This window comes from Pseudoalteromonas sp. SWYJZ19 (assembly GCF_015864375.1).
In the GTDB taxonomy this organism is placed as follows: Bacteria; Pseudomonadota; Gammaproteobacteria; order Enterobacterales; family Alteromonadaceae; genus Pseudoalteromonas; species Pseudoalteromonas arctica.
This window is the reverse complement of the sequence record NZ_JADYXI010000003.1, coordinates 115,344-173,014: the sequence shown is the minus strand read 5'-3', so window position 1 is coordinate 173,014 and position 57,671 is coordinate 115,344. Positions and strand designations below refer to the sequence as shown.

Here is a 57,671-nt window from a genome sequence, read left to right as displayed (position 1 = left end):
TAGAGAGCACATGTATATTCAATCTAAGTGTGGGATTCGTTTTGAAGATGACTTAGGGCCAAAGCGCTATGATTTTTCATCAAAGTGGATTGAGCAATCAGTTGAAGCATCCTTGAAGCGATTAAATACAGACTATTTAGACGTACTTATGCTACATCGTCCTGATCCACTCATGGAAGCTAACGAAATTGCTCGCATATTTAGTTGCTTAAAAGAAAGCGGTAAAGTGCGCAATTTTGCAGTATCGAATATGCAGCAACATCAAATGAATTTTTTACAGCATGCACTTGATATGCCGATTGTGGCTAATCAAATTGAGGCTAGTTTACAAAAACATCAGTTTGTTGATGAAGGTGTATATGCCGGTAACAGTGACGGTAAGGATCTTAATTTTACGCCCGGTAGTATTGAGTACTGTCGCCATTTTGAAATTCAAATTCAAAGCTGGGGCAGTTTATGCCAAGGATTATACAGCGGCAGTGATTTATCAAACGCATCGCAGGCTGATATAAACACCAGTATTTTAGTTAATAAGCTGGCTGCACTTTATGATACGTCTGCTGAGGCTATAGTCATTGCATGGTTACTGCGCCATCCCGCATCTATTCAGCCGATTATTGGAACAACTAATGCCAAGCGTATTAAAGCCTCTTGTGATGCTGTAAACGTACAGCTAACTCGTGAGCATTGGTATGCACTTTATGTAAGCGCTAAAGGCCATGAGCTACCATAAGTAGGACATTGATATGAATATATTCGTTATTTTAATTGGGTTGTTTATAGCACTTGCGGTGCTTATACCTTTGCTTGAAAAGTATCAAAGTAAAATGGGGCTTGATGGCGCAACCAAGTACAGCAAATATATTTGGCCGTTAGTGATGGTATCTTTAGTTGTTCAGCTCATTTATGTATTAATGTACTAATGGTTTTTAGCGTACACAAAAAAGCCTTTGCAGGTTTAACCTGCAAAGGCTTTTTTAATGTTTATTAATAAACTTTATTTAAGTGCTAACTGTAGCTCGCGATTGCGCTCAAGTTGGGCAATAAAATTATCTGCAATAGGTTTAAACTTAGCAAGTTCTGAGCGAGGTAATGGCTCTGACTTAGGAAGTTTTACTGTTTTAGGATTACGGTGAACGCCATTTACTAAAAATTCATAGTGTAAATGCGCGCCAGTAACACGACCCGTAGAACCTACAGTACCAATTTGTTGGCCCTGTTTAACTTTTTGGCCCGTTTTAACTAGTTTCTTATTTAGGTGTAAGTACTTAGTTACATATTGTGTGCCATGGCTAATAAAGACGTAGTTACCGTTGTACTTGCTGTAACCCGCTTTAACTACCTTACCGTTCCCTGATGCAACCACCGGTGTGCCAGTGCGTGCCGCAAAGTCGATACCACGGTGCGCTCTAACTTGCCCAGTAACTGGGTGTAAGCGACGAGGATTAAAGCTCGAACTAATATACTTAAAGCTTACAGGTGCACGTAAAAATGCTTTTTTCATGCTACGCCCTTCAGGCGTATAAAAATTGCCGTCGGTATGGCGAATCGCTGCAAAGCGCTGACCTTGGTTTACAAATTCAGCGGCAATAATTTTACCGGTACCAATAAACTCGCCATCAACATAATGAGACTCATAAATTAAGCCAAACACATCGCCTTTACGAATGTCGTTTGCAAAATCAACATCCCAACCAAATATGTCAGCAAAGTTCATTATTTGACGTTCGCTTAAACCAGCCGCTATTGCTGAAGTCCAAAAGTTGTTAGATATTTCGCCGCCAGCGGTTTTGGTCAGCGTTTCAATTTCTTTACTATCAATAGCTGTATCGTAGTTACCTTCTTCATTTAAGGTAACAAATAAAGTATCGGTTTTTGAAATCACATAGCGCAGTTGAGCCAAAGAGCCATCTTCAGCTGTCGCAAAGCTAAGTATTTCACCAGGGTGAATTTTAGTTAGCTTGCGCGTTTCTGCGTTAGTGTTAATTAGTTTATGGAGCGTTTGAGCTGAAAAACCAGCACGTTTGAAGATAATTGCTAAATTGTCGCCATTTTTAACTTTATGATCGACAAAGTCGTATTCTGGTAACTTTTCTGCTGCTTGCTCTGAATTTAACTCAGTTAATTTTTCGTTGTCATCAACTTTAACTTGTAACTCATAGCGCTTGCCTATCTCTAATGCATCTGCATTATTGTCTTTAGAAGCAGTCGCTTTTTCAGAAGGAAGAAATGCCAAGCCGGCAATAGCAGAAACTAAACCTAAAATAAGCAATTTGTGTTTTTTTGGGAGAGTGTTAACCACGTGAACCATAACGTGCCTTTTTCTGCTGTCAAGATAATAAATACATAATATTGCAGGATATACTTAATAATGTACGAATACTAGTGCTTTGTAGATTTAAACTAACCTTAAACTACGCTAAAATCAGGGTTAGGAAGCCTTTTTTAACGTCCTATCTAACTAAGACTCAATTCATTTTGTTTAGTTGCATTAATAACTTAAAAAGTTATTTTAATTAGGTAGAAATTTGTTATGTTAGCTACATATATATATTCGGTTTAAACCTATATTAAACCGTGATTACAAGTAACTAGTCCGCCCCTTCGTAGGCAGAATTTTGGAGTAACACAAAGTGGATTTACAAACCGCTCTAGCAGAGATAAAACGCGGTGCAGAAGAAATATTAATTGAAGACGAACTAGTTGAAAAACTAAAGTCGAGCAAAAAGCTAAAAATAAAAGCTGGCTTTGATCCTACAGCCCCTGATTTACATTTAGGGCACACAGTACTAATTAATAAAATGAAAACCTTTCAGGATTTAGGTCATGAGGTTATTTTCTTAATTGGTGACTTTACTGGCATGATTGGTGACCCAACAGGTAAAAACGTAACGCGTAAACCACTTACTCGCGAAGACGTACTAGCCAATGCCGAAACATATAAAGAACAAGTATTCAAAATTCTAGATCCTGCTAAAACCACTGTTGCATTTAACTCTACTTGGATGGAAAAGTTAGGCGCTGCAGGTATGATAAAACTTGCTGCTAACCAAACAGTAGCGCGTATGCTTGAACGAGATGACTTTAAAAAGCGTTACGGCAGCGGTCAACCAATTGCAATTCACGAGTTTTTATATCCACTGGTACAAGGTTGGGATTCGGTTGCACTAGAGTCAGATGTTGAACTAGGCGGTACTGATCAGCGCTTTAACTTGCTAATGGGTCGTGAGCTACAAAAAGTTGAAGGCCAAAAGCCGCAAACAGTATTAATGATGCCATTACTTGAAGGTACTGACGGCGTTCAAAAAATGTCTAAGTCGCTTGGTAACTACATTGGTATTACTGATGCGCCAAACGATATGTTTGGTAAAATAATGTCAATTAGTGATGTGCTAATGTGGCGTTATTACGATTTATTAAGCGCGCTTTCTATTGAAGAAATTGCAGCTCAAAAAGAACGTGTTGAGCAAGGTACTAACCCGCGCGATATTAAAATAGAACTAGCTAAAGAGTTAATTGCTCGTTTTCATAGTGAAGCTGATGCACAAGGTGCACATGACGATTTTATCCAGCGTTTTCAGAAAAAAGCGCTACCAGATGAAATCCCAGAGCTAACAGTCACTATCGCAGAAGATACTATTTTAATTGCTAACTTACTTAAAGAAGCAAACTTAGTAGTAAGTACATCAGAAGCAATGCGTATGATTAAGCAAGGCGCTGTTAAACTTAACGGTGAAGATAAAATCACTGACACCAAACTTGAAATAGCAAAAGGTACAACGGCTATTTACCAAGTAGGTAAACGTAAGTTTGCAAACATCACTGTAGCTTAAATACCGTTTGAAAACTAAAAAACCAGCCTAGGCTGGTTTTTTTGTGCTCGTATTTTGGGGTCTGTAAATAGTTACGAGGTAGTCACTAAATAGTCACTAAATCACTTTTAATATTTTAATACTTACAATTACTAACAACCAAAATACACGCGCCTGATTTAATCTATTAATTATTACAGGTACATCCTCGGGTGTAGGTAGTCTATCAGTACCTATACGCATTTTATTAAAGCGAGTACCTAAATAAACTGCAGGCCCGCCCAGCTGCACGCCAAGTGATGCAGAGCATGTGCTTAGTAGCCAACCTGTATTTGTTTGATAAAAATGTCTACCATAATGCTTTATGTAGTGCATGCTTTGTTTGCTCGCTCTACTTGCTGCAATAGTTAAAGCGAGTAAGCGCATTGGAATATACTCAATAATAAACAACAGAGTTTTAAGCGGTTTTAAAAAGTAGCTATTTGGGGATATGTCACTACGCCAGGCTTGTTGTATTAAAGTAAGTAATCGATAGGCGAGGGCCGCAATAGGGCCAAAGGCTAAAAATATAAATATAACTACGAAATAGTATCGAGCAGTGCGCAGTATTAAGCTTTCAATTAATGCTTTGATAATACCAGGAGATGAAAGCCTATTAACTTCACGGGCAAGCAGTGGTTTTAGTAATTCGCGTGCTGTCGATTTTTGATTTTGTTTAGTTAGCTTTGCAATGCGAAGTGCTTTTTTATCAATACTCTTACTTTCTAAGCATAAGTATAAAATAAGGCCAGCGAGTAATTCAGGATAAAAAGCAAACTCGAGTAGTAACACTACAATAATGAGAATGACACTTAAAATGAGCGTGCTTGCGAGTATAGCTGCCAAATATTGATAGCTTTTAGGTTCTTTGCTTTTGTATATGCGCTTGCCAATAGCACCAAAAACAGCATTTAGCGCTGTATTAGGATGATACCAGCTAATAAGGGGAATAAAGCGCTCAGCAAGGAGCGCTAGTATGAAGGCAATAAAGTCCAAGTGATTTTGAACAATATTGCTAAGCATTTACAGAGACACTGCAGTTAGCTTTTCTAAAAGTGCGACAACCATTTTAGATGAGTTGATTGATGCTGTTTCTAGGTATTCTTCAAACGATTGTGGTGACTCTTTACCTGCAATATCAGACATTGAGCGAATTACAACAAATGGTGTGTTAAGCGTAAAACACGTTTGTGCAATTGAAGCGCCTTCCATTTCAACGGCAAGCATTGTAGGAAAATCACTGCGTGCTTTATCGATACGCACAGGGTCACACATAAATGTGTCACCAGTACAAATTAAGCCAACAAGTGTTTTAACATCACTGATTTGTTCGATTGTTTGTTGTGCTGCTTCAACTAATTTAGGGTGAGCTGTAAAGCCTGCTGGCATTTGTGGTACTTGGCCAATTTCGTAGCCAAAAGCAGTAACATCTACATCGTGATGACGTACTTCTGACGAAATTACTACGTCGCCAACACTTAGAGAAGGATCGAATCCACCGGCAGAGCCTGTGTTAATTACGCAATCAGGTTTGAAGTTATCAATCAGTAAGGTAGTTGCAATTGTTGATGCTACTTTACCAATACCAGATTGAACAAGTGTTACTGTGTTACCAGCCAATTCACCAGTATAAAAAGTGAAACCTGCTTTAGTTAAAATTTGTGGGTTTTGCATCGCTTCACGTAAAATTTTAACTTCTGGCTCCATTGCGCCAATAATACCAACATTCATAATGTTTAATTCCTGAGTTTGAATCACTTGATTATACGTGAAGTTAGCAATAAAAAACAAAAAAGCGAGCTTGTTTATAAGCTCGCTTTAAATACTTTTTAGGAGAGTATTTAATTTGGTTTTTAAATTTCAGCTAAAGCAGTTGTTTGTGCTTTGGCTTGAGAAGGTGAAAGTACCGCTGGCTTGTGTGAGCGATTACGAACAGGACGCTGCGTTTGTGTTGCTGCAGGCTTACCAAGTTTAAACATAATTGCATCGCGCACTTCTGATGGACGGTAGCCCGATTTAACTTTCATACGAATATGTGGAATACCCGCAGACTCTAGTGCACCGTTTACAAACCAGTCGCGTTGAGCTTTGTGGCCATCTTTATTGGCATTGTTAACTAGGTCAACGGCCGCAACAATAGTTAGTTTTTCTTTATCGATTAATACAAAGTCGAGTTGCTTATTTTTAGCTTTAGCTAAAGCAGCACGTTTAGATTTAATAGAAAGACCTTGCTTACAGTCAATAACGTCAATTAGCTTAACGCGACTAACAATTTTATATTGATCGCCTACAGCACGCTCGAGAAGATTTAAAAAAGCGCCCTCAACCTGCGTAAAAACAGTTTGCTTGCGGGTAAAAGGATACGGGTTTCCGCCATCGTCATTAAATTTTGACGCAACAACAGAAGCCCCGACAACTAATACTAGAATTAATAATAAAGCGAATTCCATACGGTAACTCCATAACAACAAATTGACACTGCCCAAATAAAGCAATTTACGTGCCTAAAAAGTATGAGTTATAAAATAATTACCAACTGTTTATAAAAGCTAAAACTATGTAGCTATTAAGCTTTGTATCCACCTTTAATACCTTTAACCGCAATAGCTACAGCATCGTGTGCATGGAGTGATTCATAATGGTTTATTTGCAGCCAGTAATCGCTGTAATTATCTGTTTCTAATAAAGCTTTAATTTTACGCGCTGCATCTTCACAAAACATAAGATTTTGACCATTTAAACGGGCAAATTCTTGCTCGTCTTCGCGTTTTACTGCCGCTTGTACAGGCGTTTTAAGTTCAGCTTCGAGGGTATTTATTAGAGTCACTACGTCAAATTCTTGAATATTGCTATCAAGCTTTACTTTTACGTTGGCAATAGAGCGCTGCGAGTGAGGTGTAGCTACTATGCCTTGAGTAGTGCCTAGCCATTCGTGCACATCTTTTTGGCTTAAGGTTTCTTGGTTAAACTTTTCGTTAAACGCGTTTTGTATAAGCTGGCGTGCAAGTGCTGCAGAGCAAGGGCACGTTGAAGAATAGGTAACATCTACGGTTAGCTCGTAGCTAATAATGTTATTTTCAATTGTACTGGTAAGTAAAACTGGGTAGCTTTTCCAGCCCGCTTTACCACTTAATAGTGATTTACGGCGTAGCGGTAATTCAAATTTAAATTCAATTTGTGCTTTATCGCTCAGCCCTTCGTGGCTAGTTATAAAGGTATCGAGTGCTTGCGCTATTGTTTGCGGATTGACTTGCTGCTCAGTTGAAAGCAGGTCAAGTGCTAAAAATAGACGTGACATATGAATGCCTTTGGCATCTTCTTTATGCAAATTTACAAATGCACGAGCTTTGGCATTTACTGTAACTGGAGATAAGTCTCGTGACTCAAAAATAAATGGCAGTTCGATTTCGCCCATGCCAACCCAGTCTAATTTACCTGTTTGTAAAGCGGGTGCAGTGTCTGCTATATCTGGCATATTGGTTTGCATGTGCGCTACTCGTATTTTGGAGATAATAAAGCGGGGCATTTTACACTAAATAATTTATTGCTGAAATGATGAGTTTAAGAGATGAGCAAAATCAAACATGAAAAATTCTGTTTTTATCGCACAACATGGGTAGTGGTAGGAGAAAAATGCTAAAATCTGGGAAAATGGTATGTTTATACATGCGCATTGCCTTCTTTATATTTAAGCACACAGCTAAGAGATAAAATTACGTATGACCGATTATTCTTTGAGCCCTTGGGCTCGGGTACTTTCCAGCTCAATAACGCGATTTGGTGAATTTAAAACCGCAGCTATTTGTTACACTTTATTTTTAACTGTATCTCTTATTTTATCGAGCATGTTTTATTATGTTGCGATAGGCGAATTACACCTTGTTGATATTTTGGCTGTGGTATTTTTTACGGCTGTAGTTTCTCCTTTAATTATAAGTGTATTACTTAATTCAATTCGTCAATTAGATGCCTCGTATGCTTATTTAGATAGCGCAACCAAGCAGGAGAAGCTCTTAAACCAAACCCTAAAAGACAACATTAGTCGTTTAAATATTGAAATTGATGAGCGTAAAATGGCATTTCATGCCAAGCATCGCGCTATTGAAGAGCTGCGCCGAGAAATTGCTGAGCGTAAAAAAACACAACAAGAACTTGCCCAACAAAGTATGTTGCAACGCTCAATCGTTGATTCATCTCCCGATCTATTTTATTACCGCGATAACAACGGTGTATTTGCCGGCTGTAATAAAATGTTTGAAGAGGTAATGGGAAAATCAAGTAGTGAGTTAATAGGAAAAACGGTTGAGCAGATATTCCCGAGTCATTTTTTAGCTGAAGTTTTGGCAACCGATAAAGAAGTAGAGCAAAGCCATAAAGCACTAACTATAGATGTAGGCTATGAAGTAAATGGTGAAACACGTTGGTTTGAGCTGCGTAAATTACCTTTTATAAATGATGACGGTGACTACATTGGTTTACTGGGCTTTGGTCGTGATATCACTAGCCGTAAAGAAGCTGCACAAGCACTCGAAACTGCCTATAAAGACAAAGGTAAGTTTATTGCTACGCTGAGCCATGAACTACGTACTCCTTTAAATGGCATTGTTGGTTTAACGCGTATGTTATTAGATACAGAGCTTAATAAGCAGCAGCGTAGTTGGGGCAATACTATTTTTTCGAGTGCTGAAACACTCGGTAATATTTTTAACGATATTATAGATTTAGATAAAATAGATAGAGATCAGCTCGATATAGCAACTAATTCTATTAATGTGTCAGACTTTATAAACGATGTAGTTAATTTTGCAGGCTTAATAGCAGAGCAAAAAGAGCTTGAGTTTGATATTAAGCGCAATGGCATACTTGATGTTTACGCGCAGCTCGATCCGACTCGATTACGCCAAGTTGTTTGGAACTTAATTAACAACGCCGTTAAGTTTACTCAGCAAGGCAAAGTAACACTCGAATGCAGCAGAGAAAATCGCGTAGAAGGCCCATGGTTAGTTATTAAGGTACTAGATACCGGTCAAGGTATTCCACCAGAGCAGCTTGCCCATATATTTGATATGTATTACAAAGCGCCGGATTTAAAAGGCACTAACGCAATAGGTTCAGGTATTGGTTTAGCTGTAACCAAGGCACTTGTAAGTGCAATGAAAGGGATAATTACGGTAAATAGTACTGAAGGCGAAGGAAGTTGTTTTACAGTGCAAATACCGCTTAGTTTATGTGTTGCACCAACAGAGCAAAGTTATGTTGGCCGTGGTTTGTATATTCTACTAGTAGAAGATGTGCCTCTTAACGCCGAAATTGCTACAAACCTATTAGAGCAACGCGGCCATGAAGTGTTATGGGCTGAAACCGGTGAAGATGCGCTCTCGTTTGTCGAAACCGAAGATGACTTAGATTTAGTACTACTTGATATGCAATTGCCAGATATAAACGGTGACGTGGTTGCTAAACAAATACGCTCAGATAGCCACTTCGATAAATTACCTATTGTTGCTTTAACTGCCAATGTACGCAGTGCTGAAAAAGAGCTTGAAGGTATATCAATACAAGGTGCGTTGGCTAAACCAATTAACACAGTTAAGCTTGATAAAATGCTGGCTGACTTATTTGGCATTAAGCAAAGTGAATGCACAGAGCCACAGCTAAAAGTAAGTGAAGAAGCGCTAGAGGGCATTGATGCACACTTATTAGATATTGAAACAATAGAAGACTTTGTAAATTCGATGGGCTTAGTTGTATTTAGACGCAGTAGTCAGTTATTCGAAAAGCTAAGTCCACAATATCAGCAAGAATTACTTACTTCATTAAATGCCGGCGATAGAGAAGAGTATGAATCAGTAGCGCATAAACTTAAAGGTGCGGCTGGCTCGGTAGGTTTAAATGATGTGCAGCTTCATGCCAAAATAATGGAGCATGGTGCGATTGATGAATCTGATGAAGTGTTAAAGCAGTGGTTAGATGTTTTAGCAGATAAAATAAATGAAGGACAAAAAGCCCTTCATTTATTTTTACAGCAATTAGAGTAAAACTAATTAGCTCTAATTAAGCGTCAATTTTACCAATGAAACGGTAACCTTCACCATGGATGGTGCTGATTAACTCTGACGTTGAGTTATCACTCTCAAAATGCTTACGAATGCGACGAATAGTAACATCAACAGTACGGTCATTTGCACGAAGCTCACGGCCTGTCATGTGCTTGATTAATTGCTCACGACTAAAAATACGACCTGGAGAATCAAGCATTAAACGAAGTGCTCTGTACTCACCTTTTGGTAAACGTTTAGCGTCGCCATTTGGAGAAGTAAGACAGCGGCTATTCTCATCAAGTTCCCAACCGTTAAACGTAATAACACCATTTGTTTCTAGTGCAGACTCTTCACCGCCTAAAGCAGTACGAGTAATAAGGTTGCGAGCTCTAATAGTTAATTCACGCGGGTTGAATGGCTTAGTAACATAGTCATCTGCGCCAATTTCAAGACCTAAAATACGGTCAACATCGTTGTCACGACCGGTTAGGAATATAAGACCTACTTTACGCTTTTGGCGTAATTCACGGGCTAAAATAAGACCGTTTTTACCAGGAAGGTTGATATCCATAACTACAAGATTAACGTCATCGTTATTTGTAAGCTTGTCATGCATATCATCGCCATCAATGGCTTCAATAACTTTGTACCCTTCAGCTTCAAATAAACTAACTAGGTTCAGTCGAGTTACGTCTTCATCTTCTACGATTAGAATGACTGGCGTTTGCATTATTAATTAACCTTTTGGAATATTTTATTTATAAAAAAAACCGGTGACGAATTTATAACCGATTACTAGAGATTATAGGATTATACCCATTTGTTAACAAGGAAAAAACAAATTGGATAAAAATAAAACAGTAGGGTGTCCAAAGTCTACTAAAAAGGGCAGTGCAAAAACTACTGTTTAATTGATATATACGTGGATGTAGCTATTTGAATCATAAAGTCGAAGCCATTTTCCTTTAATAATTGATACATCATTCAATCAAACAAGGTACTTAAAATAATCAGACTAATTCAAAGCAAAACTATATCACTTTCTAACCTTTCATCAATGTATGTGATACAGCAAAGATAAAAAAGTTCATAAATCGCTTGGTAATATTTATTTAATGCAATTAAATAATGTTACGCGCTTATCACATGCCTCATTAATGAGGTCATTAAATGCTAATTCAAGGATAAATTTTAAATATATGCACTTTTTAGTGATCTTTATTTAAGGAATAGTAATTATAAAGCGAGCACCGTGTTTTTCTTCAAGATCAAACATAACTCTTCCGCCAAGTGCTTGTGTTACTAGGTTGTAGACCAAGTGCATGCCTAAGCCGCTTGCGCCTTGTCCGCGCTTTGAAGTTACAAACGGGTCAAAAATTCTATTTTTAATGTTTTTATCAACACCTTGACCATTGTCAGAATAAACTATTGTTAATTTTTTCCCTACTAATTCTACGTCAAAGCGAATTTCATTATTTTCTTTACCTATAAATCCATGAATCACAGAGTTCATAAGCAACTGCTGAAACACTTGTTGCAGAGGTTCAGACTTACTATGAATAGCCAAGTCGGTCGGACAGTTAATAATAACGACAGGCTTTTTAGGCAGTAGTTCAGATTGAATCGATGTTAAAACATCACTTATTAATTTATGTACATTAATATAGGTATTAACACCGTCGTCTTGAATAACGGCCACTTTTTTAAAGTTAGATATCAGGTCTGCGGCACGATTTAGATTACGATAAATTAAGTCTAAGTTTTCAATACCTTCATCTATAAAGCGTTTTAGATGGCTTGAGGTAAGTTTTTTATCGTCAAAGCTTTGCTGTATATCTGCCAGTTTATCTCGAAGTAATGTAGAGCCTGTAATACCTAGCCCTATTGGTGTATTCACTTCATGGGCAACCCCAGCAACCATTTGCCCAAGCGATGCCATTTTTTCGTTTTCAACAATTTGCGTTTGGTACTGATGCATTCTCTCAAGGGTTGATAAAAGCTCTTGATTTGCTTCTCTGAGAGCGATTGTTCGCTGGTTTACTTTTTCTTCAAGGCTCTGGTTTAGTTGTTTTATTTCTTGTTTATCTTTTTCGTGGCGCTCAAGTTGCTTTTTGGTACGTGTAAGCATGATATTTAAACTATTTGAAAGAGCGGTTATTTCTTTTACATCGGTTATTGGCGCGCGTGCATCATAGTTATGATTTTTAGATACATCCTGCAATAGCATGCTTAACTGCTCTATTGGCTTGGCTATACGTCGTTGAACTTTTATAGCAATAAAGTAAACAACGATTAAAATTAATAGAGTTAATAGCACGTCTATTAATATTTTTCTCTCAATATAAGTCTCTAAACTTTCGAGGCTCCCTCGCATATATACATAACCTACCAACTTTTCGTTATCGTAAATAGGGCGGGTTAGTTCAATATGATCGCTCGTAATTCGTGGCGTTTTTAGCTCATCAACACTGTCTATTCTTAACGGCACCGGAGGCGTTTTTTTTGCATTAAAGCTAATAAAAAAAACAGGTTTTTGAGATGCTTTTTCTATTGAATAAATATGTATGTTTTTTACAAGAGGGATATTTTCAAATGACTTGAGGCGTTTTTCTTCTGTTTTTCTATCATCTTCAACTACTGATTTACCAGCATCAAAAGCTACAATTTCAGAAAGTATGACGAGTTTATTAATGATTAATTGCTTTTGCTCTTTTACGCTTAAATAAGTAGATATCGAAATAGATAGCGACAAGCAAATAGCTGTAATAAGCATAATTAAATTTATGAGTGCTTTGCGAATGCTACTTTGATGAACTTTTTTAGGCATTATTTCGTTATCGCCTGAATTAATTTTGATTATTTAGAATTTTAGTTTAGCAAAGACGGGAGAAAATGAAGGAAAAAAGCTAAATTAATTCTTATATTTATGCGAAGGTTAGCTTGAGCGCGTTTGCACTCAAGCATTTTTAAAAATAATACTAGCTGCTATATACGGCAAACTTGTTATTTTTAAATACCGTTTGGTAGCTTTCAAATTGCGTTTCTAAAATAGGCGGGTATTTTAAAAAGCTGTTAGCAACAATATTCAGCTTTCCTACTTTAGTTAAATGCTGTTTTGCATTTGCTAAAAATGTTTCTGCTACTGTGTAGTCGGTTGCAATACCTGTATGAAAAGGTGGATTGCTAATAATTAAATCAAACTTACCGGTAATGCTTTTAAGGCCGTCACTTAATATCGCTTCGCCTTTGATGCTGTTAAGCTTTAGAGTTTGCTGTGTTGCGTAAGTTGCCAGTGCACTTACATCACTACACACAAACTCGACTGCTGGATTATGCAGCCCTAAAAAGGTTGCTATTAAACCTGCGCCACAGCCAAAGTCGAGAACCCTACCTTGCTTAATTGTCGGTGCGTTTTCGAGTAGAACTTTCGTTCCCATATCTAAACTACCGTGATTAAACACCCCTGGGACACTAATAGCTGTAAACTCGGTGTCGGCAACATTAACAACAAACTTTTTATGGTAGGTCGTAATATCAAAGTCAGGATGCTGGGTAATCTCAGCAAATGAGTAAAGAACGCAGTGCTTAGCTGAATCAATTTTGTTACTAAACTCAGCTTTACCAGCTAATTGCTTTTCAATTGATTTAACACCACTTTTGTTTTCACCTACCACCAATAGTTCGGCATCGTCAGTAATAGCAGATCTAATATTATCAAGCGCCATTAATAACTCAGGTTTTGATTTAGGATAGTAAAGAATAACTAAATCGTAGCCGTTACCAGGTATTGTGTGATTTACACAAACCTCAACGTCTTTGGTGTTTTTAGCAAACTCACCGTTAGCATGGTTGTAGCTAAATGCAGTTACCTTGCTTTGCGGGTTAAGTTTTTTAAGCTCTGTTAAAAAGCCATCTTGAACAAAGTTGACCACCAAGATAGATTTGCCCGTTAGTGCCTCGCTATTACGAAGTAACAGTAAACTTGGGTTGGTTAGTACGCTCATAAATGGCTTTGCCTTACAGTATGTTTAGTTTTATTAAAAATAAAAGTGAGTGCTTAAAGTTACAAATTACTCAGTACGTTCAAACATTAAATCCCACACGCCATGACCTAGGCGATGTCCGCGCTGCTCAAACTTAGTAAGCGGGCGCAAATCTGGACGTGGAACATAATCGTTTGTTTCTGATTGGTTTTTAAAACCAGGAGCTACATTCATTACTTCGAGCATATGCTCTGCATAGTTTTCCCAATCTGTTGCCATATGAAAAACGCCACCCATTTTCAGTTGGGCTCTTAGTTTTTCAACAAACTCAGTTTGTACAATACGGCGTTTATGATGACGCTTTTTATGCCAAGGATCAGGGAAAAACAACTGTAGTGTTGTTAAGCTTTCATTAGGTATACAGTCTGCAAGTACTTCAACTGCATCGTGTTCAAAAATACGTAAGTTAGTAATGCCTGCTTCATCGGCATCCATTAAACAAGCACCAACGCCTGGGCGGTGTACTTCAATACCAATAAAGTTTAGGTGAGGGGCATTTGTTGCCATTTCGACAAGCGATTTACCCATACCAAAACCAATTTCTACTACTACATCGTTGTTGTTGCCAAAAACTTCGCTTAAATCAAGCATACCGTTTTTATGCTCTAGGCCCATTGTTGGCCAGCATTTTTCGATTGCAGCGGCTTGGCCTTTGGTTAATCGACCTTCGCGTTTTACAAAACTGCGAATGGTGCGGATGTATTTACCTTCTTGCTTAGCTTGCTCAAGGTTAGTGTTGCTTGATTCACTCATATTATTGGCCTGACAAAAACAATGTGTTTAAAAATGGTTGCATATTATCCCTGACCGAGCCCGCAATCACAAGTATTAGCTGGTTTTACACGCCCTATAGCTTGATCTTTTTATTAACTACAATAGACTGAGCCGCCATTGAGCATCAGTAAAAGTACAATATGTTGGATTTAAATAAAAAACAGTCTAATTCGTTTTCTAATCAAGTCGTTGATTGGTATCACCTTCATGGGCGTAAAACACTTCCATGGCAGTTGGGCAAAACACCTTATAAAGTGTGGGTGTCTGAGGTGATGCTCCAGCAAACTCAAGTTATTACTGTTATCCCATATTTTGAAAAATTTATGCAAAGCTTTCCAGATATTATTGCTTTAGCCGATGCTGATGAAGATTTAGTACTGCATCACTGGACCGGCTTAGGGTATTACGCTCGTGCGCGTAACTTACATAAAACAGCTAAAATAGTACGTGACAAGTACCAAGGCGAATTTCCGCAAACGCTTGATGAAGTAATGGATTTACCGGGAATAGGACGCTCTACTGCCGGGGCTGTTTTATCATTGTCGCTTGGGCAGCATCATCCAATTTTAGATGGAAATGTTAAGCGAGTCTTAGCGCGCTATTTTATGATAGAAGGTTGGTACGGTGTTAAAAAAGTCGAAAACCAGCTTTGGCATTTATCAGAGCAATTAACACCTAAAAATAATGTCACCGAATTTAATCAAGCTATGATGGATTTAGGTGCGAGTGTTTGCTCACGCAGCCGGTTTGATTGCGAGGCTTGCCCATTAAATTCAGGTTGTGGTGCTTTTAATGCAGGTAAAGTAAAAGAGTTTCCACATTCTAAACCTAAAAAAGCAGTGCCGAAGAAGAGTTGTCATCAGTTAATTATTCAGTGCGGCGATAAAGTGCTTATGGAAAAACGCCCTAACAGCGGTATTTGGGGAGGACTATTTGGCTTTTTTGAATTTAATGAGTACGAGGAGCTTCAAATATTTTTAGCTCAGCAAGGATTAGAAGCCAACTTAGTAGAGCTTGAAGCGTTTATTCATGTGTTTTCACATTTTGAGCTGACGATTAATCCGCATGTGCTCAATGTTAAGAACATTCCTGATGTAGTAAATGACAAACAATTAGTGTGGTATCCGCTTGATCAATCAATAGAGGTTGGCCTAGCAGCGCCAACTAAAAAGTTGGTTAAACAAATTACAGCAATAGTATAGAATAGCCCCATATTTAGCGTTAGAGAGAATCAATCATGGCACGTACAGTATTTTGTCAAAAGTTACAAAAAGAAGCCGAAGGGCTTGGCTTTCAGTTATACCCTGGTGAAGTTGGTGAAAAGATTTTTAATAACATCTCTAAAGAAGCGTGGGGTCAGTGGCAGCATAAGCAAACAATGCTTATTAACGAAAAGCATTTAAATATGATGGATCCAGAGCACCGCACATTTTTAGAAGAGCAAATGGTTGGCTTTTTGTTTGAAAACAAAGATGTGGAAATTGAAGGTTATCGACCGCCTGAAAAATAATATTTTGAACATAAAAAAAGGGCTAAATAGCCCTTTTTTTGTGTGCGATTATTTAATCACTTAACTCATCTTCTTGCTCAGAGATTTTAATTTGTTCTTTTAAAAATTGAGCTGCCTTAGAGTATTCAATTTCTAACTTATCTCTTAAGTCTATTAATTCATCGGTAGTGAGTTCACCTTTTTTACATTTATCTTCAAATGCACTTGAAAGTTCAGCCACCGTTAGGGCACCAATTGTTTTAGAGATCGATTTTAATTGATGACACCCTTCAATAATCTCATCTAAATCGTTAACCATAACGCCTGAATTAATCCCCTTAATTAGCCCTTGGCTTTGTTCTAAATACATTTTGAAAAAGCGTAACTGTTTAGCTTCGTCACCATTTACATATTTAGCAACTGCTTCCATATCAATAGGTAGCGCCATGGTTTGATGGATAACTACATTTGGGTTTTGGCTTTGCTTATCGCTCCAGCGTTTTAAAGTGTCCTCTAACGCGTTTAGCTCTATAGGTTTGGTAATGAAGTCGTTTATACCTACGGCTAAGCAACGCTCTTTTTCGCCTTTAAGTGCGTTTGCTGTTACAGCAATAATGTAAGGCTGTGCATCAATTGATTCTAATAGCTCTGCTTCGTTACGGATTTTTTCGACCATATCGTAACCCGACATTTTAGGCATGTGTAAGTCGGTTAAAATAAGTGAGTAATCACCTTTTCTCCACATATCTAAGCCTTCTTCACCGTTGTTTGCTATCTCAACGCCAAAACCTAGTATGTGTAATTGATCGGTCAGCACTTGTTGGTTTAGAAGGTTATCTTCAACAAGTAAAACCAATTTGTTTGATTTACGAGCTTGCTCAACATTTAAATAGTTATTAAGTGTTTTGGTTTTTTTAATTTGTTTAGGTGTATGCAAACCTGCAGCGACTAAAATAGACAGCATAAAGTTAGACTTACATAAAGGAGAGGCATTAATATAAAAAATATTATTATGATTTATAGCCGCTTCATCAAGCTTACTTAGTACAACAACTTGTTGGTTATAATCTTCTAATGAATAAAATAAGCGTCTTAGCAGCGCGTTTGTTTTATCCATATTGTCTATGCCATCAGCCACCCAAATAATATCTTGCGAATGTTGATGCTCTTCAATTTCTTCTTCTGTGTGTGCATAAACTATTTTAGCGCCCATAAACGATAAATAACGGTACATTGTTTTTTCACGTTCTAGGTGATTACTAACTACAACAATTTGCTTACCATTTAATGCACCTTTGTGTGCGTACTTAATTCTACCCGATGTGCTAAACGGCAGTTCAACAGTAAACTCACTACCAATTCCTGTATGGCTAGTTACATGAATAGTCCCTAGCATAAGCTCAGTTAAGCTTTTACAAATAGAAAGACCTAAACCTGTCCCTCCATATTCTCGGGTAATCGAATTTTCGGCTTGAATAAACGGATTAAATATTTCGCGTAGTTGTGCCTGCGACATGCCTTTACCGTTATCAGTTACGCAAAAGCGTAAGGTAAAGTGATCAGTCGTATTATGTACCACCTCTACTGATATTTTTACATGCCCTTGGGTTTTTTCATCAGTGCTCGTAAATTTAATTGCGTTGCTACATAGGTTATAAAGAACCTGACGTACACGTACGCTATCACCGGTAAGATTTATAGGAATATCTGGTGCTATTGCTAGCTCTAAATCAAGCTCACGTTTTTTAGCAACTGATGAGAGCACACGAGCAACTTCTTCAATAGTATCGGTTACCGAAAATGGGATCGGGTCAATATTTAGCTTTCCAGCCTCAATTTTAGAAAAATCTAAAATATCATCCAAAATGCTCAATAACGAAAATGCTGATTCACGAATAATCGTACTTAAACGATGCTGAGCGCCATCAAGTTCGGTCTGGCGCAGTAAATCAATAGTACCTATAACACCATTCATCGGTGTTCTTATTTCGTGACTCATCGTTGCTAAGAATGTTGTTTTAGTTTCGCTTGCTCGCTCTGCTTTTAATGTGGCTTGCTCAAGCGCTAAGGTACGATTTTGCACTTCGGCTTCTAGGCCATTTTGTAATTTATAAAGCTCTTTTTGTGCAGAGTCATTCTCGCTCATTGCAGTTTGTACTTTTTGTAGCAATAAGTTGATGTTTTTTGCTACTACACCTAAACCAATATCAAGTTGCTCATCAACATTACTATTATAATTAGCATCTTCAGTGATTGCCTGTAACTCTTGAGTAAGAGTGTCAGTACTTTTACGTAAGCGCGTATTAATGTACATATTAAACATTAAAGTAAGTATAAATAATGCAGCAACACTCGCTATCGCGATGATGTAAGCGATAACTTGAGAGTCTTGAGCGCTTAAAGGCGTGGCTGGTATGTTTTGCTTAATAATAAGCTCGCCAATGGGTTGATCGTTTAACAATAGTAGGTGATGCAGGATACCTTCTTCTTTTAAGTGCTTTTCAGTTTTAACAGAAGCGATGGCTGGTTTACTGCTGCTATATACCAACTGAGTATCTGATGTAGCATTGAAGCGATATAGAGTATATTCAAAGTCACCGTCTAATAAGGAGGTTAAATCAAGTAACTGTTTTACTTTACCTTGACCATACATAGTTAATGCATCAACCATAGGTAAGTCTAATCTATCGGCAAGCGTTACAATATTAATAGATGATACTGGTTGGGCTGTCTTAACTTCAGTTTGTGTATAAAATGAGTGGGCAACAATAGCGAGCGCTGTTACAGCAATATTAATGATTAAAAAAAGTGGCAGTAAGCCTTTTACTGGCGATGAGAATTTACTCTGCATTGATTGTTTCCAATTGATGTGTTTTTACTACGATAAGTCCCTATCGTACGTATCTAAGCTAATCGTAACATTTACAAAAAATAATTCACTACGGTTTTAGTCTGATTTAGTTATATTTATTTATAGTTATAGCCCGATTTGTGGTAAAAATGAACGTTATTAATAAAAAATGTACTGAGTTGTCTGAAAACCGTTCAAACAGTTATAAAGAAGAAAAAAAAAGTTGACTTGTAAGGGCAAAACTCGTTTAATACGCCGCACGCCCAGATAGCTCAGTCGCTAGAGATGAGTGGGAATTGCATTAAAAATCCCTTAAGATTTTTAATTAGCACTGTTTAAGTGCCTCGATAGCTCAGTTGGTAGAGCAGAGGATTGAAAATCCTCGTGTCCCTGGTTCGATTCCGGGTCGAGGCACCATTTATTAAAGTAGTGGTGTTTAATCAACAGTTTAAACATTATTACGCGTGCCTTAGCACACAGTTTTGTGTGCCGACTTAGCTCAGCTGGTAGAGCAACTGACTTGTAATCAGTAGGTCAACCGTTCGACTCGGTTAGTCGGCACCATTTATTTAAAGTAGTTTGAAAAGAAAGCTGTAATCAGTAGTCTGTTCAAATTACCCGTCGAATCGGTTAGTCGGCACCATTTATAAAGCTAAAAGTTAAATAATTATTTAACTTTTAGTTAGCACAGTTTATGTGCCTCGATAGCTCAGTCGGTAGAGCAGAGGATTGAAAATCCTCGTGTCCGTGGTTCGATTCCGCGTCGAGGCACCATTTACTTTAAGTTCTCAATCTTTAAAATTGAACGTGCCTTAGCACACAGTTTTGTGTGCCGACTTAGCTCAGCTGGTAGAGCAACTGACTTGTAATCAGTAGGTCAACCGTTCGACTCGGTTAGTCGGCACCATTTATTTAAAGTTAATTGTAAAGTATCACAATTAGTTAGCACAGTTTATGTGCCTCGATAGCTCAGTCGGTAGAGCAGAGGATTGAAAATCCTCGTGTCCGTGGTTCGATTCCGCGTCGAGGCACCATTTATTGAGAAGCCTTGCTTATGCAAGGTTTTTTTATTTTAAGTGCTTTATAAAAGTTATCAATCTTTAAAATTGAACGTGCCTTAGCACACAGTTTTGTGTGCCGACTTAGCTCAGCTGGTAGAGCAACTGACTTGTAATCAGTAGGTCAACCGTTCGACTCGGTTAGTCGGCACCATTTATTTAAAGTAGTTTGAAAAGAAAGCTGTAATCAGTAGTCTGTTCAAATTACCCGTCGAATCGGTTAGTCGGCACCATTTATAAAGCTAAAAGTTAAATAATTATTTAACTTTTAGTTAGCACAGTTTATGTGCCTCGATAGCTCAGTCGGTAGAGCAGAGGATTGAAAATCCTCGTGTCCGTGGTTCGATTCCGCGTCGAGGCACCATTTATTGAGAAGCCTTGCTTATGCAAGGTTTTTTTATTTTAAGTGCTTTATAAAAGTTATCAATCTTTAAAATTGAACGTGCCTTAGCACACAGTTTTGTGTGCCGACTTAGCTCAGCTGGTAGAGCAACTGACTTGTAATCAGTAGGTCAACCGTTCGACTCGGTTAGTCGGCACCATTTATTCAAAAGCCTCGCTTATAGCGAGGCTTTTTTGTTTTCAACTTGAGAATTAAAAATACCCATAGTTAAGAGCAAAGCAACTGACTTGTAATCAGTAGTCTGTATAAGTTATCCGTTCGACTAGGTTAGTCGGCACCATTTATTCAAAAGCCTCGCTTATAGCGAGGCTTNGGTTAGTCGGCACCATTTATTCAAAAGCCTCGCTTATAGCGAGGCTTTTTTGTTTTCAACTTGAGAATTAAAAATACCCATAGTTAAGAGCAAAGCAACTGACTTGTAATCAATAGTCTGTATAAGTTATCCGTTCGACTAGGTTAGTCGGCACCATTTATTTAAAAGCCTCGCTTATAGCGGGGCTTTTCTGTTTCTATATGTCTAATACCAATCCGCAATAATACTTAATTAATTTGAGTGATTAAACCTGACGCTAACTGCGTTAAAAATTTCTGATATAGAGCAACTAAATAACGAAATTTTTGCCTTGTTATCGACACGATTTTCTTACCTCAAAATAGACCACTTAATTAAGCGAATTGGTATAATCTCTTAGACACACTACAAAAAGTTAATTTTTTATTATTAAAAATTGCTGATCATTTGCTCATTTTTACCGTATAACTGGCTATTATGTTAGTTCATCGCTAGCTATGTAATGTTATGTAAAGTAGGTTGAGCAAAAGTTGCCAAAGTGCTTGAATTACGTTCATAAATAGCAGTAATTTAGGTTTAATTATGATTTGGCAATGCAAGCCAACCCTATTGGCAATTAGTGTGATGCTGCTTAGCGGCTGTGCGAGTGATTTTAACTCGTCGCAGCGCATGCAAGCGCCTAATAATATGCCACAGCAATGGCAGCAAGAAGCATCAAGCTCGGTATTAAAAGTACAAGAGCAATGGCTTACACAACTACAAAACCCTACGCTTAACAAATTTGTACAACAAGCACTTAAAAACAACCAACAGCTTTTACAAACTAGTTACGATGTAGAAATTCAAAAACAACAGCTTATAGTATCGGGTGCTGCGCTTTGGCCTAGCCTCGATTTATCAACGCGTACTAGCCGTAGTAAAGACAACCGCCCAGTGAGCTACGACAACGCAAGTTCAGTTAGTTTAAACTTAACTTACGAGGTTGATTTATGGGGTAAGCTTTCGGATTCAAAGCGCGAAGCTAATCTTAACTATTTAGCGCAACAGGCACGGTTTGAGCAAGCTAAACAGCAACTCGTTGCTGATGTGGTAACAGGCTGGTTTGATGTTGTTACATCACAACAATTACTCGATTTATTTAAACGCAGAGAAGCTAACGCACAGCAAAACCTAGATATTATCGAGTCTGGCTATCGCCAAGGTATAAACGAAGCTCTCGATGTTTACTTAGCTCGTAATGAGCTCAATACTGAACGCGCTCGCATTGCCACTCAAACGGCGAACCTATCGGCTTCAGCACGCGTACTTGAGCGTTTACTGGGTGAATACCCAAAAGGTGCCATTACTGCTAGTAGCGACTTACCCGTTATTAATACCGATATTCCACTAGGCTTACCTTCTGAACTTATAACACGTAAACCTACGCTGCGAGCAAGTTGGTATGATCTTTTAGCCACCGACGCATCACTTGCGTATGCGCACAAACAACGCTTTCCAAGTTTAAACTTAACAGCTTCACTAAGTGATAGCACCGACAGAGTAAGCGACTTGTTTTCTCCATCAAGCCTTGCATGGTCGTTATTAGGTAGTATTTCAGCACCACTTTTTGAGGGCGGACGCTTAAAAGCGAATGAAGAAATAGCGCGCCTTAATACTCAAAAGCAAGAGCAACTTTATTTGCAAACGCTTTACGATGCATTTGGTGATGTAGAAAATGCGATTTCACAGCAGCAGTCTCTTAAATCACAATATAGCAGCACCCTTGAGGCGCAAGAAAACGCACTTGCAGCAGAGCAGTTGTCGTTTGAGCAATATCAAAGTGGCTTGGTAACTTACACTACGGTGCTTGACGCACAAGATAGGTCTTTCGATGCACAAAGCTCCTTAATCGACATTAAAAACCAATTAATAGCTAACAGAATTAACTTACACGTTGCCCTTGGTGGTGATTTTGCAAAGCCCTCAAGTGAACTAAAGAGCAATAATGATGAAAACTAAAACAGCAAAAATTATTATTCCAGCGGTGGTTATTATTGCCACTATTTTAATTGTTATGTTTATTAAAGGTAATCCGCCAGAGGCTAAACGCTTTGGCTCACCTCCTAAAGCATCAATAAGTGTGGCTGCGCTTGAGCTTAAACCACAAAATTACCAAGTGATGATTGATAGCTACGGTACGGTAAAACCACGTACACAAAGTTTATTAGTTGCTCAGGCATCTGGGCAAATAATTGAAGTAAGTGATGACTTTAGAGAAGGTGGCTTTTTTGAAAAGGGCGACGTACTTTTAAAGCTAGACGATAGAGATCATCAAGCTGAAGTTAAATCTGCTCAAGCCAATTTATTAACGGCAGAGCAAGGCTTATTAGAAGAAAAAGCGCGTGGACAACAAGCTATTACTGATTGGAAACGCCTTGGCGGCTCAAATCAGGCAAGCAGCCTAGTACTGCGTGAACCACAACTTGCAGCAGCCGAAGCAGAAGTTTTATCGGCTCAAGCAGTACTTGAAAAAGCCATGCTTGATTTAGAGCGCACTAAAGTAACCGCGCCATATGCGGGTCGTATACTTAGCCGTAGTGTTGATTTGGGGCAAGTTGTTACTAACAATACCCAGCTTGCCACTATTTACGCAATCGATAGCGTAGAGATTCGTTTACCGATTAAAAATAAAGATCTTCCGTTCGTAAATTTACCAGAGCAATATCGTGATGGCGCCAAAAATCAAGCAGGTTCAATTGTTAAATTTACCTCTGACTTAGTGGGTGAGCAAACGTGGCAAGGGCAGCTAGCGCGTACCGAAGGTGCTATAGATGAAGGTGCACAACAGCTTTACGTAGTTGCTAAAATTAACGACCCATATAAAGCAACGGCTAATAACCAGTACCCAATAAAAATAGGGCAATACATAAAAGCGCAAATTACCGGTAAAACAGTTCCTAACGCACTTATAATCCCTAACAGTACAATATATCAAGGGACGTATGTTTATGTTGTTGAAGAGGGTGTACTTAAGCGTAAAGACATTACACTTGCTTGGCAAAATGCGACACAAGCGATGATAAAAACGGGATTAAATCCAAATGATAAACTGGTTATTACTCCACTAGGGCAAGTGAGTTCTGGTACTCAGGTAAGTATTTTAGGCGAACAAAGCACAGAGCAACCTAAAAGCCGAGGAGCTAATGGGCAAGGCAAAGGAAAGCGCCCGACGCCAGAGCAGCTTGAGCAAAAAGCAAAAGAGCAGGGTATTAGTGTTGAAGAGCTAAAAAAACGCCGCGCAGCAAAGCAAGGAGATAAGCCATGATCGCTTGGTTTGCCAAAAACCATGTTGCTGCTAACTTATTGCTAGTAACGCTGTTACTGTCGGGACTTTTTAGCTTATCAAGCAAAATACCGCTTGAGGTATTTCCTTCATTCGAAACTGACATGATAAGCGTAAATGTAAGTTTGCGTGGTTCAACACCAGAGGATGTAGAGCAAGGTGTAACTATACGAATAGAAGAAGCAGTGCAAGATTTAGAGGGCATAAAGCAAATATTTAGTCGCTCTTCTGAAGGTTCAGGCTCTGTGACAATAGAAGTGGAAAGCGGTTACGACCCTCGTGAGCTTTTAGCTGATATAAAAAGTCGTGTAGACGCAATTAACACTTTTCCAGCCGATGCTGAAAAGCCGATAGTAGCGCTTGCTGAGCGAATTCGTGAAGTTATCGCGGTTACCGTATCGAGTGACTATGGCGAAAAAGAAACCCGCGAATACGCAGAAACAGTACGCGATCAAATCCTACGTTTACCTAATGTAACGCAGGTAGAGCTAAGTGGCGTTCGTGATTACGAAATAGCCATTGAAGTAAGCCAAGATATTCTTCGTCAGTACGATTTAAGCTTGGCACAAATATCGAGTGCTATTTCAAACTCAAGCTCAGATATTTCTGCTGGTAACTTAAAAACAGAAGGCGGGGACGTACTTATAAGCTCTAAAGGGCAAGCATATCGTAAAGATGAATTTGCCAGCATTGTTGTTAAAAACCAAGCCGATGGCACTATTATTCGCTTAGGCGATATAGCGACTATAAAAGATGATTTTGAAGAAACACCAGTACGTACTCGCTTTAATGGTAAGCAAGCTGCATTTATCGACGTATATCGAATTGGTCCACAAAGTGCGATTACAGTTGCTGACGATGTTAAAAACTACATAAAAGAGCAACAAAGCTCTCTCCCGCAAGGGTTTGAACTAAGTTACTGGGATGATGATTCGGAGCTGGTTAAAAGTCGTATTTCGACCCTTACTACCAATGCTTTACAAGGCGGTATTTTAGTACTGGCTTTACTTACTTTGTTTTTACGCCCTGCAATTGCATTTTGGGTATTTATTGGTATTCCGGTTTCGTTTATGGGCGCGTTTATAGCGATGCCTATTTTTGGCGTAACCCTTAATATTATGAGCTTATTTGGCTTTATATTGGTACTGGGGATTGTTGTTGATGACGCCATAGTTACCGGTGAAAACGTTTACACCCATCTAAAAACGGCTAAGTCGGGCGAGCAAGCCGCAATTTTAGGTACTCAAGAAGTAGCAACACCAGTAACATTTGGTGTGTTGACTACCGTTGCTGCCTTTTTACCTTTGGCCTTTATTGAAGGGGCGCGTGGTGCCTTGTTTGCACAAATACCGGTAGTGGTTATTCCGGTATTATTGTTTTCATTGATTGAATCTAAATTTGTACTACCAGCACATTTAAAATATATAAAACTACGCCACGAAAAAGGCGAACCTTCAAAGTTTGATGTTATTCAACAGCGTTTTGCAGATGGATTTGAAAACGCGATTTTAAAATACTATCAACCCACTTTAAATTTAGCACTGCGCCATAAATTGGCTTCGGTAAGCTTGTTTATTGGTGTATTTGTTATAATTTTAACCATGATCACCAGCGGTTGGACTAAGTTTGTATTTTTCCCGCGCATACCAAGCGAAACAGTCCGCGTTAACTTAACACTACCAACAGGTACACCGTTTGAAGTAACTAATAAATACGTAATTGACATGTCGCAAAAGGCGCAGCAATTACAAGAAAAATACCGCGACCCAGATACTGGCGAAAGCGTTATTTTAAATATATTAGCCACAACAGGCGGGCGTGGTGGTGTATCTAATTCAGGCTCTGTACGCTTTGAAATAACACCGGCTGAAAAGCGTGAATCAGACATAGGATCACGAGAACTTGCCAGCGAATGGCGCGATTTAATTGGTGTCATACCAGGCGCCGAAAGTTTAACGTTTAGAGCCGAAATTGGCCGAAGTTCAGACCCCATTGATGTTCAGCTTAGCGGCACTTCGTTGACTATTTTACAAGACGTGGCTGATCACATTAAAACCCGTTTATCGACCTATCCAACGGTATTTGATATTGCCGATAGTATGTCCGACGGTAAAGAAGAGTTACAAATAGAGCTTACGCAACAAGGTTTAGCGCTGGGCTTAAATAGAGTCAATGTAGCAGGACAAGTACGTAACTCGTTTTTTGGCTCGCAAGCACAACGTATTCAGCGAGGCAGGGATGACGTACGTGTAATGGTACGCTTACCTATAGATGAGCGCCGCTCTGTAGCTGACCTACAAAACATACTTATAAATACGCCTGATGGAGGCTCAGTGCCTTTATCGCACGTGGCAACACTTACTGCTGGGCAAAGTCCATCAACTATTAATCGAATAGACCGTTACCGCACATTAAACGTAACAGCCGATATCGAAAAAAATAATACCAACATGACCATACTGCAGGCTGACCTAACGGAGTATTTAGATGGGTTAATGCAGCAATATCCTGGAGTAGATTACAAACTAGAAGGTGAGGCTAAAGAGCAAAGAGAGTCGTTTGGGTCGTTGGCTTGGGCACTTGTGTTTGTATTTTTTATTATTTATGCGCTATTAGCAATACCGCTTAAATCTTACTTACAACCAATCATAGTAATGAGTGTTATTCCATTTGGCATGATAGGTGCTGTAGTAGGGCATTGGATCATGGGAATGGACTTAACTATTATGAGTTTACTCGGTATGCTTGCGCTAACCGGGGTGGTGGTAAATGACTCCCTCGTACTCGTTGATTTTATTAATAAAAAGCGCAGTGAAGGTGGTAAAGTTCTCGATGCTATAAAAATTGCAGGTGCATCACGTTTTCGCCCTGTAATGCTAACTAGTTTAACGACCTTTATTGGCTTAATGCCATTACTGTTTGAAAAAGCGACTCAGGCACAGTTTTTAATACCAATGGCAGTGAGCTTAGGGTTTGGGATTATTTTTGCTACCTTTATTACTTTATTGTTAGTACCAATAAACTACATGCTAATGGAGCGTTTTCAAGGTTGGTTTAAATAACTTCACTCTTAAATACGTGATTATTAAAGCTGTAGGTAAGCAATTACCTGCGGCTTTTTTATAAGCTAAAAAGTAATATTAGACAATTGAAGATAAGTGAATAAAAAATTTAGATAAATATAAGAATAAACAGGAAGGTTAATTTTTTTTGATAAAGCCTTTTAAAGGCGAGGGTTTGCTAAAAAGGTGTTCCCCAAGATACGGTACTCGGTTTCAGTCCTGAAACCAGAAGGTTTCAGGGCGGGAATCTGCGGTTTACCGTAGGCTTCTCGGTACATGCCGAGCCTGCACAATAGTAGACGAACAGAAACCCTGGTATAAAATTTATCGGCTCAGGGACTTAACTAAGCTCCGGTACCCCAGGGAACAATTTAAGTATATAAGACATAATCCAATCCTTAAACCCCAAACGTAAAAAATTAAACCGTTCGCTTAGTTTTTCCGCACCTTTAACTCATCATTTACTTTATCGCATGGTTTTTGAGCTTGATCATACAATTAATTGGAGTTGCTTTTTATCGAGTGGTAGCATTGCCTTAACTTGCAAAGCGAAGATTCGATTATGAACGATTTACCCGATTACGAAAAAGCTCAACTGCTTTTAGAAAAAAACGAAATATTTGTATCACCTGCCGAAGCGCATGGTGTGATTAGTGGTTTACTTGCGTGTGGTTTAACCATTGACGACAAAGAATACTTAGGCCTTTTGAGCGATGTGTTTAACGATGGTGAATCGTTTAGTAACGATTTAAAGCAGTTTTTTGGCACTATTTATAAGCAAGTAGTCGCGAGCTTTAATGATGATGAATTTCAGTTTGATTTATTTTTACCAAGCGACGACGAAACACTCATCGATCAGGCTAATGGCCTCGTATCATGGGTAGCGGGTTTTATGCTTGGTTTTGGTTTAAAGCAAAAAGACTACGGTAAACTATCGAGCGATGTTAAAGAAGTTATTACTGACTTTAGCGAAATCACTCGCCTAGATACTACTTTTGAAGAAACCGAAGAAGACAGCCAAGCGCTGCACGAAGTGATTGAATATGTGCGTGTATCAGCACTACTTTGTTTTGCAGAGCTTGGTAAAGAGCAAAGCACGCAAAGTACTAAAAAAACACTTCATTAACTTTTAAAAAGCAAAACGGGTTGGTTAATAATGGTTGAAGTACAAAAGTCAGAATTTAAAGCACGTCGCGAGCGCTTACTTGCTCAAATGGATGAAAATAGCGTTGCTATTATTCCCGCTGCGAGCGAAGTGACGCGCAGCCGCGATACCGAATATGCGTTTAGACAAGACAGCGACTTTTTTTACTTAACTGGCTTTAACGAACCCGACGCTGTTTTAGTACTGTGTAATAACAGTGATGCACCCAGTACTTTATTTTGCCTAGATAAAGACAAACTAGCTGAAATTTGGCATGGCCGCAGAGTTGGCTTTGATAAAGCTAAAAGTGACTACCTGTTTGATGAAGCTTACCCACTCAGTGAATTAAACGATAAGCTGCTAGATATACTAAATGCAAAAGATGCTATTTATTTTGCACAAGGCGCCTACTCTTCATTTGATACCAAAGTGTTTTCGTTACTAGGTACACTTCGAAGTGGCTCTCGAAAAGGGCTCAAAGCACCGAGTACTTTAAAAGAAGTACGTGGCCTTATTCATGAAATGCGTTTGTTTAAATCGCCAAGCGAGATAGATGTTATGCGAGAAGGCTGTGAAATTAGTGCGCGAGGGCACATGCGCGCTATGCGTTTTTCACATGCTGGAGCTACTGAATTTCAGCTAGAAGCTGAGCTACATCATCATTATGCTATGAATGGTGCGCGGCACCCGGCGTACGGCACAATTGTTGGCAGTGGCGACAACGCTAATATTTTGCACTACACACAAAATAGCGATGTATTAAAAAATGGCGACCTAGTACTTATAGATTCGGGTTGTGAGCTACAAGGCTACGCTGCTGATATAACGCGAACTTTCCCCGTAAATGGAGAGTTTAGCGAGCCTCAAGCCGCGCTTTATAACATTGTACTTAAAGCGCAAGAAGTTGCTTTTGATGAAGTTAAACCCGGTGGTTACCTGTCGCACGCCAATAAACTAGCAATGGAAGTAATGACCCAAGGTTTACTCGAACTAGGTATTTTAACCGGCGACTTTGACGAGCTAATGGCAAAAGGTGCGTGTAAAGAATATTACATGCACGGGCTAGGGCATTGGCTTGGTTTAGATGTACATGATGTTGGCGATTATAAAGTAAATAACGTTGAGCGAGCATTTGAGCCGGGTATGGTACTCACCATAGAGCCAGGGCTTTATATAAGCGAAGACTCAAGCGCACCGCAAAAATACAAAGGCATTGGTATTCGTATCGAAGATAACTTGTTAGTTACCGAAACCGGCCATGAAAACTTGACCCTAAGCGTACCTAAAAAAATTAGCGATATAGAAGCACTTATGCAAAGTGCTAAAAACGTATAAAGCTCGGAGAATCTAGTGACTAAGCAGTTTGATGTAGTTATTATTGGCGGTGGTTTAGCGGGAGCAAGCTGCGCATTAAGTGTGGCTAAAACTAATCCCGCGTTAAATATTGCCGTTGTAGAAGCTAATCAAGTAACTGGCGATTACCACCCAAGCTTTGACGACAGAAGCATTGCACTTGCTCAGCAATCGGTAGAGTATTTACAAAGCCTCAATTTATTTGAGAAAAATGCCCTTTACACCGCAGTAATCAAAAAAGTGAGCGTGTCTGATAGAGGTCACTTTGGCAAGGCGCACATTAATTGCGATGAATTTGCTAAGCCCTCACTTGGTTACGTAGTAGAAGTAAATCCATTTGGCCGAGCGCTTCACCAGCGTTTAACGCAGTCAAATATTACGCTTTTCTGCCCCGATAGCGTAACTGCCATTGATCAAACTTTGCATAGCAATACACTCACCCTACAAAGCGGCGAGCAATTAAACGCAACGTTATTAGTTATTGCTGATGGTGCACAATCACCCACACGTAATTTACTCGGGCTTGGTTTTAATACCCAGCCTTATGAACAAGGCGCTATTATTGCTAACGTAGAAGTGGCTGGTGGGCATAATAATCATGCCTTTGAGCGTTTTACACAAAACGGGCCTATGGCGTTATTACCCATGAGCAACAACCGTTATTCGTTAGTATGGTGTATGAGCCAAGATCAGGTTGAACAATACATGGCACTCAGTGAACAAGGTTTTTTAAGTGCCCTGCAAAGCGCGTTTGGTTATCGCGGTGGTCAATTTACTAAAGTGGGCATGCGCACGAGTTACCCGCTCGTTTACGGGCAAGTTGAGTCTTTAACTGCGCACCGTACAGTGGTTATTGGTAATGCTGCACATGCGATTCATCCTATCGCAGGGCAGGGTTTTAATTTAGGTCTTCGCGACGTACAAGTACTTAGTAATTTAATAGCAAATAGCCAACACGATTTAGGAAGCTATGCGTTTACTCGTGAATATTCAAAAAAACGCAGTGATGATATAAAAACCGTAATGAGTTTAACCGATGCACTTGTTAGGCTTTTTTCGAACTCATCGCGAGTGCTCGCATTGGGGCGCAGTATTGGGTTGCTTTCGATGGATTTATTTCCCGCATTAAAAGCGCCATTAGCTAAACAGTTAATGGGGCAAGTTAAACAAGGTAGGCGTTTATGAAGCAAGCACAGGTTTGTATTGTAGGTGGCGGCTGTGTAGGGCTAACACTAGCACTTGGATTGGCAAAAGCCGATATAAGCGTCGTTGTACTCGACGGCGCACCAACACAAGCGTTACCAACTGACGAATATGGTTTGCGTGTAAGTACGCTAAGCATTGCGAGTCAAACCTTGCTTGAACAATTAAATGTATGGCCCGAAATTATCGCACAGCGAGCGTGCGCTTATACACATATGGACGTACGTGACGCCGACAGCTTTGGCAAAATAGCGTTTAATAACGAGCAACTTGAGCTTGAACATTTAGGCTATATTGTTGAAAACGACATTATCCGCTTTGCGCTTATAAAAGAGCTAGAGCAACAAAGTAGTGCAACACTAATGTTTGATACACAGTATCAGCAAATACATCAAAGCGAATCTGATGTATTTATAACACTTAAAAGCGGCGAGCCAATTATTGCAAAACTGCTGGTGGCGGCTGATGGTGCAAATTCAGCTATACGTAAACAATTTAATATGGCGCTTAGCTTTAAAGATTACGATCACCATGCGCTAGTCGCGACAGTTAAAACTGAAGAGCAACATGCAAACACCGCACGCCAAGTCTTTTTACCAACAGGGCCACTCGCGTTTTTACCATTGAGCGATGAGCATACTCATTCAATTGTGTGGTCTACCAGCCCCAATCATTGTGATGAATTATTAGCAATGGACGACACCGCCTTTAATAAAGCCGTAATGGCTGCAATAGATGGTCAATGTGGCCTGTGTGAAGTGCAAAGTAAGCGCGCGGCTTTCCCACTTAAAATGCGCTACGCCCAGCAATGGGTTTCAGGCAAAGTGGTACTCATTGGCGATGCTGCACATACAATCCATCCACTTGCAGGGCTTGGTATGAACCTAGGCCTAAAAGATGCGGCTTATTTAATTGAGCTTTTAACAAGCGATAGCAGCAAGGAGTTTGCAAGCACTCGCACACTGCGCGATTACGAGCGCACTCGTAAGCTCGATGCACAAAAGCACATCGCTATGATGCAAGGGCTAAAAGAGTTATTTGAAGGTGCAAACCCAGTTAAAAAACTTATTCGTGGAGTAGGGCTATCATTAGTTGATAATCTTGGGGCAATCAAGCACCTGTTCGCCAAAGAAGCGATAGGAAAGTAACGTAGGTTGGGAAGAGCGAAGCGAAACCTAACGAAAAAAAGTAGCTAGTTATTCGCTTTTACTAAAAAAACCGATGTTTAATTTAAACATCGGTTTTTTATTGGAATAAATTAAGTACTTCCTTAGTATGCTTTTTCGGTAAACTTTGTTATTTTTATATTAAATATAATAAAAAGTTTTTACTAAATTTTAGGGAAGAGATAAATGATAAAAATAATACTCTTATTTTTTTTATTAACTACATCTGTAGTTTATGCAAAAGATAAACCTTGGGAGTCTTACGCTAAACTTCCAATGGTAGAGCAACCACAAATATCGCCAAATGGAGAAATGATAGCAACACTTTATAATACTGCTGAAGGTCCTACTATCAGTTTAGCTAAATTTCCTAGTATCGAATTCAATATATTAGCAAGTCTCAAAAAAGATAAAGACAGAGTCGACTTTATTCGTTGGTCAGGTAATAAATATATCATTGTTTCTGCTAGTTACCCTGAATATGTCAATGGTCAATACATGAGAGTTTCAAGGTTATATTCGATCAATGTTGAAACCAATGAAAGTAAAATGCTAACTACGCGACGTTTTTCTGAATATAGGTGGTATAGATATCAGAGTTTCAGGCTCGTTTCCTCACTTAAAAATGAGCCAGATTTCGCGCTAGTGTCAACGTTTGATGAAAAAGATAAAGCTTATTCTGTTTTTAAAGTTGAATTAGGTGATTCTAGTTTTGATAAAATTCAGAGGAATAAAGAAAATATTGGAAGTTGGTATGCAGATCCTAAGGGAGTTTTACGCCTGGGGATCGCAATTGATAAAAAAGATGATAAGTTTATTGCTTCAATATGGTATCGAGCAAAGAAAGATGAAGCATTAAAAATGATTCATACCCATATTTTGGGTGAAGATAGTACTTTCTCCATCCAAGGCCTTAATGAAGATGGTACAAAAGCTTACGTCCTTTCTGATCGTGTATTACACAGACAAGCTTTATGGTCATATGATATCGAGTCAGGGGAGTTTGAAGAGCTTGTTTATAGCAATGATAAATACGATATAAATAATGCAATCGTTAATAGTGAGGGCGATTTTATAGGGGTTGGCTACTATGATGATTTCTACAAGAGCCATTATTTTTCAGAGGTAGACGGTAAGCAAGAGCTTATGGTTACTAATTTATTTGGTGATAAGCAAGCTAGTATTGTTAGCCGCAGTAAAGATAGAACACGAATTCTTGTAAATGTAATAAGTGATTCAGTCAGCCCTACTTATTATTATTTTGATTTAAACACAAAGAAGGGCGGCGCTTGGTTATCTAAATTTCCTTATTTAGCACGTAATAAATTTGTACCAGTGCAAAACTATAGCTTTAAGGCGAGCGATGGAGCTGAAATCTCAGGCTATTTTACAAAACCAGAAGGGATTAAAACTCCGCCGCTAATTGTAATGCCTCACGGAGGACCTCATAGTCGAGACTACAAATACTTTAATCGAGAGCTTCAATATTTAGTTAGTTTAGGTTATGCGGTATTGCAAGTGAACTTCAGGGGCTCAGAAGGTTTTGGTAGTGCTTTTGAAACTGATGGTTATTATCAGTGGGGTAAACGTATGCAACAAGATGTATATGATGCAATGGATTGGGCTACTAGAACCGGATTAACATCAAAAAATAATGCATGTATTTATGGCGCAAGTTATGGTGGTTATGTTGCATTAACAGCTGCATGGCAAGAGCCCGATCGCTTTAAATGTATTATTAGTATTTCTGGAATATCGGATCTAAAAGGGTTAGTTGAAGATGAAGAGCGACAAGATGCCTACCTAGGTAATATTGTTGATATGACTGATAGTAAAGCCGTTGATGCATTATCTGAGGTTTCGGCAATCAATATGATTAACCGAATTAAAGCCCCACTTTTACTTATCCATGGGACAAAAGATACGAGAGTTGACTATCGACAATCAAAATATTTTTATGATAAAGCAAAGCGAAATTTAAATATAAAGTATGTTGAAATTGATGACGGAACACACTTTTTTGATGACCCAGAAAGCTTAAAAGTACAATACAAAGAGGTTACTGAGTTTCTTAAAAAACACTTGTAAATAAATGAGTGAGCGTTTTTTAACTCGAAACCTATTTTAAATTTTCTAGTTATTATAAAAAACCGATGCTTAGTTTAAACATCGGTTTTTTGTTTTAAAATAGTTTTGAACATATTTAAAGCCGCGCTTTTCACGCGAGCAAGTTCGGCGTCTACATGCAAAGTTTAACACTGAGCTTAATTTTACCTGTAGGCGTTTAGCTTGCTGACGCGACGAGCGTAGCTCGTAATTACTATCGTTAGTTAAAAAGCGCTTTGCGTTAAATCAGTTACAAATTCTCTTGTGCTTCATTCACCATATCTTTGAGCGCATCAACTAACATTGGATCTCGCGAGTTTTGCTTAGCAAGCTCGAGTGCGTGTTTCATGCTGGTAACGGCTTCTTTAAACTGTTTGTCTGCAGTGTACCCTTGCGATAAACGCATGTGAGAATAAGTTGCATTTGGGTAATCGGTAGTAAAGTGTTTAAGCGTTGTAATAGCTTTAGCTGTATTACCAAACTTTTGCTGGCTATGAGCAAACTCTACGTAAACATCTTGTGGAATTTTAAGCTCAAACCCGTACTTATCACTAAGTGCTTGGTAATAACCTGTAATGAGCGATACATCAGCAAACTTTCCGTGCTCGTCAGTAACCTTAAATATTAGGTCGCTAAATAAGTGAATTAGGCTATCGCTAAGCGCTGGTAGTATGGTGCCCATATGAGTAAAAGCGGGGTAATGCTTATATTCCCATTTAAGCTGCGAGGGCATTTGTTGTTCTAAATTTACCAAAGTATTTAATACGCCTGTATAAAAGCGTGCTCCTTCGCTTGCTACACTAATAAATAACGCCTGATCACCTTTAGGGTTTTTAGTGTATTTTATAATATTATTTTTTAATTCCTCATCACCCCACCAACTGTTTGGGCTTATAGCTATATAGTTATTAAATAACTCAGGCTGATTAACTAAAGTATAAAGCGCCAAAGTACCTGCATTAGAGTGGCCAATTAAGGTGTTGTAGCCGTTAGTTGAGTAATTACTGTTTATATAAGGCATGAGTTCATCAGACACAAAGTTTAAAAACTTGTCGGTTTGCCCAGCTTCAGGCCATTTGTTTTTAACAAAAGTTTGAAACTCTGTTTTAGGCTCGCCTTCTACTTTGGGTAAATAATCGCGAACACGGTTAGTTGTATCAATACCAACGAGCATTGCGTTAGGTATCTGCTCGTAATCAACAAGGGATTTAATAACACCAGACGCCGTATGAAAGTGCTCAACACCATCAAGTAAATAAATAACATAAAGCGGCTGATCGTCTTTTACAGTGTCAGGTATGAAAATTTTAATGGGTCTGTCTTCGTTAAGTATTTTTGACTGCAGAATGACTTTTTTACCAACGGTTATGTCAGTTGTATTGGTTTTTGCGTGGCTTAAAAATGGTGTACTAAAAGTAAGTATTAATACAAGCGATAGTAAGAGCTTCATAAATATCCTTATTTAATAATGTATTGCTTAATAATTGCACGGCTTTAAGCTTGAGTAAATGTTTATATTTTCGGGGTAAACATAAAGCTTAAGCAATTAAAAGCTATCGCTTTTCACGCGAGTAAGCTCGGCTTCTACAAGAGATATTACACTCTGTGCTTAACTTTTGCGGTAGGCGAGCAGCTTGCTGACGCGACGAGCGAAGCTCGTAATAATTACCTTTTAACTCTTATCCATAAAAGCTTAAAAAACCTGCTTGCTTAATTATCCATCTAAGCGTAAAATGCGCGCTCATTTCGGCTTTTAAACTATTAATTCCTTGCCTTAAACCGACCGGCCGAAACGGTAGAAGGCTCTATTAACCGTAAGGAATATCCATGCGTCATTACGAAATCGTATTCATGGTTCACCCAGATCAGAGTGAGCAAGTTGCTGGTATGATCGAACGTTATACTGGTTCTATCACTGAAGCTGGTGGTGTTATCCACCGTCTTGAAGATTGGGGCCGTCGTCAATTGGCTTACCCAATTAACAAGCTTCATAAAGCTCACTATGTTCTTATGAACGTTGAAGCACCAACTGAAGTAATCAGCGAGCTAGAAACTACTTTCCGCTACAACGATGCAGTGCTTCGTAACTTAGTTATCCGCACTAAAACTGCTGAAACTGAAGCGTCTCCTCTTGCAAGAGAAGAGAAGAAAGAAGCACCAGCTGCTTAATTGTTTTGAGTCCTAGCATGGCATGTAATCAGCAGTTACTATAATGGTTAGCCCATATATGAATCAGCTGGTTATATCTGGGGTAGTTTGTAAAACTCCCAAGTTTAGTCAAAGCCCTGCTGGCATCCCGCATTGTATTTTTGTTGTAGAACATAAATCGATGCAAACCGAAGCAGACCTTAACCGTAATAGTTACGTGAGGCTTCAGGTAGTTGCCAGTGGAAAGCAAATGCAACAACAGACTCAACATTTGCACGTTGGGCAGGCATTGCAAGTGAGTGGTTTTTTAAATCGCCACGAAGGTCGTAACGGCCTTAGCCAATTGGTTTTGCATGCTCAGCATATAGAAAGAATTATTTGAGGAATTAATCTCATGGCACGTTATTTCAGACGTCGTAAGTTCTGCCGCTTTAAAGCGGAAGGCGTAAAACAAATCGATTACAAAGATCTAGCTACTCTTAGAAACTATGTTACAGAAAGTGGCAAAATCGTACCTAGCCGTATCACAGGTACTAGCGCTAAATTTCAGCGCCAGCTAGCAACTGCTATTAAGCGTGCTCGCTACTTAGCCCTTCTTCCATACACTGACTTACATAAGTAAGCAGCGGATTAACAGTTTTTAAAAGGTGTAGAAACATGCAAGTTATTCTACTAGATAAGATCGCTAACCTAGGTAGCCTAGGTGAACAGGTTGTAGTTAAATCTGGTTTCGCACGTAACTTCCTTTTCCCTCAAGGTAAGGCAGTTCCTGCGACTAAAGCTAACATTGAAACGTTTGACGCTCGTCGTGCAGAACTTGAAGCGAAAATCGCTGAACAGTTAGTTGCTGCACAAGCACGCGCTGAAAAACTAGAAGCATTAGCAGAAGTTACATTAGTATCTAAAGCTGGTGACGAAGGTAAGTTATTCGGTTCAATCGGTACTCGTGACATCGCTGACGCTATCTCAGCTGTTGGTGTTGAAGTTGCTAAGTCAGAAGTTCGTTTGCCTCTAGGTACTATCCGTGAGACAGGTGAATTTGACGTATCAATTTCAGTTCACTCAGACGTAACGGCTACTATTAAAGTAATCGTAATCGCTGAAGCTTAATTTTTAATTAAGCGACAAAAGCCGTGCTATTAGCACGGCTTTTTTGTGTCTGTAATTTGGCTAACTTTAATTAGTTAAGGGCACAGTTAAATAATACCAATCCGCAATAATACTTAATCATTTTGCGGGGCTAAACGTGTCGCTACCTGTGTTAAAAAATTCTCATTTACGACTGCGTGGATGCAGAAGGTAGAGCAATGCAGGAGCAATTGCCGAGAACAACTAAATAGCGAATTTTTTGTCTAGCTATCAACACGTTTTTCCATCCTCAAAATAGATCACTTAATTAAGCGAATTGGTATAAAGCCTCGTACAAGCCCCTTTTTTATTCAATTATTTTTTTATTCCCTTTAAACCTTTTCGAACTGTTATTACGTCTAACTTATCAATACACTAACTCAATAATAATAATTAAAAGGCGGCATCACGGATGTTACACGTTAAACCCGAACAAACGCCTTTATGCGAAGCTAAACTCATTGAGCGAGTTAAATCAGGTGATCAAGGCGCATACACAACGCTTTATGAGTTACATATAAAACGAGTCTACGGTTTATGTTTACGCTTATTAGCGGACCAAGCGCATGCTGAAGATGCAGCCCAAGAAGTGTTTGTACAGGTATGGCGTAAAATAGCGCAATTTGACGGTCGCTCGCAGTTTTCTACTTGGCTCTACAGCGTTGCCAGTAATGTTGCGATTAACTACTTACGCAAGCAAAAAAATTGGCTGCAAAAAGTAGTGAGCATTGAACACTGCGGTATGGATGAGCAATCAGCTAATGACTGCAAAGGCTTAAATGGTCTCGATAAATTAATAGTAAGGCTTCCTGAGCGCGCACGTATGGTGTTTGTGTTGTTTGCAATCGAAGGTTACAGGCACGAGGAAATAGCCGATCAGTTAGGTATGGCTGTTGGTTCAAGTAAGTCGCAATATCATCGTGCTAGGCAGCTACTACAAGAGTGGTATGAAAATGAATAAACCAAATTTTGACGACTATTTAAATGAGTCATTAAACACGCTTGATAAAGACATTACGCCACAAAAAGACCTGTGGGCGGGAATTGAGCGAGCAATGGTTAGTAATAAGCAGGACCTAAAAGGCACTGCTATTTGGCCAAAACTAACAGCAATAGCTGCCTGCACATTAGCGGCTTTAATTGCTGTAAATTTATTTGTTATAGCGCCCGAGCCACAACCCGTAGTGGCTATAAGTGATTACTTTTCGGCGCAAAAAAACAGTTTGTTGGTTGAATATGAAAATAAAGAAGCATTGACCACTAACTGGCAAACGCAGCTACAAGAGCTTGAAAACGCAGAGCAAGAAATAAAGCAAGTTCTTGAAAATGAGCCACAAAACCAAGCGCTACTAACAATGTTAGCGCAAATATATCAACAACAACTTGATTTAATTAACAAGGTGCATGCGCCACGTTGGCAGCACATTTAGGAGTACTACATGAAAGCGATTTTATTAGGACTGAGCTTATTTCCGTTGGCGGTATTAGCGGGTGAAAAAATAGATAAGCAAATAGACGTACCAAGTGGCGGCACTATTTTTATTGAAAACCAACGCGGTGATATACATATTACAGGCTGGGATAAAAACGAATTTAAAGTATCTGGCGAGCTTGATGACAAAGCCGAGGGTTATGAGCTTAAAACAAATGGTGATAAAACTCAGTTTATTGTAAAAATGCCACGTAAATCAAATTGGAGTAATAATGGCGATGGCTCAAGCCTAACCATATTTATGCCTAAAAGCAGTAGTTTAGAGTTTGCTGGCGTTAATGTATCGGTGACTGCAAAAGAGCTAAAAAATGGCGCTGAAGTTGACGTGGTTAATGGCGAAATTACGGTAGATGATATTACTGGCAACATTAAGCTCACCACCGTAAATGGTGATGTAAATGCAGAAAACCTAAGTGGTAATATTCAATTTGAAACCGTAAATGGCGAAATTAACGATAGAGAATCAAGTGGTGAACTACGTTTTAGCGCTGTTAATGGCGATATTAAATCAACCTCAAGCGCCAATGATGTGCGCCTTGAAAATGTAAATGGCGATATAGATTTTACGCTATCGTCAATTAAAAACTTACGTATTAACACGGTGAATGGCGAAGCCGAAGTACATATTAAAGAGCTTTTAAAAGGCGGTGATGTACGTTTTGAATCGGTAAGTGGCGATGGTGATTTTTACTTTCCTGACAGCGTATCTGCAAATTTTGAAATTAAAGCGCACGCTAATGGCAAAATCATTAATAAAGTTACTGGCGATAAAGTCAGTAAAGCTAAATACGGCCCAGCCAGTGATTTAGAATTTAGCATTAATGGCGGTAATGCTAATGTTGAAATGGATACAATTAGCGGGCGCATAGAGCTTCGTATTAAATAACGCTCATTCACCTTCACGATTACAAAAAGCAGGAAAAGATTTCCTGCTTTTCTATTTGCACAGCCCCTTCAAGTCGATAGAATAGAGCCATTCAATTTTACTACTGTGAAGTTATGGCCAAACCAGATAAGCAAGTCGATACACTTAAAGTTCCTCCCCATTCAATAGAAGCTGAACAATCTGTTTTAGGTGGCTTAATGCTTGATAACCAAGCTTTTGACCGCGTAGCGGAGCTTGTTGTATCACAGGATTTTTATACCCGCACGCACAAGTTAATTTTTGAGGCGATGACGGCACTTGCTGAGATTGGCGATCCGATAGATTTAATCACTATTTCTGAAAGTTTAGAAAAAAATAATAAACTGGCAGGAATTGGTGGCTTTGCTTATTTAGCAGAAATAGCTAAAAACACGCCAAGTGCTGCTAACATTGACGCTTACGCAAGTATTGTACGCGAACGTGCTGTTGTACGTGAAATGATTGGCGTAGCGAACGAAATTGCAGAAGCCGGCTTTAACACCGAAGGGCGTACTAGTCACGACTTACTCGATTTTGCCGAAAGCAAAGTGTTTAAAATAGCTGAGCAACGAACAAAAAATAATGAAGGCCCGCAAAGCATTCATAGCATCCTTGAAAAAACCGTTGATAAAATAGAAGAGCTTTATCAATCACCACAAGATGGTGTTACGGGTGTAAGTACAGGTTATGCCGATCTTGATAAAATGACGACGGGCTTACAGCCTTCTGACTTAATTATTGTTGCAGCGCGTCCATCTATGGGTAAAACCACTTTTGCGATGAACCTTGCAGAACATGCTGCAATGACTCAAGACAAACCAGTATTAATTTACTCTCTAGAGATGCCTTCAGAACAAATTATGATGAGGATGTTAGCGTCTCTTGGCCGTATTAACCAAACTAAGGTACGTACTGGTCAATTAGATGATGACGATTGGGCACGACTTTCATCAACAATGGGCTTATTGATGGAAAAAGGTAAAATGTACGTTGATGATGCATCGGGCTTAACACCTACCGATGTGCGTTCACGTGCAAGGCGTATAGCCCGTGACCACGGTGGCATTAGTATGATCATGGTCGATTACTTGCAGTTAATGCGTGTACCAAGCCTTGCTGATAACCGAACGCTAGAAATTGCTGAAATTTCACGTTCACTTAAAGCACTAGCAAAAGAGCTAAAATGTCCGGTTGTTGCGCTTTCGCAGCTTAACCGTACGCTAGAGCAACGTGCCGATAAACGTCCTATTAACTCAGATTTACGTGAGTCGGGGTCGATAGAGCAAGATGCCGATTTAATCATGTTTATTTACCGTGATGAAGTTTATAACGAAGACAGTACTGACAAAGGTATTGCCGAAATTATCATAGGTAAACAACGTAACGGCCCAATTGGTAAAGTGCGTTTAACATTCCAAGGTCAATTTTCTCGCTTTGATAATTACGCGGGACCAGCGGTAGATGACGATTACTAATGCGCCTAGCCACTGCTGAAATTAATTTAGCTGCACTTGCGCATAATTTAGCGCAAGTTAAGTGCTTTGCACCTAACAGCAAAGTAATGGCGGTGCTAAAAGCAAATGCTTACGGGCATGGTTTAGTAACGATTGCGCAGCATTTAAATAATGCTGACGCATTTGCTGTGGCGCGAATAGATGAAGGGCTTGCCCTTCGAGCTGGGGGCTTAACAAAGCCAATAGTTTTACTAGAAGGCTTTTTTAACAAAGCCGACTTACCTATTTTACTCGCTAATAACTTTCAAACTATTATTCATGACGAATACCAATTAGCCGCGCTTGAAAAAGCAAAGCTCGATGCGCCAATAACATGCTGGTTAAAAGTAAATACAGGTATGCATCGACTAGGTATTGCGCCAGAGCAGTTTGAAGAGTTTTATAACCGCTTACAAAAAACACCTAACGCCAAAAATACCGTTAATTTAATGACCCATTTTTCGTGTGCTGATGATGTTGATAATGCCAAAACGGTTCAACAAATCACGTTATTTGATAACTTAGTGAATGGCATTGACCAAGCACATTGTTTATCAAATTCTGCTGGTATTATTGCATGGCCGAGCGGTCATGGTGATTGGGTGCGCCCTGGGCTTATGCTATATGGCGTATCGCCAATGGCAAATAGTATTGGGCAACAACATAAATTAAAACCAGTTATGCGCTTAACTACGCGCGTAATTGCAGTGCGTAATGTACCAGCTAATGAGGCGGTAGGGTATGGCGGACGTTGGAAAAGCGATAAACCAACCAAGTTAGCTGTTGTGGCTATGGGTTATGGCGATGGTTATCCTCGGCACGCTAAAGAGGGCACACCAGTAATAATTGGTAAGCAGCGTTATGGTATTGTTGGCAGTGTTGCTATGGATATGATTAGCGTAGATATAGGCGCTAATGAGCACAATATTAAAGTGGGCGACAGAGTCACTATGTGGGGCCCTGAGCTACCAGTTGAAGAAATAGCATTATGCGCTGATACTATCCCTTACGAGCTATTATGTAATATTACACCGCGCGTAAGTTATGAGTATCAGCGTTAATACAGCTATAAAGCGGTATTTACTCTTTTATAAAGTAAACGTCGCTAAAGCCCATACGGGCAAATTCTTGGTCGCGAAAGTTACGAACAGAAGCAGACCCTTTTGAGGTCATTTCTATTTGCTGTACCATGCTTAAGTAATTAGTCAGATCAATACCTTCGGCGGCAGCAATTGCTTGATACATGTCGTGGTATTTATCTTTAGCGAAATTAATCTCGCGCGGTTCGTTTTTATATTTGTAGGTTATTCTACGTGCCATTTTAAGCTCATTTCAATTGAGTGTTGCAGCGATTTTACACTGTATTTAATAACGGCTCTAGCATTGAATGACTTGTTGTAATCGGTAATTAAAATAAAGAGTCAAAAATGAAATTATCAGTAGAGATCAGTAAATACCCACTTCACCAAGATTATATCCCGTTTATTCAGGGCTTTATTGACAGATTAAACGAATACGATGATTTAAAAGTGATTACTAACACGTTATCAACGCAAATTTTTGGTGATTACGATTTAGTAATGCAGGTGTTAAATACCGAAATTAAACGTTCATATGAAGAATTTGGTAAAGCTATTTTTGTATGTAAGTTTCTCTCTGGCGACTTATCGCCTGAATAACCTATAATACCAACCTGCATAAATATTTGATCAATTTAACGAATTAAATTGCACTATAACGTCATTAAAAATTTTTTATTTAGAACAACTAGATACAAAAATTTTTGCCTAGTTCTAGCGTAATTTTCTTAACGTTAAATAGACCCCGTATATAAGCAGATTGGTATAACAATCGGCACAACTAAACGGTAATTGCATAATATGGACTTTTTAACACAAACCTTAAGTGGTTTTACAGCAATGTCGCATTGGGAGTATATTGCGGTAGGGTTGTCGATGGCTTATTTATTATTAGCAATAAAAGAAAGCTTATGGTGTTGGCCTGCGGCATTTTTTAGCACGCTCATTTATACAATAATGTACTGGAATGGCGCATTACTTATGGAGTCGTTACTTAATTTTTATTATATGTATATGGCTGTATTTGGCTGGGTTGTATGGCGTAAAGGCAAAGCTGCAAATTTAAATATTACATCGTGGTCGATAAACCGTCATGCTGTTTTAATTAGTTTAACAACCGTAGCTGCAATAGTTATTGGTTACGTTATGCAAAATTATACTCATGCCGATTTTGCTTATCTTGATAGTTTTACAACATGTTTTGCCGTAGTAACTACTTACTTAGTGGCTAAAAAAGTCCTCGAAAACTGGCTGTACTGGATTGTAATAGATGCCGCTTCTATGTATTTATATTACGAAAAAGGCTATTACCCAACGCTAGCACTCTTTATATTTTATACCATTATGGCAGCGTGGGGCTTTAAAACCTGGTACGAAGAGTACGAACAAAGCCAAGCTAAGCCTCTAGCACAGCTTTAATCAATGATTGAGCATACTCAGTTAGTAAAAATGTGTAGTGCGTTTATAGAGCCTACAAGCATTGTTTCAAGCGAGCGATTACTTAATGGCTTTAGTAACGATAATTTTTTAATACGTACCGAGCAACAAGGGTATTTGTTAAAGTGTTATAAAAGCCATTGGCCAAGTGACGGCCTTGAAGCGCAGCGCTTTTTAAGTGACTTTAATATATGCCCTGCGCCTATTTGGCTTGATAAAGAAAACGGTCGTGCGGTATTTAATTATATTGAAGGCAAGAGCGCGCAATCGGATATAACGCTTTGCTTTATTAATAAACTTGCTCAAGTGCACAATTACAAAGTGTCTACCGCGCCAATGGATATAGCTAAAGAGCTTCATTTTTATCAAAGCACCCACGTATATACGCAATACAAACCTCAAATAGAGAAGGCACTCAAAGCCGTTGCAGCTATGTCATTTAATGGAGGCTTTTGTCATAACGACTTAGTAAAAGATAACATTATTGTAAATGCTTCAGGCATGTATTTAATTGACTTTGAATATGCACAAACTAACGATGTGTATTTTGATTTGTCAGCCCTTGCAGTGAGCTTTAATCTTAATGAGAGCAGTGAAAGTGCATTGTTAAATAACTATAAAAATAGTATCGATAAAACAAAAACGTTTAATCCTTCAATGGATAAGCTGAATTATTATAAGCTGTTTTTTTTAGTGTTATGTATTGGCTGGTATGAAGAGCGCAGCATAACTAGTAAATCTGTAATGTTACGCGCGCAGCTAACTAAACTCGTTAATAATACTTTTTGTAGATGTTAAAGACCACCAAAGCGCTCGGCGAGCTCTTTGTATTTTGTTACTTCGGCTGTATCAAATTGTGGTTCACCATTTTCATCTTCTGATTTAGCAATTAATAAACTTTCTCTAGAGAGACGTTTTACACGCTCTACTTTTACACCTAAAAATTCAGCAACTTGCTCAGTAGACATTAAACTCATCATTATTTCCTCGTATTAAATCCATCCGCACAGCGACAATCATAGTTTCAATGTTACTAAACCGTTACTGTTTCCTATTCAATAAGAATAAATAGCGTGTTTTTAAGCCATTGTGAAGTGTTTTATTTAAAAGAGTTTAATTAATAAGCATATAAGCTGATGTTACTGGTATTTATTTAAAGATCTCTTTATCATTGCTGATGCTAAAGCACTGATATCGCGAGTTGGTGTGGCGGCAACAAATGTGCTCTCGTGGTGAAATGGATATCACGTGGCCCTCCGGAGGCTAAGTTGTAGGTTCGATCCCTACCGAGAGCGCCATTTGCTTTTACATCTACTAATATTCCCCTCTATATTATCTAGCTTTTCATTAATTACTTTTGTATTTAAAAATGTATTACTGCATAAATTTTGAAATTTTATTGTAAGAACAGCTTTCTAGTTATTTATACAATGCAAAATTGCATTATTCAAAATGTTATCTAACGTTATGTATGCATATACGACGAAATTATAAATGAGGAAAACCGATTCAATGTTAAATAGTCAGTTAGAAATACTCGCTCAAGGACATGCTTATCTTGAAAGTGTAACTAAAGAGGATTATTCGCAAATCGTTGCTCCTAATTTCATTAGTTCAGTTGGGTCACATATGCGCCACATTATCGATCATTACCAATCTTTAATGACGGGCTTTGGTATAAATAATATTGATTACGATAGTCGCCTACGCGGCAGTAATATTGAAAGTAACCCCTGTGAAGCTATAAAAAAAATTGCCGAGATAGCATCGTGGATTGAACAGCTAAGTCCAGATGATTTTAATAAACCGCTGTTACTTTCAAGCGAAGTATCAATTAAAAGTAAAAATGTACAAACTGTAACAACCTCATTAGCACGAGAGCTTATATTTGTAGGAAGCCATGCAGTACATCACTATGCGATGATTTCACAAATTACCTTTGCACAAAAAGCATCATTCGACCAGAACTTTGGGTTAGCACCAAGTACAGCCACTTTTTTGAGAGAAAAAAGCCAACAAAGCCAATTAAAATCACTGCAAAGTTAATATGTGCACTTTAAGTTACTTTCTAACTGATGATGGCTACGAGTTGTTTTTTAATCGTGATGAACAAAAAACGCGAGAAATGGCAATCGCCCCGAGTAAGCACACAGATAACGCAATTTACCCTATCGATCCGCAAGGGGGTGGTACTTGGCTTGGTGTATCGCATTGGGGGCAAACATTAGCTTTATTAAACGATTATCAAAGTGCATTTGATATAACTGCCGTAAAGCACAGCAGAGGCCTCTTAATCCCGCATTTACTAAGCAATAATACCCCTGCATTGTCTCAATTAAAAAATATGGATTTATCGGGTTACGCGCCTTTTAAATTGTGTATTTTTCCGGATAAATTATCGCTAAATAATGGGCACATCGCTTTTGTTCGGTGGGACACAAAAAAATTAATCGATTGCCAAGTTGAATCGCTTGCAACGTCGTCTGGCGTTGAGCTAGAAACAGTTACACAAAAGCGTAAACAACAATTTAAGCAATTTATTGACTTAAGATATCCTGCAAGTGAGCAGTTTTTAGCATTTCATTACAGCAAAGCTGATCAAGGCCAATATGGTGTAAATATGCAAAGAGAAGATGCAATGACAGTCAGTATTAGTCATATTAAAGTTGGTAACACTATACGCTTTAATTATTTTGATAAGCAGTCTCAGCTCATTAGCAGCATTAGTTGTTTAAAAGTGGCTGCAGCTTAACTAAATATTTTTATAGCTGTTACATAACTAAAAAAGTCGACGCAATTAATTGCGTCGACTTTTTTGTTGCTCTATTTTCATCTGCAGTATTAATACAGCAGATGAAAATTATGAGTGATTTATATAATCATCTTTTTTATCACCAAGGTAGAGCTTAAGTAGCTTTTCAGGCGCACTTGGTAGGTGCACACTTAAAAGTAATCCTGGGGTGTGATTAAAGTTACTGTCAATTCCCATACAATGAAATTGAGCGCCTAGCTTATGATATTGCTTTAATAAAATTGGTATGTCTTTTTTGTCTTCTTCTATTCCCATAACCAATGTTGATACATGATCTATGTTTAACGTGTGATCACTAATGAAGTCTTCAAACTCTGGATGAATTTTATTATTAAAAGGCGTATTGGCGCTAACACCTTGTTTATTATTAACCATTGCATGGTCAATAATTGCGACAGAACGAGGGTCGTAAAGCTTACTTAATGAAACAGTGCCATATAAAGTCCTATAACGTGGGTTTTGCGCCATAAACGCACCGATCCCTTTAAATAGCAGTAATAAGCCATGGTAACTGCCTTGATGTTTTTGAACTATAAACGAGCGACCCATTTCCAAGCACGGCTGTTGTTGATTAATAAAAGAGGGTTCAAAATTAAACATTTGCGATAAATAAAGGGCGCTCACGTCGCTATTTTTTTGTAATAAATCAGTTTGTCCAATTCGATAAGCTCCAATGATCTCTTCATTTTTATGATCAAAAATAAATAAATGCATGTAGGTTGCGTCAAACTTATCGGTATCACATGGCTCGCCGCTTCCTTCGTTTAATGTACGAAAGGTTATTTCTCTAAGGCGTGTTATTTCAGCAACACAATTAGGTATTTGATCTTGATAACCGTAATAAACGGAGTAACTTTTAAAGTCTAATAAGTGCTGCTCGCTTGGTAAGCTAGCAAGTTCACTCGTCATTTTTGTTTTATCAACATCCTGCATAATCGCTTTTAGTTGCATTGACTGGGCATCGTCTTGCCAAGGTGTTACAAAGCGTTCATCGTTTAAATAGCAAAGCAGGCGTGCAATATCGTTAATGTCGTCAGTTTTCTCAAATTTATTTAATAACTTGGGTGTAAGTAAATTACCAGCACCTAAATTAATGGACCTTTTTTGAATTTTAAGTAATTCACGTATTAGCATTAATAATCTAAATCGGTAGTAAATACGTCCCAAATTGTAAAACATAGGGCTATTTTGACCACTAATAAACACAGGTAATAAAGGGGCTTGTGTTTTTAAGGCTAGTTGAGCCGCTAAGCGATTCCATTGACCGTCGGTTACACGTTGTTTTTTTGATTGAAAAAACGAAACCCTGCCAGCAGGAAAAACCACAAGTAGGCCATCATTTTTAACATGACTAAAACACTGTTTAATTGCGCTGGTATTAATGGCTGCTTTTGGTTTTAGTGGATTAGCAAAAATAAAATAATCTTTAATTTCTGTAAATATTTTTAAACCAACGTTAGCCATTACTTTAGTATCGCTACGATAATGGGTGAGTAATTTGGCAATTATTACGCCCTCAATCATGCCATAAGGATGGTTACATACTACTATGCAAGGGCCTTGCTTAGGTATTTTGTTAATAACACTTTGTGCGCCAAGTACATTAATACCCAATACATTTAAAAGCTTTTCACTAAACTCCTGCTTATCTAAACCCGATAAATTATTAGAGAGGTATATATCACGCAGTTTATTTATACCTAATAAGCTATCGAGCAGTGGAGCGGCTGCTTTTAATATATGACCCAAAGGCGAGGCTGTGTTTATTGCAGCCACACTTAGGTTTGATACGGGGTGGTTTAGTTTTGTCATATATTAGTACTCTTAAGAATTTAAAGCAGTTGTTATTAAGTGCTGTGTATATTGAGACCGAGGCAAAACAATATTATGTTCAAGAAAGGTTAATAAAGTTCGCTTTTTTATAATGATTAGATAAATTTTATAGCTAAATCACCTGCTTTTTAGTGATAAGCAATTTAGTGTAGTTGAGATGAAAGCGTTTAATTATTAAAAAGTAAAATAATCAGAATTACAATGCAGCTCAAATAGGGCTGTAAATAATGCTTTTAGTTATATATAACTACTTACAACTCAAAAACTAGACTTTTAGGCTTAATTAATGCTATTTAAGGTACATATTCCTTAATAGAAAAATCCCGCCTTTATGCTAATTACTTTGCCCGTATCTGAGCTTACTCCTGGTATGTATGTTGATAGCGTTACTAAGCAACATGAAGGGATCAATAGCATAAAAATTAAGACCAGTGGCTTAGTGCGCGATAGATCTATTATTAAGCGTTTAGTCTCTGAAGGGGTGCTTGAGCTGCTTATAGATTTTGCTAAAGGTGATGCCCCAGTTCCTGCCAAATATAAGCCTCAAAGCAAACCTAAAACATCTAATAGCCAGCAAAAAGCCGAAAAAACACCTATAGCAATCTCAATTGAACAAGAATTTGCTAAAGCGAGTGTCAATTACGATCAGCATGGCCGAAAGCTACAGTCGTTATACGGTGACTTAACATCTGGCCTGAGTGTTAATATAAAAGTGCTTGATGAAATAGCCAGCGAAATAGTCAGCTCAGTTTTTCGTAACGCCAACGCCATGACTATTCTTACTCGTATAAAAGATAAACACAGCTATAACTGGCGGCATATGATCAACTGCGCCATTTTTACCGCTGTATTTGCTAAATACTTAGGGTACAAAATGGCTGTTGTGCAAGAGCTTGCCATGGGCGCGTTACTTCATGATTTAGGCCAAGCTAAATTACCGCAGGGTATATTTTCAAAGCCAACTAAGGTTACTAATAATGAGCTCTTAGCGATTAAAAAGCATGTAGCGCAAGGTTTGGGTTTAGTTAAAGGCGAGAAGGGTATAACACCCCTAATGCTTGATATGATAGTGAATCATCATGAGCGCTTAGATGGCTCTGGTTATCCGCGAGGCCTACAGTCAGAGAAGTTAAGTCGTCCAGCGCGTATAATGGCAATTGTAGATGTGTACGATGCAATGACTGCCGATAGAATGCATCAAGATGGTGATGAACCAATCAACGCATTGCGGTACTTATTAGCCAATAAGCAATTGTTTGATGGTGAGTTAGTACAGCGTTTTATAAAGTGTTTAGGGGTTCATCCGGTAGGAACTATTGTAAAATTAACGAATGAACGTTTAGCCTTAGTGCTTGAAGGGAACGTATTAAATCCTATTAAACCTAAAATTAAGCTATTTTATAATGCTAAGCACAATCATCATGTTACACCGAAAGACATCGATTTAAGTGAGCACACCCAAGAGCTTAAAATACTATCAAGTGTTAAGCCCTTAGATTATCAGATTAATTTGTCTCGCCTGCTAAAAGAGCATTTGTTGAACTAGCCTTACTGCATTGCCTTTTTTTAGTTTGTTTTGCAGAAATAAACGCACCCAAAAAGCAATTTCCCATCAGTGTTAACCATAACAAAGTGCCTAGCTCTACGTGCAATGCAAAACAACACAGCGCTAAAGATATTAACGCATTTAACATTGCCCCTAGCCAATAATGGTTTACGGGGTTATCGCATTGTCCTGCTTGAGTACATGCGCAGTAGTTTGCTTTGTAAAAGCAAAACACACTCGCCCCACAAAATATTAGCCCTGTAATAATAAATAAAATGATCACAGTTTTACTTCCATTGCGATTTTATAATGAGTGTAAGTTGCTACTAATTCCAAGTCAATCTAAATGATAATTAATTACATTTAGAGTGTTTACTCTAATACCACACTTCTCATCCGATGAGTTTTAAATAGTTGTTAAAATGTCGTTAAAAAACATGTTTTTTACTGTCTTTTGACGTATTCATAGAGTTTTTTACAAAAAATTAAGGTAGTGTAATCACGTTTTAAATCCTAATAACAACACACATAGTACCCAGACAGTCAGTTTGGTTAAGGACTCAACAATGAAATTTTCTAAAACCCTTATTGCAGCTTCGCTTGCATTTGTTTCAGCTGATAGCTTTGCAGCTGCGTTTCAATTATCAGAGCAAAATGCATCGGGTTTAGGCCGCGCATACGCTGGTGAAGCTTCTATCGCAGACGACGCGTCTGTAGTTGCACGTAACCCTGCACTAATGACTTTATTTAAAGAAAAGCAACTAAGTGTTGCTGCTATTGGCGTAATCCCAGATGTAAGCTTAGAAGGTGAAGGCGCGCCAACTGGTATTGATCAATCTTCATTAGATGACGATAGCATTGCACCAAGTGCAGTGGTACCAGCAGCTTACTTTACTATGCCTTACAACGATAAAGTATCGCTTGGTTTTGGTGCATTTTCTAACTTTGGTTTATCAACAGACTTTGACGATGACTACTCAGCAGGACAGATTGCTGGTAAAACAGAAATCTTCACCGTTAACTTAAATGCAAGCGTTGCTTATAAAGTTACTGAAAAGTTTAGCTATGGTATTGGCTTAAACGTAATTTACGCTGATGCAACTATTGTGCGTCATGCTGGCTCTGGTTTACCATTTGCTTCAAGCACTGAAGTTGTGAACTTGGAAGGTGATGATACAGGTTACGCTTTAAATGTTGGTTTAATGTATCAGCTAGATGATAACAGCCGTTTTGGTTTTAATTATCGTACAGAAACAGATATTACATTCGAAGGTGATTACTCGAATCAAATACCAACAGCTTTTGGTGGATTAAATGGAACTGAATTACCTGGTTCTGTTGAAATAACACTTCCTGCAATAGCTGAATTTTCAGGTTCTCATCAGTTAGATGAAAAACTTGGTCTTCATTACAGTATTTTATGGACAGGTTGGAGTAGCTTTGATTCATTAGAAGCACAAGTTACAGCTCCAACTGGCGATAAATTTAGCGCATTTAATAAAGATGAAAGCTTCTCTGATTCATACCGTTTCGCTGTTGGTTCAGATTACCAATATAACGAAGATTTATTACTTCGTGCTGGTGTAGCATTTGATCAGTCTCCAGTATCACAAGATCACCTGTCGATCTCTATCCCAGATACAGATCGTTTTTGGTTCTCATTCGGTGGTAACTACACAATTGATCAAAGCTCTAACGTTGATCTTGGTGTAAGTATTATCCGTGGTAAAACTCAGAACTTTGAAGAAGATGGATTTGAGTTTGAGTCAGAAGGTAATGCAGTACTTATTGGCGCTCAGTACAACTACAAGTTTTAATGTAGAAGTGTCTTGTGGTTAATCACAGGGCACAAAAAAGCCGCTCACTTTAATTAAAGTGAGCGGCTTTTTTAATGCCTATTAAATAGTGTTAATAGGCATAATAACTAAAATTATAAGCTTTCTATTTTAGTTTTTTGCTCAAGTAGCTTAGTTTTAGCATCGCTAAATTCAGCCAGTTTTGCATTTTCTTTAGCAAGTACCGCTTCAGGTGCGTTGTTTACAAACTTTTCGTTAGCAAGTTTGTTTTGTACTTGTGCTAGGCCTTTTTCTGCTTTTTCGAGTTGCTTATTAATACGCGAAAGCTCGGCTTCCACATCAATTAAGCCCGCCATTGGGATCATGATCTCAAGGTTGCCAACATAAGACGTTGCACATGCTGGTGCATCGTCTTTGTTTTCAAGCATTGTAAACTCTTCAATTTTTGCAAGTGATGCTAAAAATGATTTGTTTTCTTCAATACGGCGCATGTCGTCACTTGATGCATTAGCAAGTAATACGCTAAGCGGTTTACTTGGACTAATATCCATTTCACCACGAATATTACGAATAGCTAAAATGAATTGTTTAACCCACTCCAAGTCATCCATCGCTTTAGCATCAACGCTTGCTTCATTATATACAGGGAACGGCTGAACCATAATGCTGGTGTTTGCTGTTTCAAGGCCTGCAAGTGGTGCAACACGTTGCCAAATAGTTTCAGTGATGTATGGCATCATTGGATGCATTAAACGCAGTAAACTTTCAAGTACCGTTATTAGCGTATGGCGTGTACCACGTTGCTGCGCTTCATTACCTTTAAACAGTACTGGCTTAGTTAGTTCTAAGTACCAATCACAAAATTGGTTCCATGTGAATTCGTAAAGCGTGTTAGCAGCTAAGTCAAAGCGGTAGTTATCTAGGTGTTCTGTGTAGGTTTTAACTGTTGCTTCATATTGACCTAAAATCCAACGGTCAGCTAATGAGAATTCTTTATCTGTTAATACAGTATCTACATTACTTCCTAGCCCAGTAAAACCACAATCTAGCTCTTCTGTGTTCATTAGTACGTAACGGCTCGCGTTCCATAATTTATTACAGAAGTTACGGTAACCTTCAAGGCGGTTCATATCCCAGTTAATATCACGACCGGTAGATGCCATTGCAGCAAGCGTAAAGCGAAGGGCGTCGGTGCCGTGTGCTTCAATACCGCCTGCAAATACTTTACGCGTATCTTTTTCGATTTTAGCGGCAAGTTTTGGCTGCATCATATTACCAGTACGTTTTTGTACTAGGTCTTCAAGTTCAATGCCGTCAATCATGTCTAGTGGGTCAAGTACGTTACCTTTTGACTTAGACATTTTATCGCCATTATCGTCACGTATTAAGCCAGTTACATATACGGTTTTAAACGGAACTTGTGGTTTGCCATTTTCGTCTTTTACAAAGTGCAGCGTCATCATAATCATGCGTGCAACCCAGAAGAAAATAATATCAAAACCAGTTACCAACACGTCAGACGGGTGGAAGGTTTTTAAATCATCAGTATTTTCAGGCCAACCTTGTGTAGAGAAAGTCCAAAGCGCTGATGAGAACCACGTATCAAGTACGTCTTCGTCTTGGCTTAGCGTTACGTTATCTGCAATGTTGTTTTCACGGCGTACTTCAGCTTCGTCGCGACCAACAAATACGTTACCTTCATTGTCGTACCAAGCTGGGATACGGTGACCCCACCAAAGCTGGCGTGAAATACACCAATCTTGTACGTCGTTCATCCATGAGAAGTACATGTTTTCATATTGCTTAGGTACAAATTGAATATCGCCGTTTTTAACAGCGTCTTTTGCAGGCTCAGCAAGTGGTGCAACACGTACATACCATTGGTCGGTAAGTAGTGGCTCGATTACAACACCAGAGCGATCGCCGTAAGGAACCGTTAAACCATGGTCTTCAATTTTTTCAAGTAGGCCAAGTTCTTCAAATTCAGCCACAATTGCTTTACGCGCTGCAAAACGATCAAGCCCGCGCAAGCGCTCAGGAATTGGCGCATCAAACTCAAGCTCTTTACCGTCAAAGGTGTATGTTTCACCTTGGGTAAGAATAGCGGCGTCTTTATCGAAAATGTTGATCATCGGCATTTGATGACGCTTGCCCACTTCGTTATCGTTAAAGTCGTGCGCTGGGGTTATTTTTACACAGCCCGTGCCTTTATCTTTATCGGCATGTTCGTCAGCAACAATTTTAATACGACGATTAACGATAGGTAATAAAATCTCTTTACCGATTAAATCTATGTAGCGTTCGTCATCAGGGTTTACTGCAACACCTGAGTCGCCAAGCATGGTTTCTGGACGAGTTGTAGCGACTACTATGTAGTCTTTTCCGTCTTGCGTTGTAACGCCATCAGCCAGTGGGTAACGTAAGTTCCACATGTGGCCTTTTTTGTCTTTGTTTTCAACTTCAAGATCAGAAATAGCCGTATGTAATTTAGGATCCCAGTTTACTAGGCGTTTACCACGGTAAATTAGGTTTTCTTTGTGAAGGCGTACAAACACTTCTTTAACAGCTTCAGATAAACCATCATCCATGGTAAAGCGTTCACGATCCCAATCAACCGATGCGCCAAGGCGACGAAGCTGCTTGGTAATAGTGCCGCCCGATTCTTTTTTCCATTCCCAGATTTTATTAATAAAATCTTCGCGGCCTAAATCGTGGCGTGTTTTGCCTTCTTCGGCATGCAGTTTACGCTCAACTAACATTTGCGTTGCAATACCTGCGTGGTCAGTACCTACTTGCCATAATGTGTTGTTACCTTGCATACGTTTAAAACGCGTTAGGGTATCCATTATTGTATCTTGGAAGGCGTGGCCCATGTGCAAGCTACCAGTGACATTTGGCGGCGGGATCATAATTGAATACGGTACGCCTTGGCCAGATGGCTTAAAGTAGCCTTTTTGTTCCCAGTCTTGATATAGAGACTGTTCAATATCTTGCGGATTGTAGGTTTTATCCATTACACAGAACCTTAAATAAGTACTTAAATTAGTTGGTTAGTTTGCCTGATTGGCTAGCTATTAATATCTTGCGTGGTGAGATTGGCACCGAGTTGGCGTAGCTTTTTAAAACGCTCGCGGGCTGCCTGTTTAGCAGCTGCTTCTACGGGTACAAAATCAAAAACTTGGTTAAACCGACGAATGTAATCCGGTAACTGAGTAGCCAAGTTAATTAAAACTTTACGATTGCCAACAGGTGGCGTAATACCAATTTCTACCGGTGCGCCGCCTTTAGGGCCTTCACCTTGTAAATTATGTGGCACAAAACTATCTGGATCGAATGCCCAAATTATTTCATCAATGGCACAGGCTGCTTCGTTATCGTTAACACAAATAAACACACGCTGCCCATTTCGATACTGATCGGCCGCAATTTGAGCAGCCAAAGCAAAATGATCGTCAGCTTTAGCTTTAGACTCATCTTGTTGCTTTAGAACGAAAAATTTAGCGTTCATGTTCATTGTATCGGGGTTTCCCATGACATTGAATGCATACCAAATTGATATACATAAATTAAGAGGCAGATTTTGCCATATAACGGGGTTTGCTTCAATTAATACACAAATAAATAAGGCGCCAAATGGCGCCTTATAAGTAGCTAAACAGTGTGTTTAATCTTGAGCGGCTTCACTTACACCAGCTCTATTTAGTAAATACTGAGTAAGCATAGGAACAGGACGACCCGTTGCGCCTTTTTTAGCGCCACTGCGCCAAGCTGTACCGGCAACATCTAAATGCGCCCAATGATACTTTTTAGTAAATTTAGACAAGAAACATGCCGCAGTAATAGTACCCGCAGAGCGTCCGCCTAAGTTTGTAAAGTCAGCAAATGGGCTCTCTAGTTGATCTTGATAGTCATCCCATAACGGTAACTGCCATGCGCGGTCGCCACTTTGCTCAGACGCTTTTAATAAATCGTGTGCAAGTGGGTTATGGTTTGATAGTAAACCAGTCGCATGCGCGCCAAGGGCTACAATACAAGCGCCAGTAAGTGTTGCTACGTCAATAACCGTATCTGGATTAAAACGTTCAACGTACGTTAGTGCGTCGCACAATACTAAACGACCTTCAGCGTCGGTGTTTAACACTTCAACTGTTTGCCCCGACATTGTTGTTAGAATATCACCCGGGCGATACGCGTTTGAGCCAGGCATGTTTTCACAGCCAGCTAAAACACCAATAACGTTAATTGGCAATTGCATTTGTGCAAGTGCACGCATTGCGCCAATAACACCTGCAGCGCCGCCCATGTCGTATTTCATTTCGTCCATGCCTTCGCCTGGTTTTAATGAAATACCGCCTGAGTCAAACGTTAAGCCTTTACCAACAAGTACAATAGGGGCTTGGTCGTCAGCGGCGCCTTTGTAGTTAATAATCGACATAATTGATTCGTTATCACTACCTCGGCCAACAGCTAGGTAAGAATTCATACCTAGTTCTGCCATTTGCTTTTCGCCAATAATATCAACAGTGATGTTGTCAAAATTAGTTGCCAACTCTTGTGCTTGCTCGCCTAAGTACACTGGGTTACAAATATTTGGTGGCATATTAGCCACGTCTTTACACAGCTTACTACCTGCAGCAATGGCTAAACCATGCTCAATGGCACTTTCGCCAATCGTTAGTTCGCGTCGTGTTGGTACGTTAAACACCATTTTACGAAGCGGACGACGAGGGTCTACTTTTTTACTTTTTAATTGGTTAAACGTATATAAGCAATCTTGTGTTGTTTCTACTGCTTGACGAACTTTCCAGTAAGTGTCGCGACCTTTAACGTGTTGCTCTGTTAAAAAGCAGACTGCTTCCATAGAGCCTGTTTCGTTTAAGGTATTAATAGTTTTAGAAATAATTTGTTTATATTGCTTATCATCAAGCTCGCGCTCTTTACCACAACCAACAAGCAATATGCGCTCGCTTAATACATTAGGTACATGATGCAATAATAAAACTTGGCCTGGCTTACCTTCTAAGTCGCCACGGCGAAGTAAATTAGAGATATAGCCATCACTAATTTTATCGAGTTGTTCACCAATGGGGGATAACCTACGTGGCTCGTAAACGCCAACCACAATACATGCGCTGCGCTGTTTTTCTGGGCTACCACTTTTTACGTTAAATTCCATTGTCACTCCTGATTTTGAGTCATTTAAGTTAGTAAGTTGGGGCTAAAAAAGTATTTTCTAGTCTTATCTACGTAACTTATGTGCGGATAATTTTAATTTTAGCTGATTTTGCTAGACTCTTACTGTGTAATTGAACTTTATATGCTTAAGGGCTACTAATGCAACATTATATCGTGCACTTAGGTAGGATAATTAAATTTGATGGCTTATAATAATAGCCTATTTGCCGGTATTAATTGGGTAAAATAGCTATTTAACTATTCAATTCTCACTATCGTAGTGAAATTCCATGTTTAACAGGGGCGAGCATTGCTAATTTTCCGTTATTTGACCGCTGAGGTTTTAAAATCGCAGGTCGCCGTATTTTTAACTTTGATGACAATATTTTTGTCACAAAAGTTAGTTGGTATTTTAGGTGATGCCTCTGAGGGCAGCATTCCTGCTAAATTAGTGCTATCGATGATTGCACTAAAACTTCCACAACTAGCCTCGCTAATACTTCCACTGAGTATATTTTTAGGCATTATTTTAGCCTACAGCCGTATTTACGCTGATAGCGAAATGACCGTACTTAAAGCCTGTGGCGTAAGTGAATGGTATGTTGTGCGCGTAACACTTATATCAAGTGTAGGGCTTGCTATATTAGCCGCAGCACTGACTATGTATATA

Annotated in this window: 49 protein-coding genes, 9 tRNA genes and 1 other RNA gene (2 of these 59 cut by a window edge); 40 read left to right on the top strand and 19 right to left on the bottom strand. The window is 38.9% G+C overall.

The window, feature by feature from the left end:
- Positions 1-733 carry the 3' portion of an aldo/keto reductase gene (locus I6F45_RS04505; RefSeq protein WP_197159774.1) on the top strand. Its footprint begins 239 nt before the window's first position, so the window shows 733 of its 972 coding nt (coding positions 240-972); its start codon lies beyond the left edge, outside the window; its stop codon occupies positions 731-733.
- A 13-nt stretch (positions 734-746) separates the two neighbouring features.
- Positions 747-923, top strand: coding sequence for a hypothetical protein (locus I6F45_RS04500; protein ID WP_197159772.1), 177 nt, complete (start codon positions 747-749; stop codon positions 921-923).
- 74 nt (positions 924-997) lie between these two features.
- On the opposite strand, the gene I6F45_RS04495 is transcribed toward I6F45_RS04500, so the two are convergent.
- Positions 998-2,311: a peptidoglycan DD-metalloendopeptidase family protein gene (locus I6F45_RS04495; RefSeq protein ID WP_007585425.1), complete on the bottom strand. Its 1,314-nt coding sequence runs from the start codon at positions 2,309-2,311 to the stop codon at positions 998-1,000.
- Between the two features lie 322 nt (positions 2,312-2,633).
- Between I6F45_RS04495 and tyrS the strand changes: the two genes are divergently transcribed.
- Positions 2,634-3,833, top strand: coding sequence for a tyrosine--tRNA ligase (tyrS, locus tag I6F45_RS04490; protein ID WP_197159771.1), 1,200 nt, complete (start codon positions 2,634-2,636; stop codon positions 3,831-3,833).
- 96 nt (positions 3,834-3,929) lie between these two features.
- Here the strand turns inward: tyrS and I6F45_RS04485 are convergent, their stop codons facing one another.
- The 4 genes from I6F45_RS04485 to folE2 all read right to left on the bottom strand — a co-directional run bounded on the left by I6F45_RS04485 (position 3,930) and on the right by folE2 (position 7,338).
- Complete coding sequence (locus I6F45_RS04485) at positions 3,930-4,874, bottom strand: cobalamin biosynthesis protein CobD/CbiB (RefSeq protein ID WP_197142711.1); 945 nt, start codon at positions 4,872-4,874, stop codon at positions 3,930-3,932.
- Entirely contained in the window at positions 4,875-5,582 is a 708-nt protein-coding gene (gene mtnN, locus I6F45_RS04480) for a 5'-methylthioadenosine/S-adenosylhomocysteine nucleosidase (RefSeq protein WP_024589694.1), read from the bottom strand.
- A 122-nt stretch (positions 5,583-5,704) separates the two neighbouring features.
- Positions 5,705-6,301 (bottom strand): DUF2726 domain-containing protein, encoded by a 597-nt coding sequence (locus tag I6F45_RS04475; RefSeq protein WP_007582968.1) that lies wholly within the window; start codon positions 6,299-6,301, stop codon positions 5,705-5,707.
- A gap of 116 nt (positions 6,302-6,417) precedes the next feature.
- The gene (folE2, locus tag I6F45_RS04470) at positions 6,418-7,338 is read right to left on the bottom strand and encodes a GTP cyclohydrolase FolE2 (protein WP_165727249.1); all 921 of its coding nucleotides are present in this window, start codon (positions 7,336-7,338) and stop codon (positions 6,418-6,420) included.
- 232 nt (positions 7,339-7,570) lie between these two features.
- On the opposite strand from folE2, the gene arcB reads away from it, so the two are divergent.
- Complete coding sequence (gene arcB / locus I6F45_RS04465; protein ID WP_101217457.1) at positions 7,571-9,889, top strand: aerobic respiration two-component sensor histidine kinase ArcB; 2,319 nt, start codon at positions 7,571-7,573, stop codon at positions 9,887-9,889.
- Positions 9,890-9,905: 16 nt separating this feature from the next.
- Here the strand turns inward: arcB and arcA are convergent, their stop codons facing one another.
- From arcA to trmB, 4 genes are all read right to left on the bottom strand, one after another.
- Entirely contained in the window at positions 9,906-10,622 is a 717-nt protein-coding gene (gene arcA / locus I6F45_RS04460) for a two-component system response regulator ArcA (RefSeq protein WP_002962549.1), read from the bottom strand.
- Between the two features lie 492 nt (positions 10,623-11,114).
- On the bottom strand, positions 11,115-12,719 hold the full coding sequence (locus I6F45_RS04455; protein ID WP_007582962.1) for a sensor histidine kinase: 1,605 nt from the start codon (positions 12,717-12,719) through the stop codon (positions 11,115-11,117).
- 151 nt (positions 12,720-12,870) lie between these two features.
- Positions 12,871-13,896, bottom strand: coding sequence for a methyltransferase (locus I6F45_RS04450; protein ID WP_197159770.1), 1,026 nt, complete (start codon positions 13,894-13,896; stop codon positions 12,871-12,873).
- Positions 13,897-13,962: 66 nt separating this feature from the next.
- Entirely contained in the window at positions 13,963-14,688 is a 726-nt protein-coding gene (trmB, locus tag I6F45_RS04445) for a tRNA (guanosine(46)-N7)-methyltransferase TrmB (protein ID WP_007582957.1), read from the bottom strand.
- A 161-nt stretch (positions 14,689-14,849) separates the two neighbouring features.
- Here trmB and mutY point away from each other — a divergent pair, with 161 nt between their 5' ends.
- Together mutY and I6F45_RS04435 are read left to right on the top strand one after the other, a co-directional pair.
- Positions 14,850-15,911, top strand: coding sequence for an A/G-specific adenine glycosylase (gene mutY / locus I6F45_RS04440; RefSeq protein WP_197159769.1), 1,062 nt, complete (start codon positions 14,850-14,852; stop codon positions 15,909-15,911).
- 35 nt (positions 15,912-15,946) lie between these two features.
- Positions 15,947-16,219: an oxidative damage protection protein gene (locus I6F45_RS04435; protein ID WP_007582954.1), complete on the top strand. Its 273-nt coding sequence runs from the start codon at positions 15,947-15,949 to the stop codon at positions 16,217-16,219.
- Positions 16,220-16,271: 52 nt separating this feature from the next.
- On the opposite strand, the gene I6F45_RS04430 is transcribed toward I6F45_RS04435, so the two are convergent.
- The gene (locus I6F45_RS04430) at positions 16,272-19,049 is read right to left on the bottom strand and encodes an ATP-binding protein (RefSeq protein WP_007582951.1); all 2,778 of its coding nucleotides are present in this window, start codon (positions 19,047-19,049) and stop codon (positions 16,272-16,274) included.
- 341 nt (positions 19,050-19,390) lie between these two features.
- Between I6F45_RS04430 and I6F45_RS04425 the strand changes: the two genes are divergently transcribed.
- From I6F45_RS04425 to I6F45_RS04375, 11 genes are all read left to right on the top strand, one after another.
- Positions 19,391-19,466: transfer RNA gene (locus I6F45_RS04425), tRNA-Phe, on the top strand.
- A gap of 71 nt (positions 19,467-19,537) precedes the next feature.
- Positions 19,538-19,613, top strand: a tRNA-Thr gene (locus tag I6F45_RS04420).
- Between the two features lie 134 nt (positions 19,614-19,747).
- Positions 19,748-19,823 (top strand) — tRNA-Phe (locus I6F45_RS04415).
- 57 nt (positions 19,824-19,880) lie between these two features.
- Positions 19,881-19,956: transfer RNA gene (locus I6F45_RS04410), tRNA-Thr, on the top strand.
- A 51-nt stretch (positions 19,957-20,007) separates the two neighbouring features.
- Positions 20,008-20,083, top strand: a tRNA-Phe gene (locus I6F45_RS04405).
- 102 nt (positions 20,084-20,185) lie between these two features.
- Positions 20,186-20,261, top strand: a tRNA-Thr gene (locus tag I6F45_RS04400).
- 134 nt (positions 20,262-20,395) lie between these two features.
- Positions 20,396-20,471, top strand: a tRNA-Phe gene (locus I6F45_RS04395).
- Positions 20,472-20,573: 102 nt separating this feature from the next.
- A tRNA-Thr gene (locus I6F45_RS04390) sits at positions 20,574-20,649 on the top strand.
- Positions 20,650-21,384: 735 nt separating this feature from the next.
- On the top strand, positions 21,385-22,800 hold the full coding sequence (locus tag I6F45_RS04385) for an efflux transporter outer membrane subunit (protein ID WP_165727252.1): 1,416 nt from the start codon (positions 21,385-21,387) through the stop codon (positions 22,798-22,800).
- Positions 22,790-24,106, top strand: a complete 1,317-nt coding sequence (locus tag I6F45_RS04380; RefSeq protein WP_010554901.1) for an efflux RND transporter periplasmic adaptor subunit — start codon at positions 22,790-22,792, stop codon at positions 24,104-24,106. The genes I6F45_RS04385 and I6F45_RS04380 overlap by 11 nt, the downstream gene beginning before the upstream one ends.
- Positions 24,103-27,186: an efflux RND transporter permease subunit gene (locus tag I6F45_RS04375; protein WP_024589701.1), complete on the top strand. Its 3,084-nt coding sequence runs from the start codon at positions 24,103-24,105 to the stop codon at positions 27,184-27,186. Before I6F45_RS04380 ends, I6F45_RS04375 begins: the two co-directional genes overlap by 4 nt.
- Positions 27,187-27,372: 186 nt before the next feature.
- Here the strand turns inward: I6F45_RS04375 and ssrS are convergent.
- Positions 27,373-27,555: non-coding RNA, 6S RNA (ssrS, locus tag I6F45_RS04370), on the bottom strand.
- Positions 27,556-27,748: 193 nt separating this feature from the next.
- Between ssrS and I6F45_RS04365 the strand changes: the two genes are divergently transcribed.
- The 5 genes from I6F45_RS04365 (at position 27,749) to I6F45_RS04345 (ending at position 34,140) form a co-directional block, all read left to right on the top strand.
- Positions 27,749-28,312 (top strand): UPF0149 family protein, encoded by a 564-nt coding sequence (locus I6F45_RS04365; RefSeq protein ID WP_007587323.1) that lies wholly within the window; start codon positions 27,749-27,751, stop codon positions 28,310-28,312.
- A 30-nt stretch (positions 28,313-28,342) separates the two neighbouring features.
- On the top strand, positions 28,343-29,665 hold the full coding sequence (gene pepP / locus I6F45_RS04360) for a Xaa-Pro aminopeptidase (protein ID WP_165741539.1): 1,323 nt from the start codon (positions 28,343-28,345) through the stop codon (positions 29,663-29,665).
- 15 nt (positions 29,666-29,680) lie between these two features.
- Complete coding sequence (ubiH, locus tag I6F45_RS04355; RefSeq protein ID WP_197159768.1) at positions 29,681-30,868, top strand: 2-octaprenyl-6-methoxyphenyl hydroxylase; 1,188 nt, start codon at positions 29,681-29,683, stop codon at positions 30,866-30,868.
- Entirely contained in the window at positions 30,865-32,034 is a 1,170-nt protein-coding gene (locus I6F45_RS04350) for an FAD-dependent monooxygenase (protein WP_197159766.1), read from the top strand. Before ubiH ends, I6F45_RS04350 begins: the two co-directional genes overlap by 4 nt.
- Positions 32,035-32,238: 204 nt before the next feature.
- Complete coding sequence (locus I6F45_RS04345) at positions 32,239-34,140, top strand: alpha/beta hydrolase family protein (protein WP_231609609.1); 1,902 nt, start codon at positions 32,239-32,241, stop codon at positions 34,138-34,140.
- 268 nt (positions 34,141-34,408) lie between these two features.
- Here the strand turns inward: I6F45_RS04345 and I6F45_RS04340 are convergent, their stop codons facing one another.
- On the bottom strand, positions 34,409-35,608 hold the full coding sequence (locus I6F45_RS04340; RefSeq protein WP_024592243.1) for an alpha/beta hydrolase-fold protein: 1,200 nt from the start codon (positions 35,606-35,608) through the stop codon (positions 34,409-34,411).
- A gap of 377 nt (positions 35,609-35,985) precedes the next feature.
- Here I6F45_RS04340 and rpsF point away from each other — a divergent pair, with 377 nt between their 5' ends.
- From rpsF to alr, 9 genes are all read left to right on the top strand, one after another.
- Entirely contained in the window at positions 35,986-36,327 is a 342-nt protein-coding gene (rpsF, locus tag I6F45_RS04335) for a 30S ribosomal protein S6 (RefSeq protein WP_007378473.1), read from the top strand.
- A 43-nt stretch (positions 36,328-36,370) separates the two neighbouring features.
- Positions 36,371-36,688, top strand: coding sequence for a primosomal replication protein N (priB, locus tag I6F45_RS04330; RefSeq protein ID WP_004588456.1), 318 nt, complete (start codon positions 36,371-36,373; stop codon positions 36,686-36,688).
- A gap of 12 nt (positions 36,689-36,700) precedes the next feature.
- Complete coding sequence (gene rpsR / locus I6F45_RS04325) at positions 36,701-36,928, top strand: 30S ribosomal protein S18 (protein ID WP_007378475.1); 228 nt, start codon at positions 36,701-36,703, stop codon at positions 36,926-36,928.
- Between the two features lie 35 nt (positions 36,929-36,963).
- On the top strand, positions 36,964-37,416 hold the full coding sequence (gene rplI / locus I6F45_RS04320) for a 50S ribosomal protein L9 (RefSeq protein WP_002962755.1): 453 nt from the start codon (positions 36,964-36,966) through the stop codon (positions 37,414-37,416).
- Positions 37,417-37,846: 430 nt separating this feature from the next.
- Positions 37,847-38,395, top strand: coding sequence for an RNA polymerase sigma factor (locus I6F45_RS04315; RefSeq protein ID WP_165727257.1), 549 nt, complete (start codon positions 37,847-37,849; stop codon positions 38,393-38,395).
- Positions 38,382-38,864 carry a hypothetical protein gene (locus I6F45_RS04310; protein WP_197159764.1) on the top strand — a complete coding sequence of 161 codons (483 nt, stop codon included), beginning with the start codon at positions 38,382-38,384 and terminating at the stop codon, positions 38,862-38,864. Before I6F45_RS04315 ends, I6F45_RS04310 begins: the two co-directional genes overlap by 14 nt.
- Positions 38,865-38,873: 9 nt before the next feature.
- Positions 38,874-39,812, top strand: a complete 939-nt coding sequence (locus I6F45_RS04305; RefSeq protein WP_101216066.1) for a DUF4097 family beta strand repeat-containing protein — start codon at positions 38,874-38,876, stop codon at positions 39,810-39,812.
- A 113-nt stretch (positions 39,813-39,925) separates the two neighbouring features.
- Positions 39,926-41,305, top strand: a complete 1,380-nt coding sequence (gene dnaB / locus I6F45_RS04300; RefSeq protein WP_007587308.1) for a replicative DNA helicase — start codon at positions 39,926-39,928, stop codon at positions 41,303-41,305.
- Entirely contained in the window at positions 41,305-42,384 is a 1,080-nt protein-coding gene (gene alr, locus I6F45_RS04295; protein ID WP_007587306.1) for an alanine racemase, read from the top strand. Before dnaB ends, alr begins: the two co-directional genes overlap by 1 nt.
- Positions 42,385-42,403: 19 nt before the next feature.
- Here the strand turns inward: alr and I6F45_RS04290 are convergent, their stop codons facing one another.
- The gene (locus tag I6F45_RS04290) at positions 42,404-42,643 is read right to left on the bottom strand and encodes a DUF2960 domain-containing protein (RefSeq protein ID WP_007587305.1); all 240 of its coding nucleotides are present in this window, start codon (positions 42,641-42,643) and stop codon (positions 42,404-42,406) included.
- Between the two features lie 107 nt (positions 42,644-42,750).
- Between I6F45_RS04290 and I6F45_RS04285 the strand changes: the two genes are divergently transcribed.
- The 3 genes from I6F45_RS04285 (at position 42,751) to I6F45_RS04275 (ending at position 44,637) form a co-directional block, all read left to right on the top strand.
- Complete coding sequence (locus I6F45_RS04285; protein WP_007587304.1) at positions 42,751-43,002, top strand: hypothetical protein; 252 nt, start codon at positions 42,751-42,753, stop codon at positions 43,000-43,002.
- A gap of 201 nt (positions 43,003-43,203) precedes the next feature.
- Positions 43,204-43,821, top strand: a complete 618-nt coding sequence (gene pnuC, locus I6F45_RS04280) for a nicotinamide riboside transporter PnuC (RefSeq protein ID WP_007587303.1) — start codon at positions 43,204-43,206, stop codon at positions 43,819-43,821.
- A gap of 3 nt (positions 43,822-43,824) precedes the next feature.
- The gene (locus I6F45_RS04275) at positions 43,825-44,637 is read left to right on the top strand and encodes a phosphotransferase (RefSeq protein WP_165741754.1); all 813 of its coding nucleotides are present in this window, start codon (positions 43,825-43,827) and stop codon (positions 44,635-44,637) included.
- Here the strand turns inward: I6F45_RS04275 and I6F45_RS04270 are convergent.
- Positions 44,634-44,816: a hypothetical protein gene (locus I6F45_RS04270; protein ID WP_007587299.1), complete on the bottom strand. Its 183-nt coding sequence runs from the start codon at positions 44,814-44,816 to the stop codon at positions 44,634-44,636. The two genes, I6F45_RS04275 and I6F45_RS04270, sit on opposite strands and share 4 nt — an antisense overlap.
- 246 nt (positions 44,817-45,062) lie before the next feature.
- On the opposite strand from I6F45_RS04270, the gene I6F45_RS04265 reads away from it, so the two are divergent.
- The 3 genes from I6F45_RS04265 (at position 45,063) to I6F45_RS04255 (ending at position 46,591) form a co-directional block, all read left to right on the top strand.
- Positions 45,063-45,137: transfer RNA gene (locus tag I6F45_RS04265), tRNA-Arg, on the top strand.
- Between the two features lie 214 nt (positions 45,138-45,351).
- Positions 45,352-45,885: a DinB family protein gene (locus tag I6F45_RS04260; protein WP_165727261.1), complete on the top strand. Its 534-nt coding sequence runs from the start codon at positions 45,352-45,354 to the stop codon at positions 45,883-45,885.
- Between the two features lies 1 nt (position 45,886).
- Positions 45,887-46,591 carry an NRDE family protein gene (locus tag I6F45_RS04255; RefSeq protein WP_165727262.1) on the top strand — a complete coding sequence of 235 codons (705 nt, stop codon included), beginning with the start codon at positions 45,887-45,889 and terminating at the stop codon, positions 46,589-46,591.
- A 108-nt stretch (positions 46,592-46,699) separates the two neighbouring features.
- On the opposite strand, the gene I6F45_RS04250 is transcribed toward I6F45_RS04255, so the two are convergent.
- The gene (locus I6F45_RS04250; protein WP_165727263.1) at positions 46,700-48,463 is read right to left on the bottom strand and encodes a lysophospholipid acyltransferase family protein; all 1,764 of its coding nucleotides are present in this window, start codon (positions 48,461-48,463) and stop codon (positions 46,700-46,702) included.
- 352 nt (positions 48,464-48,815) lie between these two features.
- Between I6F45_RS04250 and I6F45_RS04245 the strand changes: the two genes are divergently transcribed.
- Positions 48,816-50,030: an HD-GYP domain-containing protein gene (locus I6F45_RS04245; RefSeq protein WP_197159762.1), complete on the top strand. Its 1,215-nt coding sequence runs from the start codon at positions 48,816-48,818 to the stop codon at positions 50,028-50,030.
- Here I6F45_RS04245 and I6F45_RS21320 read toward each other — a convergent pair.
- The gene (locus I6F45_RS21320; RefSeq protein ID WP_033012404.1) at positions 49,990-50,313 is read right to left on the bottom strand and encodes a hypothetical protein; all 324 of its coding nucleotides are present in this window, start codon (positions 50,311-50,313) and stop codon (positions 49,990-49,992) included. The two genes, I6F45_RS04245 and I6F45_RS21320, sit on opposite strands and share 41 nt — an antisense overlap.
- Before the next feature lie 283 nt (positions 50,314-50,596).
- On the opposite strand from I6F45_RS21320, the gene I6F45_RS04240 reads away from it, so the two are divergent.
- A complete protein-coding gene (locus tag I6F45_RS04240; RefSeq protein WP_024592249.1) occupies positions 50,597-51,847 on the top strand; it encodes an outer membrane protein transport protein in 1,251 nt (416 codons plus the stop codon).
- A gap of 113 nt (positions 51,848-51,960) precedes the next feature.
- Here the strand turns inward: I6F45_RS04240 and I6F45_RS04235 are convergent, their stop codons facing one another.
- From I6F45_RS04235 to pepA, 3 genes are all read right to left on the bottom strand, one after another.
- Complete coding sequence (locus I6F45_RS04235) at positions 51,961-54,840, bottom strand: valine--tRNA ligase (protein WP_197159760.1); 2,880 nt, start codon at positions 54,838-54,840, stop codon at positions 51,961-51,963.
- A 53-nt stretch (positions 54,841-54,893) separates the two neighbouring features.
- A complete protein-coding gene (locus tag I6F45_RS04230; RefSeq protein WP_007587285.1) occupies positions 54,894-55,340 on the bottom strand; it encodes a DNA polymerase III subunit chi in 447 nt (148 codons plus the stop codon).
- 150 nt (positions 55,341-55,490) lie between these two features.
- Complete coding sequence (pepA, locus tag I6F45_RS04225) at positions 55,491-57,002, bottom strand: leucyl aminopeptidase (protein WP_007587283.1); 1,512 nt, start codon at positions 57,000-57,002, stop codon at positions 55,491-55,493.
- Between the two features lie 309 nt (positions 57,003-57,311).
- Between pepA and lptF the strand changes: the two genes are divergently transcribed.
- On the top strand, positions 57,312-57,671 hold the beginning of the coding sequence (gene lptF / locus I6F45_RS04220; RefSeq protein ID WP_002962016.1) for an LPS export ABC transporter permease LptF. Its footprint extends 753 nt past the window's final position; the window shows 360 of its 1,113 coding nt (coding positions 1-360); it begins with the start codon at positions 57,312-57,314; its stop codon lies off the right edge, out of view.

Bases quoted from the DNA above. Each gene is read 5' to 3' on its own strand.
- I6F45_RS04500 (WP_197159772.1), top strand. From the start codon at position 747: ATGAATATATTCGTTATTTTAATTGGGTTGTTTATAGCACTTGCGGTG.
- I6F45_RS04495 (WP_007585425.1), bottom strand. From the start codon at position 2,311: ATGGTTCACGTGGTTAACACTCTCCCAAAAAAACACAAATTGCTTATT.
- I6F45_RS04485 (WP_197142711.1), bottom strand. From the start codon at position 4,874: ATGCTTAGCAATATTGTTCAAAATCACTTGGACTTTATTGCCTTCATA.
- mtnN (WP_024589694.1), bottom strand. From the start codon at position 5,582: ATGAATGTTGGTATTATTGGCGCAATGGAGCCAGAAGTTAAAATTTTA.
- I6F45_RS04475 (WP_007582968.1), bottom strand. From the start codon at position 6,301: ATGGAATTCGCTTTATTATTAATTCTAGTATTAGTTGTCGGGGCTTCT.
- folE2 (WP_165727249.1), bottom strand. From the start codon at position 7,338: ATGCAAACCAATATGCCAGATATAGCAGACACTGCACCCGCTTTACAA.
- arcB (WP_101217457.1), top strand. From the start codon at position 7,571: ATGACCGATTATTCTTTGAGCCCTTGGGCTCGGGTACTTTCCAGCTCA.
- arcA (WP_002962549.1), bottom strand. From the start codon at position 10,622: ATGCAAACGCCAGTCATTCTAATCGTAGAAGATGAAGACGTAACTCGA.
- I6F45_RS04455 (WP_007582962.1), bottom strand. From the start codon at position 12,719: ATGCCTAAAAAAGTTCATCAAAGTAGCATTCGCAAAGCACTCATAAAT.
- I6F45_RS04450 (WP_197159770.1), bottom strand. From the start codon at position 13,896: ATGAGCGTACTAACCAACCCAAGTTTACTGTTACTTCGTAATAGCGAG.
- trmB (WP_007582957.1), bottom strand. From the start codon at position 14,688: ATGAGTGAATCAAGCAACACTAACCTTGAGCAAGCTAAGCAAGAAGGT.
- mutY (WP_197159769.1), top strand. From the start codon at position 14,850: ATGTTGGATTTAAATAAAAAACAGTCTAATTCGTTTTCTAATCAAGTC.
- I6F45_RS04435 (WP_007582954.1), top strand. From the start codon at position 15,947: ATGGCACGTACAGTATTTTGTCAAAAGTTACAAAAAGAAGCCGAAGGG.
- I6F45_RS04430 (WP_007582951.1), bottom strand. From the start codon at position 19,049: ATGCAGAGTAAATTCTCATCGCCAGTAAAAGGCTTACTGCCACTTTTT.
- I6F45_RS04385 (WP_165727252.1), top strand. From the start codon at position 21,385: ATGATTTGGCAATGCAAGCCAACCCTATTGGCAATTAGTGTGATGCTG.
- I6F45_RS04380 (WP_010554901.1), top strand. From the start codon at position 22,790: ATGAAAACTAAAACAGCAAAAATTATTATTCCAGCGGTGGTTATTATT.
- I6F45_RS04375 (WP_024589701.1), top strand. From the start codon at position 24,103: ATGATCGCTTGGTTTGCCAAAAACCATGTTGCTGCTAACTTATTGCTA.
- I6F45_RS04365 (WP_007587323.1), top strand. From the start codon at position 27,749: ATGAACGATTTACCCGATTACGAAAAAGCTCAACTGCTTTTAGAAAAA.
- pepP (WP_165741539.1), top strand. From the start codon at position 28,343: ATGGTTGAAGTACAAAAGTCAGAATTTAAAGCACGTCGCGAGCGCTTA.
- I6F45_RS04350 (WP_197159766.1), top strand. From the start codon at position 30,865: ATGAAGCAAGCACAGGTTTGTATTGTAGGTGGCGGCTGTGTAGGGCTA.
- I6F45_RS04345 (WP_231609609.1), top strand. From the start codon at position 32,239: ATGATAAAAATAATACTCTTATTTTTTTTATTAACTACATCTGTAGTT.
- I6F45_RS04340 (WP_024592243.1), bottom strand. From the start codon at position 35,608: ATGAAGCTCTTACTATCGCTTGTATTAATACTTACTTTTAGTACACCA.
- rpsF (WP_007378473.1), top strand. From the start codon at position 35,986: ATGCGTCATTACGAAATCGTATTCATGGTTCACCCAGATCAGAGTGAG.
- priB (WP_004588456.1), top strand. From the start codon at position 36,371: ATGGTTAGCCCATATATGAATCAGCTGGTTATATCTGGGGTAGTTTGT.
- rpsR (WP_007378475.1), top strand. From the start codon at position 36,701: ATGGCACGTTATTTCAGACGTCGTAAGTTCTGCCGCTTTAAAGCGGAA.
- rplI (WP_002962755.1), top strand. From the start codon at position 36,964: ATGCAAGTTATTCTACTAGATAAGATCGCTAACCTAGGTAGCCTAGGT.
- I6F45_RS04315 (WP_165727257.1), top strand. From the start codon at position 37,847: ATGTTACACGTTAAACCCGAACAAACGCCTTTATGCGAAGCTAAACTC.
- I6F45_RS04310 (WP_197159764.1), top strand. From the start codon at position 38,382: ATGAAAATGAATAAACCAAATTTTGACGACTATTTAAATGAGTCATTA.
- I6F45_RS04305 (WP_101216066.1), top strand. From the start codon at position 38,874: ATGAAAGCGATTTTATTAGGACTGAGCTTATTTCCGTTGGCGGTATTA.
- dnaB (WP_007587308.1), top strand. From the start codon at position 39,926: ATGGCCAAACCAGATAAGCAAGTCGATACACTTAAAGTTCCTCCCCAT.
- alr (WP_007587306.1), top strand. From the start codon at position 41,305: ATGCGCCTAGCCACTGCTGAAATTAATTTAGCTGCACTTGCGCATAAT.
- I6F45_RS04290 (WP_007587305.1), bottom strand. From the start codon at position 42,643: ATGGCACGTAGAATAACCTACAAATATAAAAACGAACCGCGCGAGATT.
- I6F45_RS04285 (WP_007587304.1), top strand. From the start codon at position 42,751: ATGAAATTATCAGTAGAGATCAGTAAATACCCACTTCACCAAGATTAT.
- pnuC (WP_007587303.1), top strand. From the start codon at position 43,204: ATGGACTTTTTAACACAAACCTTAAGTGGTTTTACAGCAATGTCGCAT.
- I6F45_RS04275 (WP_165741754.1), top strand. From the start codon at position 43,825: ATGATTGAGCATACTCAGTTAGTAAAAATGTGTAGTGCGTTTATAGAG.
- I6F45_RS04270 (WP_007587299.1), bottom strand. From the start codon at position 44,816: ATGAGTTTAATGTCTACTGAGCAAGTTGCTGAATTTTTAGGTGTAAAA.
- I6F45_RS04260 (WP_165727261.1), top strand. From the start codon at position 45,352: ATGTTAAATAGTCAGTTAGAAATACTCGCTCAAGGACATGCTTATCTT.
- I6F45_RS04255 (WP_165727262.1), top strand. From the start codon at position 45,887: ATGTGCACTTTAAGTTACTTTCTAACTGATGATGGCTACGAGTTGTTT.
- I6F45_RS04250 (WP_165727263.1), bottom strand. From the start codon at position 48,463: ATGACAAAACTAAACCACCCCGTATCAAACCTAAGTGTGGCTGCAATA.
- I6F45_RS04245 (WP_197159762.1), top strand. From the start codon at position 48,816: ATGCTAATTACTTTGCCCGTATCTGAGCTTACTCCTGGTATGTATGTT.
- I6F45_RS04240 (WP_024592249.1), top strand. From the start codon at position 50,597: ATGAAATTTTCTAAAACCCTTATTGCAGCTTCGCTTGCATTTGTTTCA.
- I6F45_RS04235 (WP_197159760.1), bottom strand. From the start codon at position 54,840: ATGGATAAAACCTACAATCCGCAAGATATTGAACAGTCTCTATATCAA.
- I6F45_RS04230 (WP_007587285.1), bottom strand. From the start codon at position 55,340: ATGAACATGAACGCTAAATTTTTCGTTCTAAAGCAACAAGATGAGTCT.
- pepA (WP_007587283.1), bottom strand. From the start codon at position 57,002: ATGGAATTTAACGTAAAAAGTGGTAGCCCAGAAAAACAGCGCAGCGCA.